Origin of the sequence: Sporosarcina sp. ACRSL, from assembly GCF_022346605.1 — a bacterium.
In the GTDB taxonomy this organism is placed as follows: domain Bacteria; phylum Bacillota; class Bacilli; order Bacillales_A; family Planococcaceae; genus Sporosarcina.
Genome location: NZ_JAKRNT010000017.1, coordinates 1 through 55284 on the forward strand (window position 1 = coordinate 1; position 55284 = coordinate 55284).

67 protein-coding genes (1 of these 67 only partly in view) are annotated in these 55284 nt (G+C 42.4%); 47 read left to right on the forward strand and 20 right to left on the reverse strand.

The genetic code is table 11. The features are described from left to right. Together MHZ92_RS19400 and MHZ92_RS19405 are read right to left on the reverse strand one after the other, a co-directional pair. Positions 1 to 935 (reverse strand): MSCRAMM family adhesin SdrC (locus MHZ92_RS19400; RefSeq protein WP_239433366.1); only part of this gene is annotated, 935 nt, incomplete at its 3' end. A gap of 575 nt (positions 936 to 1510) precedes the next feature. Continuing rightward, on the reverse strand, positions 1511 to 1894 hold the full coding sequence (locus MHZ92_RS19405) for a VOC family protein (RefSeq protein ID WP_239433367.1): 384 nt from the start codon (positions 1892 to 1894) through the stop codon (positions 1511 to 1513). 461 nt (positions 1895 to 2355) lie between these two features. Between MHZ92_RS19405 and ahpC the strand changes: the two genes are divergently transcribed. The 3 genes from ahpC to MHZ92_RS19420 all read left to right on the forward strand — a co-directional run bounded on the left by ahpC (position 2356) and on the right by MHZ92_RS19420 (position 5655). Continuing rightward, positions 2356 to 2925 (forward strand): alkyl hydroperoxide reductase subunit C, encoded by a 570-nt coding sequence (gene ahpC / locus MHZ92_RS19410; protein ID WP_239433368.1) that lies wholly within the window; start codon positions 2356 to 2358, stop codon positions 2923 to 2925. Between the two features lie 237 nt (positions 2926 to 3162). Next, the gene (ahpF, locus tag MHZ92_RS19415) at positions 3163 to 4689 is read left to right on the forward strand and encodes an alkyl hydroperoxide reductase subunit F (RefSeq protein ID WP_239433369.1); all 1527 of its coding nucleotides are present in this window, start codon (positions 3163 to 3165) and stop codon (positions 4687 to 4689) included. Positions 4690 to 5025: 336 nt separating this feature from the next. Then, the gene (locus tag MHZ92_RS19420; protein WP_239433370.1) at positions 5026 to 5655 is read left to right on the forward strand and encodes a superoxide dismutase family protein; all 630 of its coding nucleotides are present in this window, start codon (positions 5026 to 5028) and stop codon (positions 5653 to 5655) included. A gap of 70 nt (positions 5656 to 5725) precedes the next feature. On the opposite strand, the gene MHZ92_RS19425 is transcribed toward MHZ92_RS19420, so the two are convergent. Next, on the reverse strand, positions 5726 to 6286 hold the full coding sequence (locus tag MHZ92_RS19425) for a hypothetical protein (protein ID WP_239433371.1): 561 nt from the start codon (positions 6284 to 6286) through the stop codon (positions 5726 to 5728). Positions 6287 to 6442: 156 nt separating this feature from the next. Between MHZ92_RS19425 and MHZ92_RS19430 the strand changes: the two genes are divergently transcribed. The 5 genes from MHZ92_RS19430 to MHZ92_RS19450 are packed head-to-tail and all read left to right on the forward strand — an operon-like array spanning position 6443 to position 11170. Then, positions 6443 to 7039 (forward strand): TetR/AcrR family transcriptional regulator, encoded by a 597-nt coding sequence (locus MHZ92_RS19430; protein ID WP_239433372.1) that lies wholly within the window; start codon positions 6443 to 6445, stop codon positions 7037 to 7039. 15 nt (positions 7040 to 7054) lie between these two features. Further along, on the forward strand, positions 7055 to 8548 hold the full coding sequence (locus MHZ92_RS19435; protein WP_239433373.1) for a long-chain-fatty-acid--CoA ligase: 1494 nt from the start codon (positions 7055 to 7057) through the stop codon (positions 8546 to 8548). Beyond that, positions 8545 to 8973, forward strand: a complete 429-nt coding sequence (locus MHZ92_RS19440) for a MaoC family dehydratase (protein WP_239433374.1) — start codon at positions 8545 to 8547, stop codon at positions 8971 to 8973. Before MHZ92_RS19435 ends, MHZ92_RS19440 begins: the two co-directional genes overlap by 4 nt. Beyond that, complete coding sequence (locus MHZ92_RS19445) at positions 8954 to 9955, forward strand: 3-oxoacyl-ACP synthase (RefSeq protein ID WP_370644790.1); 1002 nt, start codon at positions 8954 to 8956, stop codon at positions 9953 to 9955. Before MHZ92_RS19440 ends, MHZ92_RS19445 begins: the two co-directional genes overlap by 20 nt. Positions 9956 to 9973: 18 nt before the next feature. Next, positions 9974 to 11170, forward strand: coding sequence for a substrate-binding domain-containing protein (locus tag MHZ92_RS19450; RefSeq protein WP_239433376.1), 1197 nt, complete (start codon positions 9974 to 9976; stop codon positions 11168 to 11170). Positions 11171 to 11314: 144 nt separating this feature from the next. On the opposite strand, the gene MHZ92_RS19455 is transcribed toward MHZ92_RS19450, so the two are convergent. Both MHZ92_RS19455 and MHZ92_RS19460 read right to left on the reverse strand, forming a co-directional pair. Beyond that, positions 11315 to 12235 carry an RNA polymerase sigma-70 factor gene (locus tag MHZ92_RS19455; RefSeq protein WP_239433377.1) on the reverse strand — a complete coding sequence of 307 codons (921 nt, stop codon included), beginning with the start codon at positions 12233 to 12235 and terminating at the stop codon, positions 11315 to 11317. Further along, positions 12204 to 13526: a phytoene desaturase family protein gene (locus tag MHZ92_RS19460; protein WP_239433378.1), complete on the reverse strand. Its 1323-nt coding sequence runs from the start codon at positions 13524 to 13526 to the stop codon at positions 12204 to 12206. The genes MHZ92_RS19455 and MHZ92_RS19460 overlap by 32 nt, the downstream gene beginning before the upstream one ends. Positions 13527 to 13749: 223 nt before the next feature. Between MHZ92_RS19460 and MHZ92_RS19465 the strand changes: the two genes are divergently transcribed. The 5 genes from MHZ92_RS19465 (at position 13750) to MHZ92_RS19485 (ending at position 17276) form a co-directional block, all read left to right on the forward strand. Next, complete coding sequence (locus MHZ92_RS19465; protein ID WP_239433379.1) at positions 13750 to 14283, forward strand: GNAT family N-acetyltransferase; 534 nt, start codon at positions 13750 to 13752, stop codon at positions 14281 to 14283. 13 nt (positions 14284 to 14296) lie between these two features. Beyond that, entirely contained in the window at positions 14297 to 14782 is a 486-nt protein-coding gene (locus MHZ92_RS19470; protein ID WP_239433380.1) for a DinB family protein, read from the forward strand. Positions 14783 to 14805: 23 nt separating this feature from the next. Then, on the forward strand, positions 14806 to 15561 hold the full coding sequence (locus tag MHZ92_RS19475) for a phosphotransferase family protein (RefSeq protein ID WP_239433381.1): 756 nt from the start codon (positions 14806 to 14808) through the stop codon (positions 15559 to 15561). A 25-nt stretch (positions 15562 to 15586) separates the two neighbouring features. Then, positions 15587 to 16387, forward strand: a complete 801-nt coding sequence (locus MHZ92_RS19480) for an alpha/beta fold hydrolase (protein ID WP_239433382.1) — start codon at positions 15587 to 15589, stop codon at positions 16385 to 16387. A 385-nt stretch (positions 16388 to 16772) separates the two neighbouring features. Next, positions 16773 to 17276 (forward strand): hypothetical protein, encoded by a 504-nt coding sequence (locus tag MHZ92_RS19485; protein ID WP_239433383.1) that lies wholly within the window; start codon positions 16773 to 16775, stop codon positions 17274 to 17276. Between the two features lie 109 nt (positions 17277 to 17385). Here the strand turns inward: MHZ92_RS19485 and MHZ92_RS19490 are convergent, their stop codons facing one another. Beyond that, a complete protein-coding gene (locus MHZ92_RS19490; protein ID WP_239433384.1) occupies positions 17386 to 17886 on the reverse strand; it encodes a DinB family protein in 501 nt (166 codons plus the stop codon). 399 nt (positions 17887 to 18285) lie between these two features. Here MHZ92_RS19490 and MHZ92_RS19495 point away from each other — a divergent pair, with 399 nt between their 5' ends. Continuing rightward, complete coding sequence (locus MHZ92_RS19495; RefSeq protein WP_239433433.1) at positions 18286 to 19653, forward strand: DHA2 family efflux MFS transporter permease subunit; 1368 nt, start codon at positions 18286 to 18288, stop codon at positions 19651 to 19653. Between the two features lie 84 nt (positions 19654 to 19737). Here the strand turns inward: MHZ92_RS19495 and MHZ92_RS19500 are convergent, their stop codons facing one another. Continuing rightward, a complete protein-coding gene (locus MHZ92_RS19500) occupies positions 19738 to 20214 on the reverse strand; it encodes a pyridoxamine 5'-phosphate oxidase family protein (protein ID WP_239433385.1) in 477 nt (158 codons plus the stop codon). A 128-nt stretch (positions 20215 to 20342) separates the two neighbouring features. Between MHZ92_RS19500 and MHZ92_RS19505 the strand changes: the two genes are divergently transcribed. Further along, complete coding sequence (locus MHZ92_RS19505; protein WP_239433386.1) at positions 20343 to 21278, forward strand: lysylphosphatidylglycerol synthase domain-containing protein; 936 nt, start codon at positions 20343 to 20345, stop codon at positions 21276 to 21278. 160 nt (positions 21279 to 21438) lie between these two features. Here MHZ92_RS19505 and MHZ92_RS19510 read toward each other — a convergent pair whose 3' ends face one another. Continuing rightward, complete coding sequence (locus MHZ92_RS19510; protein WP_239433387.1) at positions 21439 to 22296, reverse strand: hypothetical protein; 858 nt, start codon at positions 22294 to 22296, stop codon at positions 21439 to 21441. 109 nt (positions 22297 to 22405) lie between these two features. Between MHZ92_RS19510 and MHZ92_RS19515 the strand changes: the two genes are divergently transcribed. The 9 genes from MHZ92_RS19515 to MHZ92_RS19555 all read left to right on the forward strand — a co-directional run bounded on the left by MHZ92_RS19515 (position 22406) and on the right by MHZ92_RS19555 (position 29064). Further along, positions 22406 to 22927 carry a nucleoside deaminase gene (locus MHZ92_RS19515; RefSeq protein ID WP_239433434.1) on the forward strand — a complete coding sequence of 174 codons (522 nt, stop codon included), beginning with the start codon at positions 22406 to 22408 and terminating at the stop codon, positions 22925 to 22927. 95 nt (positions 22928 to 23022) lie between these two features. After that, positions 23023 to 23403 carry a DoxX family membrane protein gene (locus tag MHZ92_RS19520; protein WP_370644791.1) on the forward strand — a complete coding sequence of 127 codons (381 nt, stop codon included), beginning with the start codon at positions 23023 to 23025 and terminating at the stop codon, positions 23401 to 23403. Positions 23404 to 23609: 206 nt separating this feature from the next. After that, positions 23610 to 24377 carry an SDR family NAD(P)-dependent oxidoreductase gene (locus MHZ92_RS19525; RefSeq protein ID WP_239433389.1) on the forward strand — a complete coding sequence of 256 codons (768 nt, stop codon included), beginning with the start codon at positions 23610 to 23612 and terminating at the stop codon, positions 24375 to 24377. A gap of 131 nt (positions 24378 to 24508) precedes the next feature. After that, positions 24509 to 25234: a peptidase E gene (locus MHZ92_RS19530; RefSeq protein WP_239433390.1), complete on the forward strand. Its 726-nt coding sequence runs from the start codon at positions 24509 to 24511 to the stop codon at positions 25232 to 25234. 290 nt (positions 25235 to 25524) lie between these two features. Further along, complete coding sequence (locus MHZ92_RS19535; protein WP_239433391.1) at positions 25525 to 26163, forward strand: FusB/FusC family EF-G-binding protein; 639 nt, start codon at positions 25525 to 25527, stop codon at positions 26161 to 26163. A gap of 152 nt (positions 26164 to 26315) precedes the next feature. Next, positions 26316 to 26531: a hypothetical protein gene (locus MHZ92_RS19540; RefSeq protein ID WP_239433392.1), complete on the forward strand. Its 216-nt coding sequence runs from the start codon at positions 26316 to 26318 to the stop codon at positions 26529 to 26531. 170 nt (positions 26532 to 26701) lie between these two features. Next, positions 26702 to 27139 (forward strand): general stress protein, encoded by a 438-nt coding sequence (locus tag MHZ92_RS19545; protein WP_239433393.1) that lies wholly within the window; start codon positions 26702 to 26704, stop codon positions 27137 to 27139. Positions 27140 to 27284: 145 nt separating this feature from the next. Beyond that, the gene (locus MHZ92_RS19550; protein WP_239433394.1) at positions 27285 to 28079 is read left to right on the forward strand and encodes a phosphotransferase; all 795 of its coding nucleotides are present in this window, start codon (positions 27285 to 27287) and stop codon (positions 28077 to 28079) included. Positions 28080 to 28167: 88 nt separating this feature from the next. Beyond that, on the forward strand, positions 28168 to 29064 hold the full coding sequence (locus tag MHZ92_RS19555; protein WP_239433395.1) for a DUF2268 domain-containing protein: 897 nt from the start codon (positions 28168 to 28170) through the stop codon (positions 29062 to 29064). A 177-nt stretch (positions 29065 to 29241) separates the two neighbouring features. Here MHZ92_RS19555 and MHZ92_RS19560 read toward each other — a convergent pair whose 3' ends face one another. Next, positions 29242 to 30159, reverse strand: coding sequence for a class I SAM-dependent methyltransferase (locus tag MHZ92_RS19560; RefSeq protein ID WP_239433396.1), 918 nt, complete (start codon positions 30157 to 30159; stop codon positions 29242 to 29244). Between the two features lie 387 nt (positions 30160 to 30546). Between MHZ92_RS19560 and MHZ92_RS19565 the strand changes: the two genes are divergently transcribed. From MHZ92_RS19565 to MHZ92_RS19620, 12 genes are all read left to right on the forward strand, one after another. Then, a complete protein-coding gene (locus MHZ92_RS19565) occupies positions 30547 to 30927 on the forward strand; it encodes a VOC family protein (protein ID WP_255723664.1) in 381 nt (126 codons plus the stop codon). Between the two features lie 341 nt (positions 30928 to 31268). Continuing rightward, positions 31269 to 31796, forward strand: a complete 528-nt coding sequence (locus MHZ92_RS19570) for a hypothetical protein (RefSeq protein WP_239433398.1) — start codon at positions 31269 to 31271, stop codon at positions 31794 to 31796. A 97-nt stretch (positions 31797 to 31893) separates the two neighbouring features. Beyond that, positions 31894 to 32379, forward strand: coding sequence for a DUF3995 domain-containing protein (locus MHZ92_RS19575; protein ID WP_239433435.1), 486 nt, complete (start codon positions 31894 to 31896; stop codon positions 32377 to 32379). Between the two features lie 136 nt (positions 32380 to 32515). Beyond that, positions 32516 to 33451 carry an ATP-grasp domain-containing protein gene (locus MHZ92_RS19580; RefSeq protein WP_239433399.1) on the forward strand — a complete coding sequence of 312 codons (936 nt, stop codon included), beginning with the start codon at positions 32516 to 32518 and terminating at the stop codon, positions 33449 to 33451. 102 nt (positions 33452 to 33553) lie between these two features. Continuing rightward, positions 33554 to 33883 (forward strand): hypothetical protein, encoded by a 330-nt coding sequence (locus MHZ92_RS19585; RefSeq protein ID WP_239433400.1) that lies wholly within the window; start codon positions 33554 to 33556, stop codon positions 33881 to 33883. Positions 33884 to 33993: 110 nt separating this feature from the next. Next, complete coding sequence (locus MHZ92_RS19590; RefSeq protein WP_239433401.1) at positions 33994 to 34269, forward strand: hypothetical protein; 276 nt, start codon at positions 33994 to 33996, stop codon at positions 34267 to 34269. A gap of 174 nt (positions 34270 to 34443) precedes the next feature. Beyond that, positions 34444 to 35136, forward strand: coding sequence for a hypothetical protein (locus MHZ92_RS19595; RefSeq protein ID WP_239433402.1), 693 nt, complete (start codon positions 34444 to 34446; stop codon positions 35134 to 35136). Between the two features lie 47 nt (positions 35137 to 35183). Continuing rightward, a complete protein-coding gene (locus MHZ92_RS19600) occupies positions 35184 to 35588 on the forward strand; it encodes a GNAT family N-acetyltransferase (RefSeq protein WP_239433403.1) in 405 nt (134 codons plus the stop codon). A gap of 88 nt (positions 35589 to 35676) precedes the next feature. Further along, positions 35677 to 36081: a hypothetical protein gene (locus tag MHZ92_RS19605; RefSeq protein ID WP_239433404.1), complete on the forward strand. Its 405-nt coding sequence runs from the start codon at positions 35677 to 35679 to the stop codon at positions 36079 to 36081. A 110-nt stretch (positions 36082 to 36191) separates the two neighbouring features. Beyond that, a complete protein-coding gene (locus MHZ92_RS19610; RefSeq protein ID WP_239433405.1) occupies positions 36192 to 36341 on the forward strand; it encodes a hypothetical protein in 150 nt (49 codons plus the stop codon). Between the two features lie 148 nt (positions 36342 to 36489). Then, positions 36490 to 36699 (forward strand): hypothetical protein, encoded by a 210-nt coding sequence (locus tag MHZ92_RS19615; RefSeq protein WP_239433406.1) that lies wholly within the window; start codon positions 36490 to 36492, stop codon positions 36697 to 36699. A gap of 29 nt (positions 36700 to 36728) precedes the next feature. Continuing rightward, the gene (locus tag MHZ92_RS19620; protein ID WP_239433407.1) at positions 36729 to 37265 is read left to right on the forward strand and encodes a GNAT family N-acetyltransferase; all 537 of its coding nucleotides are present in this window, start codon (positions 36729 to 36731) and stop codon (positions 37263 to 37265) included. A gap of 75 nt (positions 37266 to 37340) precedes the next feature. Here the strand turns inward: MHZ92_RS19620 and MHZ92_RS19625 are convergent, their stop codons facing one another. Beyond that, entirely contained in the window at positions 37341 to 37664 is a 324-nt protein-coding gene (locus tag MHZ92_RS19625; protein WP_239433408.1) for a hypothetical protein, read from the reverse strand. 341 nt (positions 37665 to 38005) lie between these two features. On the opposite strand from MHZ92_RS19625, the gene MHZ92_RS19630 reads away from it, so the two are divergent. The 3 genes from MHZ92_RS19630 (at position 38006) to MHZ92_RS19640 (ending at position 39549) form a co-directional block, all read left to right on the forward strand. Then, positions 38006 to 38482 carry a DUF2975 domain-containing protein gene (locus tag MHZ92_RS19630; protein ID WP_239433409.1) on the forward strand — a complete coding sequence of 159 codons (477 nt, stop codon included), beginning with the start codon at positions 38006 to 38008 and terminating at the stop codon, positions 38480 to 38482. Between the two features lie 9 nt (positions 38483 to 38491). After that, entirely contained in the window at positions 38492 to 38713 is a 222-nt protein-coding gene (locus tag MHZ92_RS19635; RefSeq protein WP_239433410.1) for a helix-turn-helix domain-containing protein, read from the forward strand. Between the two features lie 68 nt (positions 38714 to 38781). Then, a complete protein-coding gene (locus tag MHZ92_RS19640) occupies positions 38782 to 39549 on the forward strand; it encodes a DUF817 domain-containing protein (protein ID WP_239433411.1) in 768 nt (255 codons plus the stop codon). Between the two features lie 53 nt (positions 39550 to 39602). Here MHZ92_RS19640 and MHZ92_RS19645 read toward each other — a convergent pair whose 3' ends face one another. Both MHZ92_RS19645 and MHZ92_RS19650 read right to left on the reverse strand, forming a co-directional pair. Continuing rightward, a complete protein-coding gene (locus MHZ92_RS19645) occupies positions 39603 to 40658 on the reverse strand; it encodes an LLM class flavin-dependent oxidoreductase (protein ID WP_239433412.1) in 1056 nt (351 codons plus the stop codon). A 202-nt stretch (positions 40659 to 40860) separates the two neighbouring features. After that, positions 40861 to 41199 carry a 2Fe-2S iron-sulfur cluster-binding protein gene (locus tag MHZ92_RS19650; RefSeq protein WP_239433413.1) on the reverse strand — a complete coding sequence of 113 codons (339 nt, stop codon included), beginning with the start codon at positions 41197 to 41199 and terminating at the stop codon, positions 40861 to 40863. 129 nt (positions 41200 to 41328) lie between these two features. On the opposite strand from MHZ92_RS19650, the gene MHZ92_RS19655 reads away from it, so the two are divergent. The 4 genes from MHZ92_RS19655 (at position 41329) to MHZ92_RS19670 (ending at position 45497) form a co-directional block, all read left to right on the forward strand. Next, a complete protein-coding gene (locus MHZ92_RS19655) occupies positions 41329 to 42777 on the forward strand; it encodes a GMC oxidoreductase (protein WP_239433414.1) in 1449 nt (482 codons plus the stop codon). Between the two features lie 388 nt (positions 42778 to 43165). Next, positions 43166 to 43756, forward strand: a complete 591-nt coding sequence (locus MHZ92_RS19660) for an ankyrin repeat domain-containing protein (RefSeq protein WP_239433436.1) — start codon at positions 43166 to 43168, stop codon at positions 43754 to 43756. Between the two features lie 164 nt (positions 43757 to 43920). Continuing rightward, positions 43921 to 44553, forward strand: coding sequence for a hypothetical protein (locus tag MHZ92_RS19665; protein WP_239433415.1), 633 nt, complete (start codon positions 43921 to 43923; stop codon positions 44551 to 44553). Positions 44554 to 44597: 44 nt separating this feature from the next. Next, positions 44598 to 45497 carry an AraC family transcriptional regulator gene (locus tag MHZ92_RS19670; RefSeq protein ID WP_239433416.1) on the forward strand — a complete coding sequence of 300 codons (900 nt, stop codon included), beginning with the start codon at positions 44598 to 44600 and terminating at the stop codon, positions 45495 to 45497. A 105-nt stretch (positions 45498 to 45602) separates the two neighbouring features. Here MHZ92_RS19670 and MHZ92_RS19675 read toward each other — a convergent pair whose 3' ends face one another. Then, positions 45603 to 45749, reverse strand: coding sequence for a hypothetical protein (locus MHZ92_RS19675; protein WP_239433417.1), 147 nt, complete (start codon positions 45747 to 45749; stop codon positions 45603 to 45605). Positions 45750 to 45787: 38 nt separating this feature from the next. On the opposite strand from MHZ92_RS19675, the gene MHZ92_RS19680 reads away from it, so the two are divergent. Continuing rightward, positions 45788 to 47146: an IS1182 family transposase gene (locus tag MHZ92_RS19680; protein ID WP_239433418.1), complete on the forward strand. Its 1359-nt coding sequence runs from the start codon at positions 45788 to 45790 to the stop codon at positions 47144 to 47146. 144 nt (positions 47147 to 47290) lie between these two features. On the opposite strand, the gene MHZ92_RS19685 is transcribed toward MHZ92_RS19680, so the two are convergent. From MHZ92_RS19685 to MHZ92_RS19700, 4 genes are all read right to left on the reverse strand, one after another. Further along, positions 47291 to 48031, reverse strand: coding sequence for a hypothetical protein (locus MHZ92_RS19685; protein WP_239433419.1), 741 nt, complete (start codon positions 48029 to 48031; stop codon positions 47291 to 47293). Further along, entirely contained in the window at positions 48021 to 48545 is a 525-nt protein-coding gene (locus MHZ92_RS19690) for an RNA polymerase sigma factor (RefSeq protein WP_239433420.1), read from the reverse strand. The genes MHZ92_RS19685 and MHZ92_RS19690 overlap by 11 nt, the downstream gene beginning before the upstream one ends. A gap of 161 nt (positions 48546 to 48706) precedes the next feature. Beyond that, positions 48707 to 49126: a GNAT family N-acetyltransferase gene (locus tag MHZ92_RS19695; RefSeq protein ID WP_239433421.1), complete on the reverse strand. Its 420-nt coding sequence runs from the start codon at positions 49124 to 49126 to the stop codon at positions 48707 to 48709. A gap of 272 nt (positions 49127 to 49398) precedes the next feature. Further along, a complete protein-coding gene (locus MHZ92_RS19700; RefSeq protein ID WP_239433422.1) occupies positions 49399 to 50631 on the reverse strand; it encodes an MFS transporter in 1233 nt (410 codons plus the stop codon). Positions 50632 to 50848: 217 nt separating this feature from the next. Between MHZ92_RS19700 and rlmD the strand changes: the two genes are divergently transcribed. Together rlmD and MHZ92_RS19710 are read left to right on the forward strand one after the other, a co-directional pair. Beyond that, positions 50849 to 52213 (forward strand): 23S rRNA (uracil(1939)-C(5))-methyltransferase RlmD, encoded by a 1365-nt coding sequence (rlmD, locus tag MHZ92_RS19705; protein ID WP_370644792.1) that lies wholly within the window; start codon positions 50849 to 50851, stop codon positions 52211 to 52213. A gap of 115 nt (positions 52214 to 52328) precedes the next feature. Continuing rightward, positions 52329 to 52793 (forward strand): GNAT family N-acetyltransferase, encoded by a 465-nt coding sequence (locus MHZ92_RS19710; protein ID WP_239433424.1) that lies wholly within the window; start codon positions 52329 to 52331, stop codon positions 52791 to 52793. A 63-nt stretch (positions 52794 to 52856) separates the two neighbouring features. Here the strand turns inward: MHZ92_RS19710 and MHZ92_RS19715 are convergent, their stop codons facing one another. The 3 genes from MHZ92_RS19715 to MHZ92_RS19725 form a co-directional block, all read right to left on the reverse strand. Then, positions 52857 to 53396 carry a hypothetical protein gene (locus tag MHZ92_RS19715; RefSeq protein ID WP_239433425.1) on the reverse strand — a complete coding sequence of 180 codons (540 nt, stop codon included), beginning with the start codon at positions 53394 to 53396 and terminating at the stop codon, positions 52857 to 52859. An 86-nt stretch (positions 53397 to 53482) separates the two neighbouring features. Further along, a complete protein-coding gene (locus MHZ92_RS19720) occupies positions 53483 to 53860 on the reverse strand; it encodes a DMT family transporter (RefSeq protein WP_239433426.1) in 378 nt (125 codons plus the stop codon). A 133-nt stretch (positions 53861 to 53993) separates the two neighbouring features. After that, a complete protein-coding gene (locus tag MHZ92_RS19725; RefSeq protein ID WP_239433427.1) occupies positions 53994 to 54725 on the reverse strand; it encodes a Bax inhibitor-1/YccA family protein in 732 nt (243 codons plus the stop codon). Between the two features lie 180 nt (positions 54726 to 54905). On the opposite strand from MHZ92_RS19725, the gene MHZ92_RS19730 reads away from it, so the two are divergent. After that, on the forward strand, positions 54906 to 55284 hold the start of the coding sequence (locus MHZ92_RS19730) for a SulP family inorganic anion transporter (RefSeq protein ID WP_239433428.1). Its footprint extends 1031 nt past the window's final position; the window shows 379 of its 1410 coding nt (coding positions 1–379); it begins with the start codon at positions 54906 to 54908; the stop codon falls past the right edge of the window.

Consider the following 55284-nt stretch of genomic DNA (forward strand, 5'->3'; position numbering starts at 1 on the left):
TCAGCTGGAGTTTCTGCATCTTCATCAGCTGGAGTTTCTGCATCTTCATCAGCTGGAGTTTCTGCATCTTCATCAGCTGGAGTTTCTGCATCTTCATCAGCTGGAGTTTCTGCATCTTCATCAGCTGGAGTTTCTGCATCTTCGTCAGCCGGAGTTTCTTCATCTTCGTCAGCCGGAGTTTCTTCATCTTCGTCAGCCGGAGTTTCTTCATCTTCTTCGTCAGCTGGAGTTTCTGCATCTTCATCAGCTGGAGTTTCTGCATCTTCGTCAGCCGGAGTTTCTGCATCTTCGTCAGCCGGAGTTTCTGCATCTTCGTCAGCCGGAGTTTCTGCATCTTCGTCAGCTGGAGTTTCTGCATCTTCTTCATCAGCTGGAGTTTCTGCATCTTCTTCGTCAGCCGGAGTTTCTGCATCTTCTTCATCAGCCGGAGTTTCTGCATCTTCTTCATCAGCTGGAGTTTCTGCATCTTCTTCGTCAGCCGGAGTTTCTACTTCTTCCTCATCAGCTGGAGCTTCTGCATCCTCTTCGCCATCAGTTGCATCTTCGTCATCTGAATCGACGTCTTCATCACCTTGTTCATCTGAATCTTGATCTTCATCTACAGGTACATCTGTATTTTCGTCATCTTCATTAGGTGTATCCGTTGTGTCGTCTTCATCCGTAGAATCATCCAAATCATCTTCCACGGCCACCAAGTCTTTATTTTTTGCGATAGCACTTATGATTTTACCTTTTCCAGGTCCACCCGGAATGCTTGTTGCATAATAGGAAACCTTTTGACCGTGATTTTTAAATTCTTTTTCTTCACCATTTTCAGCTGCTGCAGCCGCACCGCCTGCACCGAAAATAGCAGCAGTTATCATTGACGTGGACATGACAAACGGTAAAATCTTTTTGTTTGTCTTCTTCTCTTGTGGATTCGTTTCTTTAACCAAGATTCATCCAACTCCCTTTTTTTGATGTTTTACCCTCGACTACTCAATCATGAAGCGCATACAACACTCACTCTTTTAAGTCGTTATGTATATCCGCCTCCTTCTCAAGCTCAAGTGTTGGGACAGTGGTTTATTATTCGTGCTCTCATCCGAATAATGTAGCAGCGCCCCGAACTGCTAGTACCAACAATACCAAATAAAAATAACAATAGTGTGACAATAAAATAACAAGTATTCATGGAAATATTAACCTTTGTAACACTGAAAAGATGAGAAAAATACAAAAAGAGGGTTTAATCTAATCGATTCGACCCTCTGATAATCCATTTTATTCCTATGTCGAAAATGTCGAAAAAGTGGCCTTGCATACGTACCCTATTACTTTTTCGACATCTTTATTGAATGGTCTGAAGGGTCCAAGCTTCATATATTTCTAAATATTACAGACAGGTAAAATATTGTAGATAATTCATTAAGAATGTATAAAATAAATGAAAAAGCCAACCATATTAGTCTTTGGTTGGCTTTTATCTGTATTTATATTACTTCTCTTGAATAAATGTGTGCTCTAGTTATTAATTATTGCAGATCATTAATACATTACCATCTGGATCTTCAAAGTTGAAATAGGCAAAGTCACCAATCCGCTCAATTTCTCTAACAATTGTTATCCCTTTATTCTTGATAAAATCGTAAGCTTCATCAATAACCTCAACGAAGAAATTAAATAAGACATGATTGAAAGGCTTTAATGTAAAGCCTGGATCAAAAGAGTGATCGTCCAATGTGAGTCCAGTTTCAGATGTAACAGGGATGTTGTAAACAGGGGAGGCAACGTCTTCTTTTGAAAAAGGCAGTCCAAGTAGATTGCTATACCATTCCGCTGATTTTTCCAAGTTGCTGACGTGAATAAAAACGTTGTTCACCTTGCAGGCGATGGGGGAAGCGATTGAGTTCATTACTAGTACACTCCTTTATTCATGGTACAGTAACAATTCAACAAATCCTCAGCATCTCCTTTTAACAATATGTAATTTTCCTTTCAATAGTAGGAATCTGTAGAATGAGCCGTTTTTTAAATTTTATTATATTATCTATATTCTATGTATTTTAAATATTGAATAAAAGATAACGAAGGCTGGTAATTGAGAATAGCTTACTGAATTAATGTTTGAATTTTCTTTTATTAATTTAGGGTAAATATTTCGAAATATTATCTGTACATATATTAGACAAGGGTTTATGACGAATTGGAGTGTATCGTTTGACAAAAATCTAGGTCTATATAATAATGAATATGTAATTAGAATTATTATAGTTAAGCAGTTACGAATACATAAAATTGTGGCTGCGGTTTAGGTTCAGATGAAATGACCTAAACTAACTATGATGCAAAAACACATTTAGGAGGAGTTTTTTTATGTCACTTATCGGAAAAGAAATACTACCATTCAAAGCACAAGCTTACAATAGCGGCACAGGTGAATTCATCGAGGTAACGGAAGAGAACCTAAAAGGTCAATGGAGCGTTGTTTGCTTCTACCCTGCAGACTTCACATTCGTTTGCCCGACTGAGCTTGGAGACCTTCAAGACCAATATGCAACTTTGAAAGAGCTTGGCGCTGAAGTTTACTCCGTTTCTACGGACACTCACTTTACACATAAAGCTTGGCACGATCATTCAGACGTGATCAGCAAACTTGAATATATTATGATCGGTGACCCTTCACAAACAATTTCACGCAACTTTGACGTACTTGACGAAGAAGCAGGTCTTGCACAACGCGGTACGTTCTTGATCGATCCAGACGGCGTTGTTCAAACAGTTGAAATCAATGCAGACGGTATCGGCCGTGACGCTAGCGTTCTTGTCGACAAACTAAAAGCTGCTCAATACGTACGTAACAACCCAGGTGAAGTTTGCCCTGCAAAATGGAAAGAAGGCGAAGAAACACTTAAGCCAAGCCTTGACCTTGTAGGTAAAATCTAATTTCCCAATAACCAAAACGGGGACGGGCCCCCTACCTCTTGTGGGATAGGGGGCCCTTTCTTTTATAAAAGTATTCGGCAGATGTCTTAGATGTTGAATTGAATTAAGGAACGCGATCTAAGTGCGCGACGTCCTGTCGCAACGATCGCATGATCCGCATCGTGCGGGCCTCAATTCAACATCTAAGGCAGTTATGCCGAGTTCTAGAGGTAAAGTACAAGATAAGGAGTAGATTACATGTTAGACGCAGATATAAAACAACAATTAGCCCAATATCTTGAATTGATGGAGGGCGATGTCCTTCTAAAAGTGAGCGCGGGATCTGATAAAGTATCGCGTGAAATGCTAGAACTTGTGGATGAACTTGCAACAATGTCATCCCACATCAAAGTGGAGCATGCCGAGTTGGAAAGAACGCCTAGCTTTAGTGTTAACCGCCCTGTTGAAGAAACGGGCATAGTGTTCGCAGGTATTCCTCTAGGACATGAATTCACTTCATTGGTCCTTGCTTTATTGCAAGTGAGCGGTCGAGCTCCAAAAGTCGATGAGAAAGTGATTGACCAAGTGAAAAAAATCGAGGACAAGCTCCATTTTGAATCATATATTAGCTTAAGCTGCCAAAACTGTCCGGAAGTTGTACAAGCGCTGAACTTGATGACGGTGTTGAACCCTAATGTTACACATACGATGATTGACGGTGCAGCTTATAAAGAAGAAGTTGAAAGCAAAAATATTCTCGCTGTCCCAACCGTTTACTTGAATGGGGAACCGTTTACGAACGGCCGTAAGACAGTCGAAGAAATTCTTGCAGAACTCGGAAGCGCTCCAGATGCATCTGAATTCGAAGACAAAGAACCTTATGACGTACTTGTCGTCGGTGGCGGTCCAGCTGGGGCAAGTGCGGCAATTTACGCGGCACGTAAAGGGATTCGCACAGGTATCGTTGCAGAACGTTTCGGCGGTCAGATTTTGGATACAGCTGCGATCGAAAACTTCATTAGTGTGAAACACACGGAAGGCCCTAAACTTGCTTCGAGCCTTGAAGAGCACGTAAAAGACTATAATGTCGACATTATGAACTTGCAGCGCGCGAAGCGCCTGGAAAAGAAAGACATGATTGAAATCGAATTGGAAAACGGGGCTGTTCTGAAAAGTAAATCCGTTATCCTTTCAACAGGGGCACGCTGGCGCAATATCGGCGTACCGGGCGAAGCTGAATTCAAAAACAAAGGTGTCGCGTACTGCCCGCACTGTGACGGTCCTTTATTCGCAGGCAAAGACGTTGCGGTCGTTGGCGGCGGAAACTCCGGCGTTGAGGCGGCAATTGATCTTGCGGGAATCACGAACCACGTAACGGTGATTGAATTTGGAACTGAATTGAAAGCTGATTCTGTTTTACAAGACCGTTTGCACAGCTTAAAGAATGTAACTGTCGTGACGAATGCTCAAACGAAAGAGATTACCGGTACGGATAAAGTGAACGGTATCACTTACGTTGACCGTGAAACAGGCGAAGAAACACACGTCGAACTAGCTGGCGTATTCATCCAAATCGGCCTTGTGCCGAATACGGATTGGCTAGGTGACGCAGTGGAGCGCAATAAGTTCGGCGAAATCGTTGTCGACAAGCGTGGCGCAACGAACGTCCCTGGTGTATTTGCTGCGGGAGACTGCACAGATAGTGCGTTTAAGCAAATCATCATCTCAATGGGATCTGGCGCAACTGCTTCATTAGCAGCGTTTGATTATCTCGTAAGAAGTTAATTAATTTTAAGGCAAAAACACGATAAATAGGGATATCCTCAGCCTGATTGAAAACGCTTGTCAGCCTAGGAGCGAAGACGCGAATAGAACTTGAGTTCATGAGCGGACGAGCGACACAAGCAACAACGGATGCGAGCGTTTGCCAACAGGCTGAGAGGAACAGGTCTATTAATGGACCTGTTCCTTTTTTGTATTGCTATTTTCTTAGGAATTCCTTCTTGTTGTAAAATCCTATTTTTGATGGTCTGGAAGGACTCTTTTACAGATTTTCTGTTTAACATACGCACTGTAGTGAAATAGGATAGTATCAATCATTACTAGAGGAGTGTGTGGAAAATGAAAAAATGGATATGGACAACTATGATTCTCACATGTGTTTTTATTTTAGCGGCATGCTCCGATGAAATGAATGAGCCGACCCCGGCTACTCAAGTGGAAGGGTCGCTGCCTGATGTTGACGAAAATGATGAGAATACGACGGAGCCCGCTGAAGAAGAGGAAGTAGTGGAGGATGGCTTCTTGCCTGTGACAGTTAATCTAAAAGATAGCGATGGAAATTCGGTCGGAACAGTGGAATTAATTGAGGAAGAGGAATCGCTGCGAATCGTGGTGGACGCCGAAAATCTACCTGAGGGAACTCATGGCTTTCACTTCCACGAAAAAGGAGTCTGTGAAGCTCCGGACTTTGAATCGGCAGGTGGCCACTTCAACCCGACAGGAGCTAGCCATGGATTTGAGCATGAGGACGGGTCGCATGCCGGAGACTTACCAAATCTCGAAGTGGGTCCGGATGGAACGGTGAAGGAAGAGTTCTTCGTTGAAAACCTTACATTGTTGGCAGGAGAGGAAAATTCATTATTCCATGAAGGCGGCACATCCCTCATTATCCACGCGGAAGCAGACGATGGAAAAACTCAGCCCTCCGGCAACTCCGGTGACCGGATTGCTTGCGGAGTTGTAGAATAATAAGGTTCACCAAATTGTATAGAAACACCTTCTTTACGAGGGCAACCTTGTGAAGAAGGTGTTTTCTTTGTTAATGCGACCTGATGATCGCTTTGAGCTTGCGAAGAATGAGTAAGCTTAGTTCCATGAAAATCCAGCTATAAAGCAATGAGAAGGTGAAAATGAGAAGCAAGCTGACCAAATTGAAGGAAGATGAGACGGTAGGACCAAAGACGGGAAAGCCAAGCAAGTATAAGGGGATGCAAATGCCAATACATAAGAGAAGGCCGTTCACCAGTACCACTTCGGGGCGCCTGTTAAGCTTGTAAAAGGACCAACCCAACCCTAACCCGAGCAATCCGGTTGTAAAGGGGAAGATCAGTAATTCGCTCGATTCGATGACGAACAGTAAAAGGATTGTTACGACATAAGTGAAAACACCGTAGCGAACGGAAATTAAGGAGACGAGCATAATGGGGACGGTGGCGAAGGGACTGACGGCAAACCCGATGCCGGGCAGCAGTCCACCAGCTGATTGGAGTAAGGCGGCGAGTGCAGCCAACAATGCGATAAACAGGAACTTTTTTGTTTGTGGCCATCGATTTAGCCTTTGGTGAATGTACTTTGGATTGGATGGGAGTGAGGGAAGCATGATTTCTCTCCTTTACTAGTTGTCCGTGACACGTATTCCTCTAGTCTATTTGGAAGGACCGAATTCCGTGAGGGTTCCGATGTATAAGAGATTTATAGAAACACTCTTGCTTTATTTGAATTGATTGTTTATTATAAAAACTGAGAGGTGATTCATATGTCAGAAATGAGTGCAGCGAGCACGTTAACGAAGAAAGGGGAGAAAACTCGCCAGCATCTTTTGTCGGTTGCGGAGGAAGTGTTTGGGGTGAAGGGGTACTTCAATGCTTCTATCGTAGATATTACGCAACAGGCAAAGGTGGCGCAGGGGACGTTCTATAATTATTTTCCTTCGAAGCAGGCTATTTTTGAGGAGCTTGTCCGAAATATGAGCCATAGTTTCCGAAGTGAAATCCGGGAGGCAATCAAGTCGGCGAGTAGTTTTGAAGAATCACAGCGTATCGGCTTCAGAACATTCTTTTCTTACGTCAAAAGTCACCGGAATTTGTATAGTATCGTTCAGCAAGTTGTGCTCGTCGATGAGGAACTGTATAGATGGTATTATGATCGTCTCGCATCCGGGTACATAAAAGGGCTGGAGGAAGCGATTGGAAAAGAGGAGATTCAGAAATATGACACCGAAACGATTGCCTACTGCCTAATGGGAATCAGCCAATTTCTAGGCATGCGCTGGGTGTATTGGGAAGACGAGCACGTTCCGGATCATGTGTTGGAGGATGCGATTGCCTTTATTTTTAATGGACTAAAGAAATAAAGAAGAGGTGTTGAAATGAAGGGCATATCCGGTTGGATTGAAAAACGAGCCATGATTACACCGAAGAGAGTTGCATTAATTGACGAACAACAGAGCCTTACGTATTTGGAAATGAATGAACGGATTGAGAATGCAGCTAGCATCATGCATTCGGTCTGCAGCATTCAAAAGGGTGATCGGATTGGGATACTTGCCGCAAATAGCATCGATTATATTATCACGCTATTTGCTGCAGCGAAGCTGAACGCAATTGTCGTGCCGCTCAATATCCGATTGACGGCGGATGAGCTTGCCTACCAAATAGCGGACAGTGGTCTCCGGACGCTCATTGTTGACGATGTGAATTATGATCGAGCTATTGAACTGAATGGAAGAATTCCTATGTGTCTATTGACATTCGACTCCCTTCAACAGACTGCGCCTCCATTAGCGGGGATCAACGAGCCTGATCCAGCGGCACCTTATATTATTTGCTACACATCGGGGACGACAGGCCGTCCGAAGGGAGCAGTGCTCACGCAAGAACATATGTTTTGGAATGCTGTCAACAATTCGTTAAGCCTTGATATTACTTCAAAAGATAACATTATCACCTTATTGCCGTTATTCCATATCGGTGGAATCGGACTGTTTACGTTCCCGGTCCTCATGGCGGGAGGAACGGTCGTTGTGCCGAATCGTTTCGATCCAGATCAGGCATTGCAGATCATCGAAACACATCGGATTACAATCGTGATGGGTGTCCCTGCAATCCATGACGCAATCCGGAAATCCGCAAAGTTTGCTGATACGGATTTTTCCTCCGTCCGTTTCTTCTATAACGGAGGGGCACCGTGTCCGGAAGAGCTGATCCGTTTTTATTTCCAAAAAGGAATCCGCTTCGGCCAAGGATACGGGTTGACCGAGACGTCCCCGACCGTATTTTTGCTTTCGGAAGAGGATTTCGAGCGGAAGATTGGTTCCATCGGTCAGCCGGTCATGTTCACGGATATTAGAATCGTGGACGAGGAAGGGAAGGACGTGCGGCGAGGTGATATCGGCGAGCTAATTGTGAAAGGGCCGAACGTCATCCGGGAGTATTGGAATTTGCCGGAAGCGACTGCACAATCGTTCCGTGACGGATGGTTTGCAACAGGCGATATGGTGACACAGGATGACGAAGGATTTGTATTCATTGCCGGACGGAAAAAAGAAATGATCATTTCGGGCGGGGAGAATATTTATCCGTTAGAAATCGAAAGGGTCCTGCATGAAATGGAGGAAGTGGATGAGGCGGCAGTGATTGGGATACCGCATGAGAGGTGGGGGGAAACACCGATTGCTTTTGTTGTCATGAAAAGCGGTTCCACACATACGGAAGAACAGCTCCGTTCACATTGCGCGGATAAATTGGCTCGTTACAAAATCCCAAGCCAATTCATATTTGTAAGCGCTTTACCGAGAAATGCGACCGGCAAAATCGATAAAGCGGCATTAAGAAAATCTTACTCTGAAGAGGTGAAGTCATGAGCAAATTTTATGTCGGACAGACAGCGAGTATCAGCCGGACAGTCACTGAGACCGATATTGTCATGTACGCAGGTCTGAGCGGGGATTATAATCCAGTTCACGTGGACCGGGAATATGCGGCAGGCACAAGGTTTGGACAGCGGATTGCCCACGGCCTGCTGACGGCATCCTTCCTTTCAAGGCTTTTCGGTATGGAGCTTCCGGGACCAGAGTCCGTCTACTTGGAGCAGACGCTCAAATTCACGAAGCCGGTGTTCATCGGCGATACGATTACGGCGACAGCGGAGATTTTGGACATTGATCAGAAAAGGAACATTATTACCCTTTCGACGATCTGCCGGAACCAGAACGGAGAGACCGTTCTGAGCGGAGAAGGAAAGATGATGATGCCGAGAAAGGAGATGCATGATGATTCAAGTAGTTAAAACGGGTGTTTATTTTCCGCCTGAAGTTGAAACGGCGAAGGACTTGGAAGCGAAGACGGGCATTCCTGAACAAGTTATTATTGAGAAGTTCGGCTTGCATGAAAAGCATATTGCTGATTCTTCCGAACACGCAGCGGACATGGCGATTAAGGCGGCAACACAGTTGCTCGACGTTGTCGATCCGCTGGACATCGATGTCATTATCTACTTCGGGAGTCCGTATAAGGAATACCAAGTTTGGTCGTGTGCAACGAAAATCCAACACGAATTAGGCGCCAAAAATGCGTATGCGTTTGAAATGATGAATGTGAGCTCATGCTTCCCGATTGCCCTGAAGGTAGCGAAAGACATGCTCTCCGCGGACGAATCGATCCGAAATATTGTGCTCGCAGGTGGTTGCAAGGAATCGCAAATTATTGATTACGAAAATCCACGTTCGCGTTTCATGTTTAACTTTGCGGATGGAGGTGCAGCGGCCCTCATTTCAAGGTCGGAAGGGGAATTCGAAATTTTGGATTCGTCCATCAAGACGGACGGGTCGTTTTATGACGATATTAAAGTGCCTGCAGGAGGTTCTGTCCTTCCAGCTTCACACGACACAGTGGAGAACCGTCTACATGCAATTGATGTGAAAGATCCTGCAGATATGAAAGAACGGCTCGACCCTGTTTCCGTACCGAGCTTCATTCATGTTGTAAAGGAAGCTGTGAAGAAAAGCGGCTATACAACAGAAGATATAAAGCTATTGTTACCGCTTCATACGAAGAAATCAATGTTCCGGGAATTGCTCACTAGTTTGGAGTTAACGGAGGATCAGGCGATTTATCTCGACCATCATGGGCATATGTCAGCGCTCGATCCGTGCATCGGGTTGAATTTCTCATCTCAGAAGAACTTGAAAAAAGGGGACCTTGTCGTGGCGGTCAGTGCCGGAACCGGCTACACATGGGCTGCAACGACGTTACGAAAAACAAAGGACTAACGAGGGGGAAAGGTAGAAATGAAGACGTTCAAACGGTTGGGTGTAGCGTTGTTGGCATGTTCGCTTATTTTAAGCGGATGCAGTTCGGGGGAGAAGGCGGAAGGGACAGAAAGCGGGCCGATTAAAATTGGTGTTCTTGCTTCATTGACAGGGGCCTTGGAATCGTACGGAAAACAAACGACACGAGGATTTGAACTCGGGTTGGAGTATGCGACAGATGGCACGATGGAAGTAGCGGGCCGGGAAATCCAGTTCATTTTTGAAGACACGGAAACGAAAGCGGAAGTGGCTGTCCAAAAAGCGACGAAGCTTCTGGAGGACGAGGGTGTTGATTTCCTCGTAGGGTCTTCGAGTTCAGGGGATACACTAGCCGTTGTACCGCTAGCGGAGGAGTATAAGAAGATCTTCGTCGTGGAACCGGCGGTAGCGGACTCTATTACAGGCTCGGAGTTCAATCAATATATATTCCGGACGGGCAGGAATTCCTCGCAAGATGCTGTAGCCGGGGCTGCTGCAATCGCGAAAGAGGGAGTAACAATTGCCACACTTGCTCCGGACTACTCATTCGGACATGACGGCGTTGCTGCGTTCAAGGAAGCAGCGGAAAAGCTAGGGGCAAAAGTCATTCATGAGGAATATGCGGATCAGGCAGCAACCGATTTTACGTCAAATATCCAGAAGATCATCGACCAAAAGCCAGATTATTTATACGTCATCTGGGCAGGTGCCAACACTCCATGGAATCAAATCAGTGATATGAAAGTGCAGGAGAAAGGTATACAAATATCGACGGGCGTAGCGGATATTGCCACTTTACCGACGCTTGCACCGCTTGTAGGCATGCAAGGGTTCACGGTTTATTACCACGAATTGCCGGATAATGAAGTGAACGATTGGCTCGTCAAAGAGCATAAAGAGCGTTACGGGGAAGTCCCGGATTTATTCACACCAGGCGGAATGAGTGCCGCAATCGCCATTGTGGAAGCGTTGAAGAAAACGAACGGCGTTACGGATACCGACCTTCTCATTGAAACGATGGAAGGCATGAGTTTCGAAAGTCCGAAAGGGAAAATGACATTCCGCCCCGAAGACCACCAAGCACTACAATCACTATACGCAGTAACACTAGAGGAGAAGGAAGGATACGATTATCCGATCCCCGTATTGATTCGCGAATTAAAACCTGAAGAAACCGAACCACCGATTCGAAATTAGAATTGTTTCGGTTCCTGTGTGGCGAACGATTTATAGTGCAGTACAATCGAATAAAGTGTGAAGACCATCTATATCAAACTTAAACTGCACCCCAATTGATAGACTTGCATCTATTAATTGGAGGTGCAGTTTAGCGTTCGTTCTTTAAACATCCTCAAAATCCATTTCCCATATATTACGTACTTCTCCATCATTAAATTTAGTGAGTTTTTCTGGATTCATAACGATATAAACATCCGAGATTCGATCAACTTGAAATTGAAACGTAACAACTGTGAAAGTGATCTCTCCAATTTTGATAATGACCCCAGTTTGACCGTTAATCTCATGAACTGTACAAGTGAATCCTTTCGGTACTTTCGGGTAAATTGCGTTGAAGTACATAACAATTCTATCAGGACCAAGTATTGGACGGAGAGCGGCCTGCACCTTCCCTCCACCATCAGTGTATAACACTGCTTCCGATGTCAATACATCTAACAGTTGATTGATGTTTCCGTTCATGAGGGCAAGTGCAAATTTCTCTGACAGGGCCCCCTTATGCGCGTTACTTGAGATATTTTCCTTTGGGAGATTACCCATGACTTTTTTGGTGCGATGGTAAATCTGTCTGCAATTAGCGCTGCTTTTCGAAGCAATTTTCGAAATGTCGTTATAACTGTATTGGAAAACCTCTCGTAAAAGAAAAACAACCCGCTCCGTCTCCGAAAAATTCTGGAGCAACAATAGATAAGCCGTGGAAAGAGATTCTTTCAGCAAGTAGTTGCCTAATGGATCATCAGAATCACCGGGGAATCCGGTCTCAGTCATGATAGGCTCAGGTAGCCAGGGTCCTACATACGTTTCTCGCTGCCTTCCAGCAGATCTCAGCAAATCAATGGATCGGTTCGTTACCATTTTACACAGATATGCCTTTACATGATTTATATTTTCTTCAGGCGTTTTTTCTAACGTAAGAAACGCCTCTTGAACCATATCTTCAGCGTCTGTTGCACTGCCTAAAATATGATAAGATAAGGAAAAGAGTAATGGTTTAAGTTCTTTGTATAACCCTTCTGTGTCCATACATGTCTCCCTCCACTTTTAACTCTTCAATTACGGCGAGTGCGGCGCGTTTTGCACTATCTAATGAAGCATCTACTAACAATTCACCACGCCCAGTCCAATCTCCTGCAACAAACAACCCGGGAATTTCCGGAACGGATGGGCCTGGAGAAAAATCATTCCGATCGAGCGAGTTGAAATCATGGCTTGCGGTCATGTGAGGCAAAAATTGCCGGGTGATTTCTTCCACTCTCCAACCAGGTTGAACGACGTCCATCGCCTGTTCCAATTCGTGCAAATCGAGCTTTGGATTCCCTGTACTCGTACCGAGATGCTTGGCAAGATGAATAACAACAGAGCCATCATCGCTCATTTTCGTAACATAAGTTGGATTGTTATAAAAAATCGGCTGATCTATCCAAAAACCAGCGATAAAGTCGGCATCCGGCTGCGGCAGTTTTCGTAAAACGAGATCCAGACAGGCAACATGGACGGGACGTGCTTGACTCTTCCACAGTGCCAGTTTCGTATTTTCCGCACCATTGACAAGATGATATGTTTCTTCAAGCCCAGCAGTCACGATAACTTTGGGCACTTCCAGTGTTTCACCATTGTTGAAAACAATCTTTTGAACTCTTGAATCGTACTTAATCTCAGAGACGTTTCGATGATTCATGATCGTGACTCCTAATAAAGTAGCCTGATTTGTAAGATCTTCAATGATCGTTTCCCATCCTTCACGAATATACATTACCTTCCCGCTAAATGTACGTTGCAATTGTCGTAAAGCAGGACCTGCAAGGTGAAGATCCGGGTAAGGGACGTACGTGTTGGAACGACTAATCGCATATAACAGAAAGCGAACCATCGGATCGTGAATTTCCTTCTCCGCCCATTCTTTCAAGCTAATTGTACCTATTTTTTCGGTGTCAATCTTATTCAATTTCAGCATCAGTCGAGTCAGACTCATTTTTCCTTTTAATGAAAACAGGTTGTCGGAAAAAAGCTGAAGTGGCCCAGTCGGAATGGCATGAACCTTATTTTTCCATACCCCTACCGCTGAAGCAGAAGGGTTCGCCCCCTTTAAAGAAATGCCTAATTCCTTTAAAACAGATTCTCCTTTCCCATCCTGATAAAAAGCGTGCACTCCTAAATTCAGCATCGCCTTCTTCTTTCTAATCGTCTGCCCACGTCCTCCCAATTGGTTGGACTTTTCCAAGAGAATCACAGAGTAACCAGACCTCGCCACATAAATAGCGGATGCCAATCCAGAAATCCCCCCACCAACAATTGCTACATCGTACTGTTTCATAAAAAACACTCCATTCGCTCGTTTAAAAATAAGACGAATGAGAATAAAGGTTTGTGACAAATGTTAAAAAGTATAAAAGCTATTAAAGTTATGAAAGGATCCTATTAAACTATTTATTTGCGAGAATTGAGGGACGATTAACAAAACTATGATATTCTATACAAAAGCAGTTTAGTAAGTTTTTTACAAGAGTTGTTATTACCATTCAAAAGGAGCTACCATCATGACATTTCCCGAATTAGAAACAGAGAGGCTACGTCTTGTAGAGGTCAACAAGGAGCATGCCGAGGGGGTATTTGATAACTTTTCAAATCCAGCGGTCACCAAGTATTACGGAATGGATCCGATGACTGAATTGGCACAGGCGGAAAAGCTGGTTGAGCGTTTCAAGAATAGTTTTTTAACAGGTCACAGTGTGCGGTGGGCCATGATACGGAAGGAAGACAATCGTTTCGCGGGAACAATCGGTTTGAATAACCTTTCGAAAGGAATGAAACGAGCTGAAATCGGATTTGAGATCCACCCGGACTTTTGGCGAACCGGTATCACATCGGAGGCTTTGAAGGCAGTATTGCATTATTCATTTACAGAGATGGGCTTGCACCGTATGGGGGCTGTCACGTTTTTGGACAATGTGGCTTCTATTGGTTTATTAGAAAAGCATGGGTTTGAACAAGAGGGAATCCTCCGCAGCTATCTCTTCCAAAATGGACAATCACATGATGCCCGAGTGTTTTCGGTTTTGAACAATCAATGAAGGAGGATGCCGTTTGAAAACATTTTTTGCGTACAATTGGCAAGTGAGAGAAGACTGGTATCGCTGGTGTGAAGAGGTGGAGGAGGCAGAGCTGCTAAAAATCCGGACAGGTGGGGTAGGCAGCATTTTAGAGACGTTGTTCCACATTATCGACGTCGAGTGGAGCTGGATTCGGTTGCTAGAAGGAAAACCGGATTTTCAGGAGAACTTTGAAGACTTTAAAAGTCTACAGAAAGTCCGTGAGCTCGATGCACGGTTCAAGCCGGAAGTTGAGGAGTTTGTCCGGAATTGGGAGGAGAGCATGGAGCATAACTTGGTGCAGGAGACGATGCCTGATGGCCGGATTGTGACTGATGCTTGGGGTGAGGTCATGCGGCATATCATTGCACATGAAATTCATCATATCGGACAGCTGTCGGTATGGGCGAGGGAGATTGGGAAGAAGCCGGTTTCCGCGAACGCGATCGGTCGAGGGCTTATTCCGCATACGATCGATTAACAAAGGTGTTTGGGGGATACTAAATGAATTCAGGGAAACCGATTGCTTTCGGAAACACGGCGGAAATCTATCTTTTTGAAAACAAGATCGTCAAAGTTTTTAAAGATTATTTGCCACCTACCGAATCGGCTTACGAGGCGAATAAACAACGATTTGCTCACTCATGTGGGCTTTCCGTTCCGAAAGTATTGGATGTCACGAAAATAGACGGAAAGCAAGCGATTGTCATGGAATATATTGAAGGGAAAACACTAGGGGAGCTGTTTTTTGCAAATATGGATCGGGCGGAGTATTACATAGACATTTCCATTGATATACAGCGAGAAATCCATCAGATCCACGCCGATTCCCTTAAACCGATGTCCCAAAGATTACGCCAGCAGCTTGAGGCAGCCCTTCATCTCGATAATAAGCAAAAAGAGAAATTATTAGAGAAGTTGGATTCGATGACGTATGAAAACAGGCTTTGCCATGGGGATTTTCATTTATTGAATTTGATCATGTCGGATGATCAAGTGACGATTATCGACTGGGTGGATGCGACTGCGGGAGATATTCGCGCTGATGTTTGCCGGACGTATCTTTTGTATGTAGAACTATCGCCGGATGTGGCCGAACTCTATTTACGGCTGTATTGTGAAAAAAGCGGCTTGCCAAAAGAGGATATCCTACAATGGTCACCGATCCTTGCAGGCGCTCGTTTAGCTGAGAATGTATCCTCGGAAAGCAGGGAGTTTCTTTTGGATATTGTGAATACTTACTATCCTTCGGTTGAATAAACAAGATTGAAGTGGGTGAACTGCAATGTCAGTAGTGAAAAAAATTCTAGAGAAGGATCACTGCCCCATCCATTATTGGATTACACCCAATCATGAAGGACCGTGGCTTATTTTTCTACATGGCGCAGGCGCAGATCATAGAATGTTTAGTGATCAGGTCAATGAACTCGATTCTATGTATGGAATACTGATTTGGGATGCGAGAGGACATGGTTTATCCAGGCCGATGGGTGTTGACTTCAGCATAAAACTGCTCGTCGAAGATCTACTGGCAATTATGAGGATTGAGGGGATTGAAAAAGCGACTTTTATTGGTCAATCGATGGGCGGGAATACGGCACAGGAGATGGTATTTTATTATCCCGATAAGGTAGAAAATCTTGTCTTGATTGACTGTGCATGCAATACTTGGAGCCTTTCTGTTGTAGAGAAGTTAGCAATTATGATGGCACCATTTATCGTTAAGCTCTATCCGTGGAAAGCCATGATTACACAAAGTGCTCGTGCAAGCGCAGTAAAATTGGAAGTGCAAGAGTACCTAAGAGATTCTTTTTCGACGGTAGGTGAAAAGGATTTTAAGAAGATTTTTCTTGAGACAGCAGCCTGTTTACATGAGGAGAAAGACTATCGAATCAAAAAGCCAGTGCTGCTTGTATGCGGAGAACACGATGACACAGGAAATATAAAAAAAACGGCCCCACAATGGGCGAAGCAAGAACCAAATTGCGAGTTTCATTGGATTAAAAATGCAGGCCACTGTTCCAACCAAGACAACCCAACCGCTTTTAATACGCTGCTTATTCAGTTTTTACGCAAGAATGTGTAGGCAACTATTAAGTAAATGTACTACGAATATCATGAACGTTATGGGGGATTCAAATGGAACGGATGATGAAAAACGAATACGGCTCTCTTGCCATTCCTGAGGAAGTTTTTATGTTGATTCGATTGGAGGAAGAGTTGGCGAGGGAAGGGGGGCGTTAGATACAATCGGCTTCATACCGATTGTACAAGAATCACATTACGCTTATCCGATTACACCAATTGATGTAATTCCGTTTGCAAGTACAGGAGGGAATGGAATTCATTTTGGTTTTCTCACAGATTTTGGGCAAATTACAAAGTTGGATGAGGCTCCTATTGTATGTGTCTCTCCAACGAATGATCCACCCATTCGATTAGTCGCGCCAACGATCCGTGATTTCCTAAACATGGCTACTTCTGTGCCGCATGTCGAACTGATTGAAACATGTTGGCCTTGGAATGATAAGGAAATGACAGAGGGCATACTGGATGAATATCGAACGGATGATTTTCAAAAGAAGAGGGATAAGCTATTGAGGCGTTTGCATGAAACGTTCGGTACCGATCGAGTGGACGTGGCGGAATGTGTCCGCCAAACTCTTCAAGATCGGAACAACAAGGTAAATCTTCCGACATATGATGGGCTTGGCATTGTATCTACAAGTGACATCGAATCAGTAAATCGCTACATGTTTGATCCGGAACGGAGGCAGGATGAGGTGGAGATAAAAAAGATGCAAAACTTTTTAAGCCAGGCCACAACAGAAGAGAAACTAGGGTTTATTCGCGACGCCTCGTATTGGTATATACTCTCTTCCGACTATGACAGTAATGTAATGGAGTTGGTAGGCGAAATCTTGCTGTCACTTCAATTGGAAAATGAAATGAAACGATTCGTATTCAGAAACTGAACTACAATTGCAATGAATTAAGAAGCCAACCAAAGCGGCATTTGGTTGGCTTCTTTCTGTATTTCTATAAGTTAAATTGAAATATCATAAATGTGTGGTGTACCTGCTGTTACAATGGGGCAGGAGCTCCGAACGATGCCCATTCTTCCCGAGCTGGGCCGTACACGCCAATTACAGGCAGTCCAGCTTGGCGCATGAGTATTGTCATTTGTCCGCGATGGTGCGTTTGGTGAGCCGTTAACATACCGAGTACAGTACCGATTGACCATTGTTCTCCGTACATCTCTTTTTGCTCTGCAAGGGATTCGTCCGTCCATTGTTCTTTGATTGCGGCGATCATTGCCTCATTGGAAGTGCGATACGCCTTAGCAATTTCAGCTGCAGTTTCCGGAACGGGCAAATTGTGATCTGTTGATTCAAACTCAAGGCCTGTGCGCGACATCATTTCACCGAGTGACGTCACAATATGCCAAGCGATGCGTCCGAGCGTGCGGTCTTCAGGAGTAACCTCTGTACGCAGTGATTCATCTGTCAATGTGTCCAGTAATTTCTGTGTCGAAGTACCTTCATGTTCCCAATGAATAAGAAAATTTTCAATCGTCGTAAACATAGTAACATCTCCTTTATTGTCATTCCTTTACTACTTCGTGAAATGTCTAGCAAACCCCTTCATTACACATTAAGTTCCTGATTGCATAAAACGAATGAAGAAGCCAACCACCTCAACATTTGATTAGCTTCTTTTTGTATAGAAGAATTATTTTGATGTCATCCATGTAATCTTCAAATTTGTCCAAATTGTGAACTCGTTATTGAGGAAATAAAAAATAACACTTACATCGGCAAAAAAATTCCTGCTATAGTTAGAATCCTGTTGTGCTATTTGGATGAGTATTATGTTTTCGGATTCGAAAACAAGTAAACGCCAACAGAACATTTCGCATTGAAGGAGTTTTAAAAAGTGACGACATCATCAACACCAAAGCAACAATTCAAAAATGGTCCGATCATGGCTGCTCTTCTAGTAGCTGGCTTTGTAGGGCTTTTTAGTGAGACGGCATTAAATATTGCGTTCGTAGAATTAGGTGCAATATTCAAGATCGATCCTACTACGGTTCAATGGTTAGCAACTGGCTATTTCTTAACATTAGGTATTTTAGTGCCTGTATCAGGTATTTTGATGCAAAAATTCACAACCCGCCAAATGTTCATAACGTCCGTAGTTCTCCTACTCGTTGGAACCATATTAGCTGCAACCGCTCCTGTATTTGGTGTCCTCCTTGCAGGACGTATTATTCAAGCAGCTGGACTCGCGATTAATTTACCGTTAACACAAAACGTGATCTTTACCATTTTCCCGCCGAATAAACGGGGCGCCGCAATGGGCGTTATGGGATTAGTCATGTTGGCGGGTCCATCACTCGGCCCAACAGTCGCAGGTCTCATTTTAGATACACTTTCATGGCATTATATTTTCTGGGTTACGGTACCTTTCTTGCTGTTTTCACTCATTTTCGGATTCATTTATTTACCGAATGTCAATGAAATCCGTAAAGTTTCAATAGACGCGATCTCTGTCATACTTTCAACGATTGGCTTCGGAGGCATTGTTTACGGCTTCAGCGTTTCTGGCGTTGAAGGTTGGACGAGCGTAACGGTTCTTGGAACAATCATTGTCGGGGTTCTAGCGATTATCCTTTTTGCAATTCGACAAATGAAAATGGAACATCCGATGATGAATTTACGAGCATTCCGTTATCCGCTTTTCGTACTTGGCGTCATCATGAGTTTCATCACGTTCTTTAATATGTTATCGATGCTAGTCATCTTGCCGATGTATATGCAAATGGCGTTAGTCATCGCTGCATTTACAACAGGTCTCATTCTGCTACCGGGTAGCTTGCTGAACTGTATACTCGCACCAGTCATTGGTCGTCTGTTTGACAACTATGGTCCGAGAGCGGTCATTACACCGGGAACTGTTTTAGTCGCCCTTGGGTATGTCAGCTACACGCAATTCGGCACGGAAACGGCGTTATGGATCATAGTCGTATCGTTTATCGTCATGATGCTTGGCATTGGGGCAGTGCTGGCTTCCGTACAGACCAACACACTGAATTCACTTCCACGTCAGTTTTATCCGGATGGAATTGCGGTTACGCAAACGATCCAGCAGGTGGCCGGTGCGATTGGGATTGCCGTAATGGTCTCACTGTTAGCTGCCAAACAAAATAGTTACCTAGAAACTGTTGCAAATGTACCGACGGAAGCTGCAGCATCTGCTTCATCTCTCGTATTTACAATCAGTTTAATCCTTGCGGTCATTAATATTATCCTATCGTTATTCTTGAAAAAACCTGCTTCCCATATTCAATAATTGAGCATAAAAAGAAGAAGTCGACCAAATCAACATTTGGTTGGCTTCTTTTTGTAAGATTGTCCTAACAATACATTTTCCCTGTTAGTCATTTAATTCTATTGTTTCATTGATGTCTGTGGACTTAGTACTTTGCCCTGTCATCTGTTTATAGAAAAAGGCGATTTTCTTTGTGAAATTACCAGTTTCCCAATATTCGGCTGCTATTGCTTTTACTTTAATCAAAACGACATTAGGATCATCATAAGAAGTTTGCATTATTTTCTCATACGCTTTGTTCCATAATTCCTTTTTCTTGTTTACATCCTCAACGACTTCGGCTCTTCCTCGTACGGATACATAGGATTTGCCTGCGTAGGCCACATTAACCTCTTGGTCATGTAAAATTTCTTCGTATTTATTTGTCTCTTTTTTAGTAAAAAACCATAAGTCGCCATCAAACTCCACTTCTTGTGTTTTCATAGGACGAGAAACAAGCCCTTCTTCTGATAACGTAGTCAGCATTGCTGTGTCAACGTCTTTAATTAACTCTCGTAATGTTTCTAAGTCTTCTTGTTTCATTCCATCACCTCGGTACGGTTATAAAGATAGAATCCCCTTCGCACGAAATAATTATTCAGTATGGGGAGCTTCGCAAAATTTTTGGTTTTTTCTTTTGCTGCGGAGGACTACAATGGTAGGGGACATGATTGATTAGAAAGAGGGTGATGGGATTGTTCGGAATAGGGAAGGAGCGAGTGTTCAGCATTGTGAAAGTTCTGTTTCCGCTTGTCTTACTAGCTCTTGCCGTTTTTGAAATTCATCAGACGGTTAGAGGTGTGGACATTCCAACACTTCGGATTGAGGTAAGTCAATTACAGTCATGGGAAGTTGTACTCATCTTGGCGGTCTCTCTTTTGGCGATCGCTCCCATGCTTTTCTATGACGTCATCCTCGTAAAATTGTTGGGCATTAAAATGAAGACACGGAAGCTTTTGCGGAATTCGTTCATTACTAACACGTTTTCCAATCTGATCGGGTTCGGCGGTCTTGTTGGTGTCATGCTGCGCAATTATTTTTATTCGAAATATAGAGTAGAAAAAGAAGGCGTGTTAAAAATCATTGCCACCGTCACGTTGTTTTATTTGACGGGAATCTCACTTTTGGCTTGGATGATTGCTATCTTTTATCGGGATATTCCATTATTGAAAGAAACGACATGGCTCTTCATTGCGGTAGTAGCTGTCAGTTTGTATTTTCCGATTTTCATTGGCATTTTCATAACGCGCTATCGAAAAGTGGACGCGCCTCAAGTGACGACAAATAAAGCCGTTCAATTAGTGATAATATCGTTGCTTGAGTGGATTTGCATCTTTTTAGTCCTCTGGATTATCTCATTCATATTGAAGATCCCGATTAATCTATCGGTGCTCATTCCAATTTTCTTAATTGCTGCTTGTGCAGGGATTGCCAGTATGATTCCCGGCGGGCTCGGTTCCTTTGACGTCGTTTTCTTATGGGGGACGCAAAGCGTAGGCATCGCCGATGAAAAAGTGCTGCTCTTGCTTATTTTGTATCGAATGGGGTATTTCATCCTTCCGTTTCTCTACTCCTCCCTACTCTTCATAAAGGAATACTGGTTGTGACAGAATTGTTTGGGTGCCTGTGCAGCAAACAATTCTGTCTATGCACTACAATTGAATAAATTAAAAGAAGAAGTCAGCTATATCAACATTGGGCTGACTTCTTTCTGTATTAATATCCCTTAAGATGAATTGTCATAAATGTGTGTTGCACAGGCACCGATTAATCCACTTCAAAAAACAAATAAAAAGGCTGTTTCTCTAACTTCTTCAATTCCAATTGGAAGTCGAATTCTTTCCGCTGTTTTTCAGTCATTGGGATGACACCAAAGGGGATGTTGTAGGATTGTGCTAACTCTTTCATCCGATTCCCTTTTGCTAGGCTATCGTCGTCGAGCCAGAGGCGGTACGTAATAGGCTCTTCCTTATCCGTAAAAAAAATCAATCTCCAAGCAAAATAGGTGTTGTCCGTCGGATCGCTTAAACTTGCATATTTCACAAATGGTTGCACGGCAATCTCAACAATTTCTTCATACGGCACGATATGCTCCTCGCCGTTCCAATGATGGGTCACAAGTCCGTCAACTTCATGGATGCCACGATAGTCCGCCCACATCATATACTGATAGCCTGCATACACACCCGTCACGACGACTGCTGCAATCGCGATGATCCCTTTTCTCTTCCGTGTTGTTTCATAAAAAGGAAAGCAGAATAACCCTAATAGGAGTAGGATGAAGAGGATGGCGAGCCCTCCGATGTAATCCGTCGCAATCGTTTCGAACAATAAGAATTGATTGTTGGAAAATGTCTGTTCCTTCAGATTCTCGTATCCTTCAAAGGAAAGCAAGAGTGCGGGAACGATGACGACACCATAGATATACGCCCACATCCAGCGAAATCCGTTTTTCTTAGCCTTCGATACATTAGTCCTCACAATGTGACCGACCGCATAGATCGGCATGCTAATCAGAAATATGCCGAACATCGATGCTCCGAAGTCTTCTTCTACTGTGACGATGCCACCTAGTGCAATGAACAAACTGAAAATGATTAAGATAATGCCGAATATCCTTCTCATCTTTTCACCTCTCACACTTCTACGTGAGGACCTATCGGGAAGATTCAATTATAAGGAAGGAATTGCTATTGCAGGTGAAGAAGATATAGACAAAAGGAGTCGATGGATGATGATTACTGAAAGAGATAAGGTTTTTTTGCAAATGGCGCTTGAGGAGGCGGAGCTTGCTCTCGAGGAAAATACGTATCCTGTTGGAGCAATTCTTGTCGATGATCAATTCAACGTAATTGCAAAGGGGCGAAATCGAGTACATCCGGCGCAAGACACAACGGCGCATGCGGAAATTGAAGCGATTCGCAATGCGGGGGAAGCGATCTTTGACGCGAAAATACATAATAAATCGTTCACCTTGTACAGTTCATTGGAGCCATGTCCGATGTGCACAGGCGGAATTCTGTTTGCAAAGATCAAACGAGTCGTTTGGCTGTTGAATGATGATTTGGGATTTGGCGGGTTTCAAAAGATGAAGGATGCCGCTATATTCGAAGCGAAATTCAATCGGATTGAAATGATTGCAGAGCCTGACGAGGAGCTCAGAAATCGCCAACTGGAGCTTATGCATCAATGGGAGAACAATGCGAATCACGTCAAGAACTTGCGGAAAGCGGTTAGTGTAGGTGGGGACGGGTAGTATTGTAAATTCACCTTCATTTTTTCGTACCACTTTTCGTAGGATGAAAGGGAATTGAAATCCAAGCAAAAGGGGAGCTGGATAAATTGGCAAAGGTGTTGCTACTGAGTAGCAGGATATTTTTAGGTGTCATGTTTTTAGTCGCGGGAATCAACGGCTATTTTGTCATCTTCGGTTGGGAACCGTTCATCGCGACAAGTCCCGACGCAATGGCATTATTCGAATTCGATTATTTATTAATAGTAGAAAAATCTTTAGAAATCATTTGTGGGATCTTACTTTTAACGAATCAATTCGTCCCGTTGGCCATTATGATATTAGCACCGATCGTCGCCAATATTCTGTTGCTTCATCTATTCCTCGATCATTCATTGCTTCCGTTAGCCATCATTCTCGTGATTGCCCTTGGCTATCTGTTGTACGTTTACCGAGAGAATTTCTTAAAGATATTGGAAAGAACACCGAAACCTTTATAACAACACAACAACCGACTGGGTGTTAGCACTCAGTCTTTTATTATCGTTTGATAAAGTTTTGATAAGGTGGAAGTGGGAATACATGTTACGTATAGAAAGTTCTTCAGTTTATCTTGAATTCTAGGCAATTTTCTTGAATGCCTATTAAAATAGGAATAGGATTAGTATTGTAACACCGTACGATAAACAACTAGGAGGGTACTATTATGACAACTGAGAAAGTCGTATTAATTACTGGAGCTGCTGGTGGTATCGGAATTGCGACTGCAAAAGCATTTGCGGAGCAAGGTGCAAAATTAGCATTAGTCGACCTCAATCAAGAGGCATTGGAAAAGGCGGTGCAAGAGGCAGGCATTACAGACGCCTTGCTTTTGACTGCAAACGTAACAAAAGAAGACGAAGTGAAAAAGTACGTAGACGCCACTGTTGAAAAGTACGGAAGAATCGATTCCTTCGTGAATAACGCTGGGATCAACGGTGATTTCGCGAATATTGTCGATCAAACAGTAGATAACTATAAAAAAGTATTGGACGTTAACGTCATTGGGGTATTCCTCGGCTTGAAGTATGTCATGAAAGTGATGACCGAACAAAAATCTGGTTCCATCGTAAACTTAGCATCTAACGGCGGATTGCTTGGCGCACCGGGAATGAGTGCATATGTAGCGTCGAAACATGCGGTCATCGCACTCAATAAAACAGCTGCACTCGAAGGCGCAGAACACGGCATTCGTTCCGTTGCGGTTTGCCCTTCAGGAGTAGACACACAAATGATGCGCTCGATCGAGAAGAATGCGATGCCTGGACAAGAAGAACAAGCGAAAGCGGCATTCGCGGCTACAGTGCCAATGAACCGTTATGCGGAGGCTTCTGAAATCGCAGATCTCATCACATTCCTTGCATCAGATAAAGCATCCTTCATCTCAGGCTCTTACTACCGTATTGACGGTGGACAAGGTGCCACTTCGGTTTAATAAGTACATGCAGAAGCCAACCGTCCATTCGGTTGGCTTCTTTATTTACATAAAAGAGTTGGCAAAGCAAGAAGGGTAATAGCCATCCATTGTAGAATTTATGTAAGGAAAATGCTGGGAGGAATGATGAAATGAGACAGATTATTGCAATGGGTGGCGGAGGTTTTTCTATGGAACCAGCAAACCATTTACTTGATACTTATATTTTAGCTCAAGTCAAAAAAGATTTACCAAAGGTATGTTTTGTTCCAACCGCAAGTGGAGACCAAACAAATTATATTGAAAGATTTTATAAAGCGTTTAACACTCTCCCTTGCCAACCTTCACACTTATCCTTATTTGAGCCTGAATTCACAGACTTAGAAAGATATGTGCTTGAGCAAGATGTGATCTATGTCGGCGGTGGCAACACAAGAAATATGCTTGTTTTGTGGAAAGAATGGGGTTTAGATACCATATTGAAAAAAGCGTATGAAAAAGGGATAATACTTGCTGGTCTAAGTGCAGGTTCAATTTGTTGGTTCGAAGAAGGATTAACTGACCCATTGAATGCACCATTATATAAGTTAGAATGCTTAGGCTTCTTGAAAGGCAGCAATTGTCCTCAGTATGATGGAGAGAATAAAAGGAAGCCGTCCTATCACCAAATGATCTTAGAAGGAAAAATAAAAGAAGGTTATGCAATCGATGACGGTGCTGCTCTTCACTTTATTAATGAAACACTATCTACTTCTGTAAGTTCTAGACCAAAGGCCAAGGCATACTATGTGGAAGGTGTAGATCGAGAAATAGTTGAAATTGATATTAATACAGTTTACTTAGGGGAATTATTAGGAATCACTTCTACAAATGCATAAAATAAAGAAGCCAACCGTAACAACATGCGGTTGTTTTTTTGTTGTCTCGAAAAACAGAAAGCTGTATGATATTTGACATAGCCTGTTGGGCTATACATCAGGGAGGTGATGTGAAGATGGCAACTCAAATGGCATTGCCAGCTTCTAACAACACTCATGCAAAGCCTGATGATGAAAAGGCGATACTTTGCATGGGGCGAATGAACGTTTAATCGCCAGCAGAAAGTTTCCATTTCTGAATGAAGGCTATACGCTTTGTTACGTACTGAAAAACAAAGGAGCTTACAGAAATGACGAATGAACCATTTTTACGAAACGATCAATTTAATTTCATAAAAAGACAAGTGCATCAACTCGTCAATGGCCACGCATCGGTAAATGACCAACATGTCATTGGCGCACTTGAATCACTTTCCATTGAAAAAGTGTTGGATTTGTTTTCGGATCTGACACCTGAGCAAAAAGAAGTTCTCCAGCACATTGTCAAGATTGGAGATAAGGAAGAGGCGGAGATATTCCTCTTCAACTTGGCATCTTACATCATTCCGTTCAGTGAACCTTCGGAACAAAGGCTGAAAAAGCTATTCCCGAAAGTGAAGAAACTGAAGTTGCCGACGGAAGGTTTGAACTATAAGAGAATGACCTATTTAAGTTTCGACGATATCGGAACAAAAAGAAGGTATATCATCACACCTTCTCAAAAGGGCATGATCGGACTTTCGGGTACGTATGAAGAAACGAACGTTAAGCACTTTTGTGCAATCTGCAACCGCCTGACGAATGTCTGTATGTTTATGACCAAGACGAAAGGCGATATTCCCGGCACCTACACCAAAAAAGGGAATTACATTTGCCAAGATGCCGAAGATTGTAACCATCATGTATGGTCGTTGGATAAATTATTTGAGTTTGTCGATAACGTAAGATAAGTAAACGAAGAAGCCAACCGGATTAATATTCGGTTGGTTTTTTGTAATTAGGAAGGATATTACCTACCAGTATGGAATAAGTACATAATATGGAATAAAGAAAATGACGATAGCCAAAAGCAAAGCTTGCTCATATTCACCGTATGTATCTTGTGAAAACAATAGATGAATACTATATGGATCAAATAGCTCTTTTGATTATTACTGATATCCTTATAAAAATAGGGATCCTCATCCTAGGTAGTTATATTGTACTGAATATTTTAAGGTTATTGGCAATGAAAAAGAGAGACGATGAGTATATGAAGGGTATTCGTGATGAATTAGATAAGATCCGTAATGAATTAGAGAAGAGTAATAAAGATTAGAAAAACACCAATCGTAGTTTTTTTGGCCAACCGGATCAATGTTCGGTTGGTTTTTTGTGCAATTAATTAACGACGAAAGATTTAGTTAAATAGTAAAATGTTCTACGTGAAATATGTCTATAAAAATTAAATAACGGGTAGAGAATGATAGTGGGAGGAGGTAAATAATAATGAAAAATCATGTGATTGGCGTATACGAAACCGAACGACAAGCGGCTGAAGTTGTTGAAGAGTTGAAAGGGAAAGGCTACACAACTGAGGAAATTTCAGTGATTGCTAAAAATACAAAAGAACCATCTGAAATCATACAGGAAGTCAAACCCTCCACGAAGGATGGAGCGATTGCTGGAGCTGCAACTGGAGGAGCCATTGGGCTAGCGGGAGTAATGGCAGGGTTGTCCACTCTATTGATTCCCGGAGTTGGAGCTGTGTTGGCGGCGGGGCCTATTCTTACTACGATAGGAGGGGCAGTTGTCGGAGCCAGCTCTGGTGCTGGCGGTTTAAAGCCTGCCCTAATGGAAATTGGAGTCCCAGAAGATGAAGCAGAACGCTATTCTACTGACGTTGAGGACGGTAATATTTTGGTGTTCCTTCATCCGAATGAGTGAGACCTATAAAGAAATGTACATGAAGAACGGAGCTGCTTAGGCGGCTCTTTTTAATTGTTAACTAATGGGCAGCTTAGTTTAAATAGGAGTATATAATTCTCTATTCGCAAAATCATAGTATTCTTGATGTAAAGGGGGAATATACATGACACAGTACGAAAACGAAGAAAGGCTAACAGGAGGAAATGTCTCGAACGTCTATCGTTTAGCAGATACTGTTCGACGAGAATTAAAACCTGATAACCATAAAACTCATAAATTACTGCAACATTTGGATAGAAAAGGTTTTGATTATGCACCGAAGTTTATAGGCATTGATGAAAAAAATAGAGAGGTCTTATCATTTATTGAAGGAGAAGCTGGTACTTATCCTTTGAAAAAATATATGTGGTCAAATGAAGTGTTACAAGAAATAGCGAAAATGCTCCGTCTCTACCATGACGCTGTAAGTGATTTTCCGTTATTACATGAGTGGGAACCGATGGAACATACTCCAAATAATATTGAGGTTGTCTGTCACAATGACTTTGCTATCTATAACATTATTTTTGATCAAGAAAAGCCAGTAGGTATCATTGATTTTGACGTTGTTGCTCCAGGCCCAAGACTTTGGGACATCGCGTATACTCTTTACACATGCGTTCCATTAAGTAGACATTATCATACCGAAAAAGGCGAAACAGTTTATTATAATCCAACAAAAGATGCTGAACGAATAAAACAGAGAGTTGAATTGTTCTTTGAATCCTACGGTATGGAGGGAATGAAAGAAGGATCTGTCGAGATGGTACTGTTGCGATTAGAAGGATTATGCAAATACATGAAAAGAAAAGCTGATGAAGGTGATAAGGTTTTTCTGAAGATGATCGATGAAGGACACTATGAACATTACCAAAACGATATTAGGTTCATTCGTGAACATGGGGAAGAGTGGATGTAAGATTCTTCTTTCCATTGACTCTAACGTAACGTAATACTTTATGGTGGATAGGAAGGTAAAAGAAGCAACAGAATGGGAGGTGGCTGCAATGAAAATAATTATCGAGGATACAATTGATCAATATGAAAAATTGTTTTCAATGGAAGAAGATAAAGAAAATTATTATCGGTACTCAATGATGAAGCCCTTTGAAAAGATGTGGAATATGATTAATGTTCCATTAAAGGCTAAGCAACCTAATGGGTATGATGTAATAATGGCTACAAATATGCTTGGTTACCTTAATGTATTCGATACTCAAACTGGAAGACAAGCTTTGGAGAATTTAAAGGAAATACAGGCTCTTCAAAAAGCAAATAGCACGTTGAATGATTGTCTTGATTTTGTTGAGAAAAATAATTTAACTATTAATGCGAATGAATTGAGATTTGGTATGTTTATCGCTGATCCGAAGAAGCTCGAATTACAAAAAGGTTATTGCGGTTTTGGGGGAATTCCGGGATTTATTCAAGTATCTATTTACCCAAACTCCTTTAATATTCCGAGGCTTCCTGCTGTAATTGCACATGAGTTCCATCATAATATCCGTTTTTCTTATTTTGATTGGGATCATGGAAACGTAACTGTTGGTGATTATTTAATTATAGAGGGTTTAGCGGAATCATTTGCAAAAGAACTTTATGGAGAAGATCTGTTAGGACCATGGGTTACTACTTTTGATAAAGAGGACATAGAATATTCAAAGGAAGTTATAAAGGAAGCTTTGGATATTAAAGGATTTGCTGAGGTCAGTAGTTATATGTTTGGCGATACCATTGCAAAGGAACAAGGCTATCAACCTGTTGGTTTATCACCATTTGCAGGTTATGCAGTAGGCTACCAAGCAGTACAATCTTTCATGGAAATCAATAATGTGGGGATAGAAGAAGCTACCTTACTAGGTACAGATGAAATACTAAGCAATTGTGGACTATTTTCTAAATAACTTTTTCTCATCGAGCTGCTTAGACGGCTCTTTTTTGTTCGACGAAAGGGCTTGAATTGCCAATCTTATCGCGCAAACATAAAGTGTATTTGTTCTTATTAAACTAACACAGCAGGTAAGTTCAATAAGGCAAACAAAAAACCGCTCAATCATCCAATGAATGAGCGGTAATAAAGATTATCTTTTTACAGCATGGACAAAATTGATTGTCTCAAAAGCAGAGAAATAATCTGTTCGCCCCTTAAAGAAACGCCCCTGAATTGCATCAGGTGCCAAATGTTCATAAATAAGTAACCCTGCTTCTTCTAACATGGTTTGTATTTCATGATTTGTAAAGCTAGATTTCATCGGTTCCCCACCTGCTGCGGCCATTTTAACCATATTTTCGACTCTGTTAGATATACCCTTTGCTTTAAAAAGTGTTTCATCTGCATAGTCAAAAACTATAGAACTTCCTGGTGGGAGGTTGGCAAATAAATGTTTGACCAGGTTTGAATTTTCCTCTTTTGTTAAATAATACGAGACACCTAAAAGACTAAAGAAAGCTTTTTTGTTCTTATCAAATCCATTTTCCATTAGGTTTTGATAGGAGAACTTCTTTGTGAAATCCATAGGGACAAAGTAAAGATTATCCGGTTTTTTCAAGCCGGCATAAGATATTTTTTTGATTTTGACTTCCTGTGAAGAGGGATGGTCAACTTCAAATACTTCAACTCGATTCTCTAATTCCGGGTAGCGAAAGCAAAAAGTATCGAAACCGGCTCCGAGAATCACGTATTGTTCCAATCCTAAATTCACTTCATTGAGCAAAACTTTTTCACAAAAGGCTGCACGTGCAAGCGGTGTTGGAGAAAGTTGAACTTGTGTAATCCATCTTAAAATTTCTTCCGGTTGGTCTTTAAACCTTTCAGCAATACCTTTGTTGAAGAATTGAATTCCATTAATCATATTCTCGCTAATCATTGAAAACTCTTTTTCCGTAAGAAGATCTTTAGCAATATAGTCATTAAAGATTATTGGTTGGTCATGTTGACTGTGATAAGCACGAGAAAAAGCTGAAACTAAGGCAGTTATGCTCGCTTCATTTTGCTTCACATTGATAACCTCCAAACAAAAATAGGATTCCCCTGGCCAGGGAAATCCTATATTACACTATATTTTGATTATTGTAAATAATAGCATAAATAAATTTTTTTGTCAAATATTATAGCTTAAAAGTTATGTTCTCTGTAATTCAACTGGTCCGTTAGTTGAAGAAGCCAATCGGAAATTAATTTAAAATGAAAAAGCCAAACATCACACGTGAAGAAGGATAATTCTTGTCAGTATGGAATATACATATCATGGAATGAGGAGGACGATAATATCGCTTTGTCAATGGATCAGCATATGACAAGCAGTCATTCACGATAGTTAAAGTATAGGGACTTCAAACTGTAGCCCCTCCATACTAACCTGAACTAAAAAAGGAGGAGATTTTATTTGTTTTTATCCGCTTTCCCAAGTCTTTATACGTCAGACATTAACAGCTCTTTGACCTTCTATCGGGATCTTCTTGAATTTGAAGAGACCTTTCGCTTTCCAGATACAGGAGAGCCCGAACATGTTGAACTTCGCCTCGGAAATTCTCTGATCGCCTTGACAACCTATGCAGCAGCGAAGGAAGGAAGCGTGTCTGCGCCTACCACAGGTCACCCTTTTGAATTAACTATTTGGGCTGAGGATGCGGAGCATGCCATTAACCGACTGCGTGAGGCCGAAGTGCCAGTACTCATCGAGCCGAAAGTCCATAATGCCGGAATTCGCCGTTCGTATGTGTCTGATCCTGATGGTAATTGGGTTGCTATCGTTTCCCGTAAATGAAGAGTTGGTTAGAATCCCAATATTTCTTCATCCAAAAGAGCGAGGCGGATGCCGCGCTAGATGTATGTATATTCACTTGAAGATCGGAGCTGCTTAGGCGGCTCTTTTTTCTTGTTCAACAAAAGGGATTAGTGAAGAAGGAGTCTGATCGATGCTATGGAAATTAACCGAAACGATAAATCGGACTACAGACGTAGTTTTAAATCAAACTCTGGAACCTCTACTAAAAAACACTTCTCGTATATCATCAAAACTAAGATGACCAAAAGGAGTGGAATACTTTGGAAACCCGTTTAATAACGAGTCTGGTACCACGGACATCCCCAAGGCCAGGTGTTTTTGTGATCGCGATCCTAATGGCTCTGTGGTGCATAGCGTTTGCGGTAGTCAATATCGTCTTCGAGGTCACAGACTATTTCTCCAAGGGGCCACTTGCCGAGTATGCGGCCGGCATCACGGTGATGAACTGGCTTGTCGTTGGCTTTAAGGCATTAGGCGCGGCAGTGGCATTGCTGTCGGTTGCAAACCTCCCGAAATTTCACCTCCCGTCTCTCATGACCGTGTTGTTGTGGGGAGCTTTCGCCACGCTCGGATTATATGCTCTGGGCAGCGTGACGCAGGCGCTAGGAATGATCTCCGGGTTTGCAGGCACTCCCGACCAAATTACACTGAAAGGCATCGGCTACGTATTGATGTTCGTGTTGGCTGCAGTTGGCTATGGCTTTCTAGCCGTCTCTTACTCGCGGCGTCATGGCACACGAAGAGGCTATGCCTTCCTCGGCGTGGTGGGAGCTCCCGTGGTGCTTGGTTTGATCCTAATAGCGGTCCCGATGCTACTGTGGAATCTCGGAATCATGCCTGCATACTGATGTCACTTTCGCTAATAGGAAAAGCTGGAGAATAAGTTGTCACGATTGCTCGCTTAAATTTTAATTTTAAATGATCTTGGGGTGAAAGGAATTGAAGATGAATCAAATGAAATGGGCTGGTTATGCTGCGTGTATCTGGTCGCTCTTGTATATTCCAATTCACATTTATTGGGCATTTGGAGGAATGGCATTGATGCCTGGGGTATTGCAAGATGAGGCGATGTGGGAAGCAGTGAACTGGGGAGCCTCTGTAATGTTGTTAGTAGCTGCATTACTTGCGCTTTCACTGGTTCATCCTTGGGGGAAAAGTATCCCACGAGGGTTATTGCTTGTGATGGGCTGGACTGCTTGTATAGTTCCGTTCCTGCATGCTGTATATGGCTATGTTACAAAGGGGCTTTTATTGGCTGGCATTATCCGTTCAGAGTTCTTTGATTTCTCTGTATGGGCAACTGTAAACTTTGAAAAATGGATCCTAACTGACCTGTTACTTTTCGAACCTTGGTTTTTAATTGCAGGTATCTTATTTGGATTGGCTAGTTTGCACTATCAGCGTGAAACAAGGGGACAACATAATATGTAAACAATAAATAATGTAACTGAGGATGCGGAGCTGCTTAGACAGCTCTTTTCTTGTGAACATATTTTATGTAGCGTCATATTGTTGAACAATCCCTAGATTTCTATGTTAAAGTTTAGGAGAGAAGGGGGCGTTTACGATGTCTAAAAAAATATACATCATCCACGAAAATGATGAGTGGACCTCTCATTTAACAAAACGATTGGATGAATTACACCTGCCGTATGAGGCATGGCATCTTGATAAAGGGATTGTTGATTTAACTTCGGCACCACCTGAAGGGGTATTTTATAATCGGATGAGCGCGTCCTCTCATACGAGAGATCACCGCTTTGCGCCGGAGTTGACGGGTGGAGTTCTGGATTGGCTTGAGTTCCATAATCGAACTGTTTTTAATGGAAGTAATGCATTGCGCCTTGAGCTTAGTAAAATTAAACAATATACAGCGCTTGAAGCGAATGGAATCCGGACCCCGAAAACAATAGGTGCAGTGGGACGCGAGCAAATAATAGAAGCTGCTGAAAAGCTAGGAACAGCCCCATTTATTACAAAGCATAATCGGGCGGGTAAAGGACTCGGCGTCCAATTGTTCCAAACTGTAGAAGCGTTAAATTCATACGTCTTTAGTTCTGCATTTGAAGAGCCTGTAGATGGAATCACGCTGATCCAGGAGTATATCCAATCACCCGATTCCTCTATTACAAGAGCTGAGTTTGTGGGTGGCAAATATGTCTATTCGGTAAGGGTCGATACGTCAGAAGGATTTGAGCTATGCCCAGCGGATGCGTGCCAAGTTGACGACCTATTTTGTCCGGTAGGAGAAGAAGAAGCAAGACCTAAATTTGAAATTATAGAAGATGTCGATCGTAATCTAATCGAAAGCTTTGAAGCTTTTCTGAAGGCAGTGAAAATTGACGTTGCCGGCATTGAATTTATAAAAAATGCCGCGGGAGAGATTTTTACGTATGACGTCAACACAAACACAAACTACAATGCAGACGCAGAAGCAAAAGCAGAAAAATACGGAATGCTTGAGCTTGCAAAGTTTCTTGGAGACGCGTTGGAGAGTATATAAGGTAAAAGATGAACCGAAATTTCCTATCATACTAATGAAGGGATTTCGGTTTTTCTTGTTGAACTAAAGCGTAGGTTAGTTTAAGTAAAAAGGGGAATTGCAATGACTATGTCAGCGATAAAAAAAACATCTGTCTCATTGTTTTTAGGGATTTTTTATCTTTTTGTTACCCTGTTAGTAATACAAATAATATCTGAATTCTCCAGTGTAAGATTGTATTTACTTTCCGACAACGGTCTTAGTATTTTTGACGGATTTGGTATCGCAGTAGGCTCATTTCTATTAGCCTGTATTTTGGAAAGAAAATTAACCAAGCCACTTAAGTATGGCTTATACTCAATAATCATTTTAATCGGGGGCTTTTTGATTCTCTTAATTACTGCTCTTATTGCAATGTCTGGTTTTGGTTGGTTTACGGGATGGTTCCAATGACGAACACAAATATGAGGGACAAATACAAGTCTCAATAAGGTATTTTCACTAACGAGGCAGGTTAATGAAACAAGCATTAATTAAATAGAGGTGTAGAGGGGATAGGTGAGATGCAAAATACATTGTTGGGTGGAATTGGTCTACAAGTATTATTCTTTATCTTATTCTTCGGAGCTATTTTGCCAAAAATGAACAATATATTTGGTGCGATTGTTTGTTTTATCATAAGTTTATTAAGTTTATTCATTGGTATTAAATCGTTAAAACAACAATTCAAACCTGTTTTATCAATGATTGTTATAGCTATCGCGATTCTTATTTTGGCATTTACACTTTTTGCTTATTTCTCAACAGAAGGTGGACTCCCGCCTTTGATTCTGCAATAAACGGGTTGTTCATTAAAGAAGTAAGACAGAAAGTAATTCAAAGCCAACCAGATAAAATTTTGGTTGGCTTTAGTGCATTGATAGAACTTATGTTGGTTGTCTTACGTACACAGTAATAAAGAAGGACATCCCTTGCCAGTATAGAATTCTACATATAATAGACGAAGGAAGGTCGTGAATGAATTGTATGAGAGCAACGTAAAAAAAGCCGTGGACAATAATATTGCCTGGTGTCAATTGGTCAGTGCAGCACATGGTAAGGAGTCATTCACGACAGATAAAGTTTGGGGACTTCGAGCGGTAGCCCCTCCATACTATCCTGAACTGATTACCTCAAGTAGGGTAACCATAGAAGAAGATATTGTAGAATTTCTGAAACTAGATCATGTTGGTAGCATTAAAGATAGCTATGCCACCCTCCATTTGGAGCCTTTTGGATTTCAAATGTTGTTTGAAGCGGAATGGATTTATTCTCCCTCAGTAAGTGAAAAAGAGACCGGACCATATGAGTGGAAACTCGTTCGGACAAAAGAGGAATTTGAACGATGGACGAAAGAGACTGGATTGGAAAACTCAATACCAACCAGCCTTCTGGGGGGACCGGAAATGAGGATGTACTTTCTAAACTGTCCAAATGGATGTGCAGGTTTTATTGCGAATAAAGCGGCGGATGTCGTCGGAATATCCAATGTCTTTTCAAGGGGGATGGATGAAATCAACCTATGGCGTACCATTCCTCATGTCGTATCCAAAGAATATCCCGGAGTCCACATGGTCGGGTATGAACATGGAGACTTGCTTTCGGCTGCTCGTTCTTCTGGGTGGACATCAATGGGTGCTCTTCGGGTGTGGATTAAATCCCGATAAGGCTCCCTGCCTTGGAATAGAAATATAGAAGGTATGGAGGATGACATATGATGAATGAAATCCACTTTACGACAGAGCACCCAGACGATTTCAATGAATTGGTAAGAATCTATGAAGAACTTGGATGGAACTCACTACAGTTGACGGTCACTGATCTTGAGAAAATGTGCAAGCAAAGTTGGTATGCGGTGTATGCTTATGAAGACTATAGATTAGTCGGGATGGGCCGCGTGATTTCTGATGGAGTCATTACCGCAATCATTTGTGGTTTATGCGTTTTGCCAAACTACCAGTCGAGGGGAATTGGTAAAGAACTCATGAAATGTATCATCAATCATTGCGAGGAACATCAAGTCATTCCACAATTAATGTGTGTAGAAGACTTGGAAAGGTATTATGAGGAACTCGGTTTCAAAAGATTTTCCATCGGAATGACTAAACAGCGAGGATAAACTAAAGAAGGTGTTTTTAGGGAAATGGCGAAGTGCCATAAGATGTTCTATGGGCGGGAGAATGAAAAAACGAAAAATGGGGGATTGAATGAAAAGATTTTCATTTTATTTCGTTTCTACAGTAGTTATTGGCTATATTTTGTATCTAGCGGTGGGTTATCAAGAACGATTAAGACTAGAAGCGGCAGAGACTTTTAATTATCTGGCTTTTATAACACCTTTAACTGTATTTCCGATTTGTTTTGGATTGTTGCTGCGAACGCCCAAATTGGTTTTAGAAATGAAAGAAAAAAAGCAATGGTCGTTTGATTGGATTAAGTTTGTTGCAATTGGAATCCCGTCTCTCTATATAACAATGTTACCAATGCTACAAGCTCTTTTCGGGGTGAAACTGTTATTCGGAAGAGTTCTACTGCTTGGTAATCCGATTGCATTTACAACAATAGCTAGAATTGTATTTGGTTATGTTTTATTTGATTGCTTAAAAAAGTAACCTGAAAGTTACACTTTTCTTATTGCTAACGAAGTAGAATAGTTTAACAATTATTTGGATTTTACGGTAAACTATTTATATATTGTTTTCGTAAGAAAGGGGTCCACAACTTGATTGATGTAAAGAAAATACTTTCATTTTATCGTGTTCTCGGAAAGAAAAGACCATTTATATTTGCCTGTGTGAATGTATCAGCAGTAGCAATTTTGTTTTTAGTCGGTTATAAAATTGGTTTTGAATTATATCATTTATTCAGCTAACAGGTCTTTATTTGAAGATCGTTGAGCTACTGAGACTGCACCTTTTTCTTGTTCAACTAAAGGTGCAGGTTAGGGAAAGATGAACAAGATAAGTATGGGTTTATAAGGAACGCTGTTTACATTAACGAGGAATGAGGGGGCATTGATGATGAGCTGGGGAGATAGGTTAGTCGAATCTAAAGCCTTTAGATTTTCGATAAAAGGAGTATTTTGGGGTGTTATTGCCATTGCCTTACTCACTATCTTCATGATAGGTAATTTTCTCTTCAAGATTTACGTTTTAGATTATAGGTTCGACGATGGGAAACTGCATCCGCCGATTGAAGCTACAACAATCAATGACCAATTAAAGGGGTAGTCAAATGTAATTTGAGGGGGTGATCTTAATTGTTAAGTTCAAAAAGACTTCAGTTTCGAAAAATGGTGGAAAATGATATTGAACAGTATCATTCTTGGAGAAACGATTTACATGTAATGAAAACAACAAGTCCATCATTAGACTTATATTCTCTGGAGGAAACAAGGAGTTTTGTAGAAAATATTATACTCAAATCAACATCTTCCAAGAGCTATATCATTGAGGAGAGGGAAGGAAACACTGCAATTGGCGTTACTTCATTAATCAATATCGATACGAAAAATAGAAATGCTGAATGTATTATCGATATCGGCGAGAAGGATTATTGGGGTAAAGGGTATGGAACAGAAGCTCTAGACATGTTGCTTGAGTATGCCTTTTTGGAATTAAATCTGCATCGTGTTTCACTTAGGGTCTTCTCTTTTAACGAAAGAGCTATACATATTTATCAAAAACTTGGATTTGTAAAAGAAGGAGTCATGCGCGAGAGTTTATATAGAAATGGCGAATGGCATGACATCATCATCATGGGAATTCTAAAAAGGGAGTATTTGAGCAAGCGGTAAAAAGTCGCGATGTGACTGAAATAAAAAAAGATGCCTATGACCAAACAGAGGAAGTGGATTTGGTCATAGGCATCTTTATCTTGCTTGTTGCAACCGAAGCACATCGGCTTTTGTCTCTAACAACTCATTCGAAAGAATGGTTACTTTGGCATCGACTTTTCGTATTTTTTCACTGAGGTTTTCTTCAACCGAATCAATTCGTTCCATTAATTCTTTGTGGCTTGAATCTTTCAGTTCGCTAGTATTAGATTCGACGTTTAAACGTAATTCTTTCATCTCGTTTGTATTGGATTCGATAGCCAATCGTAACTCTTTCAGTTCATTCTGGTTCTCTTTGACAAGCGACGATAATTGCTCAAGTGCCTGTAAAATAACATCGTAATTAATGTCCCTGCTCATTTGATTCACCTCTTACATTAACAATATTGTACTCTTATTATATCCTGTTTCGACAATGGTTTAATTCGAATGTAAATTATTGGAGATGAATTGTTTGGGTGCCTGTGCAGCACACAATTCAGACTATACACTACAATTGTATGAAATATTTCTAGAAGCCCACCGTATCGATGTTTGGTTGGCTTCTTTTTGTATTTATATAAGTTTTATTGAATTGTCATAAATGTGTGGTGCACAGGCACCGATAACTTCTTTAATTACTCAACTCAATATATATTTATTGTAAGTCGATAAATAATATGCTACATTCGATATGAATATAAATTTGTGAGGTGCTTTTTATGAAAAGAGGGTCAACGCTCTTCTTGAAGATGGCGGTTATTTTGATGGGGCTTCCCGTTCTTGCGTTGTGCATATTTGGGTTGTATTGGTTAGTGAGAAACCCGGTAAATCCAGATTATGCTCATATCCTATATCCCATTGTGATTGGGATGTTTTTAGCCGCCATACCGTTTTTCGTAGCATTGTACCAGTCTTTTAGGTTGCTTAGCTTAATAGATAAAAACGATTCATTCTCTAATTTGTCTGTTCAGGCACTTAAGAAGATCAAATTCTGTGCCATGACAATTAGCGGTTTGTATGTGCTCATTTTGCCATTTGTCTATATCGTTGCAGAGCTAGACGATGCCCCGGGTCTAATTATTATTGGAATGGTTCCTGTCTTTACATCGCTCGTCATAGCGGTATTCGCTGCTGTGCTGCAAAGGCTTTTACAAGAAGCGATCGAGATAAAATCGGAAAACGACTTAGTGGTCTGAGGTGATAAAATGGCAATTATAATTAATATTGACGTGATGCTGGCGAAAAGGAAGATGAGCGTAACGGAGCTTTCGGAGAAGGTTGGAATTACGATGGCCAATCTTTCGATATTGAAAAATGGAAAGGCAAAGGCAATTCGGCTGACAACGTTGGATGCGATCTGCAAGGCGTTGGAATGCCAACCCGGAGATATTTTAGAGTATCGAAATGAAGAGGACTCTCAAGGATGAACAGCACTAGATCCCGCGGGATCTTCCCAACTAGTTCAATGAATCAAATATCTACACAAAGCAAATCCATGAGGGCACTAATTCAACTTGTTCGGTTCGGTTGGGAGCAGGCGTTGTCATGTTTGTTTCCCGTCGTCATTTTTGCCTCTCTGGCAATAACAAAATTCGTGCCTCTTCCTTTCCTAGCGAGGTATGATTGGCTGTTCATTATCTGCCTGTTGATGCAATGGTGGATGGTGCACTCGGGGCTTGAAACGCGGGATGAACTGAAGGTAATCACAGTATTTCATCTCATTGGGCTTGCGCTTGAAATTTTCAAAGTGCATATGGGTTCTTGGGCGTATCCGGAGGAAGGGGTTTTCAAAGTTTTTGGAGTGCCTTTATTTAGCGGATTCATGTACGCTAGTGTTGCAAGTTACCTTTGTCAGGCGTGGAGGAGGTTGAATGTTGGCCTCGTACAGTGGCCGCCTTTTTGGGCAGTCGTTCCTCTAGGAGCTGCCATCTATTTGAATTTCTTCACCCACCATTATTGGATCGACGTACGGTGGTGGTTAGCGATACTTGTTGTCATCGTCTTTTGGCGCTCATGGGTCACGTATTCGGTGAATGAAACCCGTTACCGCATGCCACTCGTATTTTCATTTGTACTTATCGGGTTTTTCATATGGATTGCGGAAAACATTGCAACGTTCTTCGACGCATGGCAATATCCAAACCAAAAAGCTGCATGGAGTCTCGTTCATTTTGGAAAGATAAGTTCCTGGCTTTTATTAGTCATCGTCAGCTTCCTTATCGTCGCGACGTTAAAGCAAGTGAAAAAGTACAATCCACATTGAATTGTATAAATGAAGAAGCCAACCAAATCGATGGTTGGCTTCTATGTGTTTGATTAAGCGCGCGTATACTTTCGAATGGCAGGTAAAATCTCAGATCCGATGATCTCAATATTTTTCGCTAGTTTATCGAAAGGCATGCCGCCGAAATCCATTTGGGCGATGTACCGTTGGTGGCCGAATAGTTCGTGTTGGTACAGGATTTTTTCGATGATTTCCTGCGGGCTGCCTACGTTGATAACACTTTGTGGATCTGCGGCATGTGCAAAGGCTTCTTTCGGAAACCCACGTCCGTTCGTCAGTTTCATTCCTTCATTAATGTACGGATATATCTCGTTAATTGCTTCTTGCGTCGTTTTCGCTGCATAGAAGAATCCAGTAGTTCCGACAGGTAAAGTTGCTGGGTCAAATCCGTTGTTTGTGGCATGCTCTCGATATATATCAATCGATCGTTTGAAAATATCTGCAGGACCACCGAGTGTCGCGAGCATCATTGGAACGCCGGCGTGACCAGCTTTCATCGCGCTACCAGGACTTCCGCCAACCGCACGCCAAATAGGAAGCGACCCGTTTTTCGGCCGCGGCAATACGGTAGCATCCCGTAAAGGTGCACGGAATTGTCCATTCCAATTCACCACTTCTTCTCGATTAATCCGTAGCAATAAATCAAATTTCTCTTCGAACAATTCCTCGTAATAACGGACATCATACCCTAATAATTCAAAAAGCCCGATACGGGAGGCCCGCCCAGCAACGATTTCCGCACGTCCATCTGAGAGCAAGTCAATCGTCGCAAAGTCCTCGTATACGCGAACCGGATCAGATGTACTGATGATTGTCGATGAGCTTCCAAGTTTAATCCTCTCGGTCGCTTGCGCAATGGCAGCCAACACGACGGTATGTGCTTGCGTCGTAAAGTATTCCTGATGGCTTTCCCCGACACTGAAAAAGTCCATGCCAGCTTGCTCAGCGATTTTTGCTAGCTCAATAATTTCCCGAAGTCGTTGTTGGGAAGAAATCCGCTCCCCCGTGTGAGGATCTGGGATATGGTCACCTAATGTATAAAGTCCGAACTCAAGCCCTTGACTAGGATCAATTCGATATTCTTTCATAACAGTTCACCCTATCTATGGATAAATGATTGTATATACTAGTGTAAGTATAGTTCATAAATGACGGGTGTTCATTGAATATGCCAAAGGTTGGAGATAGTGGACGAGTTATCAGGCAGTACGGATGCACCATCAGGCGTTTCGGAATAAAGGAATGCAGAATATAAAATGGCATCCTCCCGTCGAGGGGGACGCCATTAATTTAATCAGCAGGCCTCGGACCAGCTGCCTTTCCAGTATTTTCGACAGTCATGATTGGGCGCACGGTGATATCTCCGTTAACAAGAATTTGACAAGATAAACGCAAACAATCATCCGATAATAAATGCTCGTCAATTCCTTTATTCTCAAAAGCCGTCTTCTCTTTTTGGGTAACCTCCAAATAATTTCCATCCATCACCTCTACTCTGCAAGTCGTGCATCTCGCATTTCCTCCACATTGATGCAAAATATTTACACCGCTATCTTCGAGTGCCAATACTAGTTTTTTCCCCATTTCCACTTCAAATGTCTCTCCGCCAACTACAGTTACGTAAGGCATATTCCATCACCTCATTACATGATTGTTTTAGTATTCTCGTATTCCGTATGTTTAAGTCATGAAGCCCTCCCAATTAAAGAATAAACCAAAACACTCCCGAATATCTTCATCTAGAAAGGAGTGTTTACGATGGTCGTGAAATACAAAAACAACTGGATCCCGGAAAAATCAGTCGAAGAGATGTCACAGACCGAATATGACGTACTCATTGTAGGATCTGGCCCTGGCGGGGGAGCGACGCTGCAAAGGCTTTGCGAACTTTGGAAATACCAAGGTGCTAAAAAGATTGGGATGCTGGAAAAAGGAGATAAGCTTTTTCATTCGCACTCATTAAATATTCCTACCCAAAATGTAAATACGGCGCGCGACGAACTGCTTCCAGACAATTCGACTCCCTTAGGTAAACGCCTACCTCAATTTTCCGGGGCTACAATGGTTTATGCACTTGGGGGAAGGTCCTTGTTCTGGAATGCTGCTACGCCGAGACCCATTCAATCGGAACTCGAAAATTGGCCGATCCATCCAATGGAATTGAGTGTGTATTATGGGATGGCGGAAAAGTTGATGAATGTCACTAGAGAATATGCCAAAGGTTCGGATATGCAAAAGACGATGTTGAACAGACTCCATGCAGGAGGTGTGGTGGAAGCGGATGATATGCCGCTTGCATTTGACATGACACCTTCACGGCGAGGGGAAGTCCATTCGAATCCTTGGTTCAGTTCAATCAATGCCCTCGCATCCGCTCGGTTTGACAGGCCTTTTGATCTCGCAGTCAATGCGTATGTCTCCAGGGTTTTGATAGAGGGTGGTAGAGTTTCAGGCGTCGAGGTTTTTACTGCAGATAAACGGGCTCACAGAATTCGGGCAAAAAACGTGGTCATCTCTGCGAGTACGTTAGAAACTCCACGTATTTTGCTGAACTCGGGAATACAGGGACCAGCGATTGGTCGTTATTTAACAGGTCATGTTTCGATAATTGCAGTTGGAACAGTTAGCCGAAGTCAGTTCGCGGAAAACTTGGGGAATCTAGCTGTCTTGAAATTTGAGACAGAGGAATCTCCTTACCAAATTCAAATTCTTGGGCCGGATCAATATTTCTCGTACCAGCAATTTGAGGACCGGGAACTGACGGATCAGCTCATGGTTGTGTATGCTTCCTTCGGCAGGGTTGAGCCCCGTGCGGAGAATCGGGTATATATCGAACCATCTGCAAAAGATGAATTCGGTGTACCTTTACAACAAGTCCATTATTCGTTGAGCAATAAAGACCGAGAAACAGCTCAGAAAGTTGAGCAAGGCATTAGGAAATCCGCTGCAGCGATGGGTGTGACGCTCGATGAATCCACATTAGTCCTTCGTCCGCCTGGTGCAGATATGCATGAATCATGCACATGCCGAATGGGGGATGACCCTGCGACATCAGCAACAAATCGTCACGGTCAAATACATGGCGTGCAAGGATTGTTCGTAGCGGATAATAGCGTTCTTCCGACTCTAACCGCAGCTGGGCCTGTTCTTTCCAACGTTGCACTAGCCATTCGATTGGCAGATCATATTGCCACGCAGTCAAGATGAATGTTCATTGTCACAACCTAACTTCGGTGCCTGTGCAACAAACTATTCAGTTAATACACTACAATTGCATGGAATAAATGGAATGGCCAACCGTATCAACATTCGGTTGGCTTCTTTGTGTATTTATATGAGTTTTATTGAATTGTCATAAATGTGTGTTGCACAGGCACCTTTGATTTCTGGTGAGATAAATAGTTGTCTTTCGTTTATAATAAGGCAAAACATGAGCTTTTTAACAAAAAAGCGTAAGCATAAGGAGGTGCAGGCAAGTATGGAGCTGAAAGGAATTTTTATAGGTTTGCTTGTAGCTATGCTTGCTGCATGCAGTGCATATACAGGAGCTGATGATAGTCCAGCGGTGCAAGTAGAAGAAAAGGAGGAAACTAATTTGGAACAGCAGTTAATTTCTGCAGCTGCAGAAGGGGACACAGAAACGATTTTAGCATTACTAGAAGATGGAGCAGAGATCGATGCGATAGATAGTGAGGGAAATACAGCAGTTATGGCTGCAACACAAAATAACCAGAATGAAACGGTTAAGTTACTTATCGAACAAGGGGCGGACATAAATATCCGGAATAACAATCTGGATAATGTACTTTTATATGCTGGGGCAGAAGGATTGCTGGAAATTGTGAAACTTGCTGTTGAAGCTGGAGCGGATACAACAGTAACAAATCGTTTTGGTGGAACAGCTCTTATTCCTGCCGCGGATCGAGGACATGTGGACATTGTGGAAGAGTTATTAACTACTTCTGACACGGACGTGAATCACCTAAATAATTTACATTGGACTGCACTATTGGAAGCGGTCATTTTAGGAGATGGCGGCGAAAATTATCAAAAAATCGTACAACTATTAGTAGATCATGGTGCCGATGTCAAGATCAGTGATAGAGATGGGGTTACCCCTTTGGAACATGCTGAAAGGCGTGGGTTTACAGAAATTGAACGTATTTTGAAAGAAGCGGGTGCTTAATTGTCTTAGTAAGGCTAAAGGGCATCCTCACACAGTGATGCCCTTTTTGACGTCTGTGAAATTGGAACCGAATCTACCAAATAACAAAGGACATTATTGCATTCTGTCGAATATGTCATTATGGTCAACAGCAGAAACTAGAATACATGAATGGAGGAAATAGAATGAGTATGAATATAGAAGATACGCGTCGGTTGGCAATAAGAATACCGGAGCTGCGAAAAAAGGAATTGACGTCAAAACTGACATACGCGGAACAGCAGGAGCTGGATAAGAAGCTTGCAATGAATGCGGAAAACTATCCGAATCAAACGGAGCAGCAATACGCTGAAAACGTCAGATTGACGGCGATCAAAAATATGACAATCAAAGACGTCACGCGGAAAGCATCGTTCTTTCAAAAGCTGATGAAGCAGGAAAACAGTAAGGAATACAGGATCCACATCCTAGACGAGGAAGAGGACATCGCATACTACAACTTCCATTTCACATTCGGCCTTGAAATCCGGCAACTGATGGAAGACGTAGGACTTGGGCTCGATTGGCCGAAAATGTTGCCTGTCGATGACGCTATGAACTATACGGACCCGCTTGAAGAGGATGATAAGGAATGGTTCGAATCTTTCCCTGACCCTGCTTGGTGCTTATCCAAACTGGAAGAGGCCCAAGATCTTGAAGAAAAAGCCGCTGCGCATGGCGACGAGATGGTACAAGCAATCCAGTGGCTGAAGCATCATTGGGGAGAAGGATTTCAAATTTATGCGGACATTGACCCCATGGACGATGATGAGTATTAATGAAGAGGTAAAGGCAGGCGTTTTCGATTCAACAGTTACATTTATTGCAAAAGGTCATCGATACGATCGAAGACCGTATAAAGGAAGAAATCAAACCTGAGAATTTGGCGAAAATGACCGGGTACTCTCCTTTCCATTTTTATCGGATCTTTCATCAACATATCGGCTATACCGTTATGGATTATGTCGTGAAAAGGAAACTGCAACACGCGTTATTCGAGCTGGTGAATGGCAAAAAAGTAATTGATATCGCACTTGACTACGGATTTGAAACCCATTCCGGCTTTACGAAAGCGTTTAAACGAGTGTTCGGAAGTCCACCGAGCTTATATCGGCTGCATTGTCCGACGTCATTACCGCCAAAGTTGGATTTACTGAACTTGCATGAAAAAGAAGTTGGCGGTATCGTCATGCAACCAAAAATTGTTCGGAAAGAAGGCTTTACGATTGCCGGAAAAACCTATGAAAGCAAGGTAGACAACGTATTTTACACAAGGGATGCACCAGCTTTCTGGGATCAGCGTATTGCACCGGAAGAGGCAATCGAAACGATGTTGTATGCCCAACTATCCCCGAAAAAACACGGAGAATATTGCGTCAATCTGAATGATCGAGAAATGAATGATACGTTCACATATTTATTTGCAGTCGATTGTGATCATGAAAATGCCCAACTCCCAGAAGGGCTGACGAAGCTGCATATGAAACCGGCAACGTATGCGGTATTCAAAACTCCGCCAGTCGATGTGGAGCAGTTTGTTACCGCGATTAAAGGAACGTGGAAATTCATAGTAGAGGATTGGCTGCCTCAATCCTCCTACGAAGTCGATGAGCAAGGGTATGATTTCGAGTATTACGATGAACTTTGCCATCACTGGCTGTACGAGAAAATCACGATGGAAATTTACGTGCCGATCAAAGAGAAGGTTGGAAATAGATCATAGGCCAAACAACAATAGAGGCGGCAACTAAAAAACGCTCATAATGAGCGTTTCAGACTGTAGACAAACACCAGGAATTTTTGGTGTTTGCCTACAGTCTTTTTTCTTTTAAAATAGAAGTAACACTAGAAAAGTTGATTTCCGCTGCGGTCGGACGCTTTCCGCGGGCACGGCTTCAGCCGCTTCCCTCGCTGCGCTCAGTCCAGGGTCTTCAGCTCGTGCTGTTCCCGCAGGAGTCGCCGACCTCCGCTTCAATCAACGGTGTCTCTTTTAAAATTAATGAGGTGATGGATATGATGACGAAGAATCAAATCAATGAACGCGAACAGTTGGAAATACTAACTATTGAACAGTTAGTTCCACAAGACCATCTTGTTCGTAAGTTAGATGCGGCAATTGATTTTTCCTTTATCTATCCTTTGATTGAAAACCTTTATTCGACAATAGGGAGACCTAGTATCGACCCAGTGGTACTTATCAAGATGACTTTTATCCAATATACCTTCGGCATACGATCCATGCGCCAAACCATCAAAGAGATTGAAACGAACATGGCATACCGCTGGTTTCTCGGATTTGGTTTCCACACCGAGGTTCCCCATTTCTCAACTTTCGGGAAAAACTATGTCCGTCGTTTTGCAGACACAGACCTGTTCGAGCAGATCTTCTACAGAGTGTTGAAGGAGGTCGCAGATCGCGGGCTCCTAAGCCCCGATCATGTCTTTATTGATTCGACCCATGTGAAAGCGAGTGCGAATAAAAGAAAGTTTGAGAAGAAGGTTGTTCGTAAAGAGACGCGGGCTTATGAAAAGAGGCTCCAGGAGGAGCTCAACCTCGACCGGGAAAAGCATGGGAAGAAACCATTTCCACCCGAAAAGTTTGAGAAGGAAGAGTACAAGGAAATTAAAGAATCGACAACAGACCCTGAGAGTGGTTACTACGTAAAAGATGAACGGACAAAGCAGTTTGCCTATTCTTTTCACGCAGCTACGGACGAGAAGGGTTTTGTACTTGCAAACATTGTCACTCCAGGAAATGTTCACGACAACCATATGCTTGAACCACTAGTCCGGAAGGTGATTGATCAGGTGGGACGCCCAGTCGTCGTTGCCGCTGATGCAGCCTACAAGACACCAGCTATTGCGAATTTCCTTTTAGAGAATCATGTTCTTCCTGCACTTCCGTACAAACGACCAATGACAAAAGAAGGCTTCTTTAAAAAACATGAGTATGTCTATGATGAGCATTATGACTGCTATCTCTGTCCTGAAGGACAGGTTCTTACATACCGAACAACCACAAAAGAAGGTTATCGCCAGTATGCCTCGACTCCTTCGATTTGTGCAACTTGTCCAGTGATTGACCAATGCACGCAGAGTAAGAATCAACAAAAGATGATTCAACGTCATATCTGGCAAGACTACTTGGATGTAGCTGAAGACTTGCGCCATAACTATGAAATTAAAGAAGTATATGGGAAGCGGAAAGAGACGATTGAGCGTGTCTTTGCCGATGCCAAAGAAAAGCATGGTATGCGATGGACAACCCTAAAGGGTCTTAAAAAATTGTCCATGCAGGCGATGCTAACTTTTGCTGCCTTGAATCTCAAGAAACTTGCCACTTGGCCGTGGAAGTGGCCAGCTACGGCATGATAGTAGCTATTATATGAGTGAGGATGGCCTATTTCCGTTAAAATAACTTCGATAATTGACAAAAGGGTTGGAAATCAATTCGATTTCCAACCCTTTTGTCTACACTCTGAAACGCTCATAATGAGCGTTTTTTCGTGTTACATTTTATTTAAGCATTAATGAAATAGAATTCGCTTCTTGCGTTACTAAAATATCTTGCTCTTCAGAGCTTCCATCTGCATATGTTACAGTTACTTTGATGTTCACATCGTCGTCGATTACATTATTACCATCGTGAGGAATGGCAAGGGTATATTTATATTTATCCTGCTCATGATAGGCAACTGTGTACGTTCTCCCGATATTTCTCATCCCCTCATATACATCTGAACCCGGCTCACTCAGAATGAAACTGATCTTTTCCGATCGTAACCATTCAGTACTTGGATGCTTTTTCGATGTAAATGTAACATCTTCTACGAACTTGCCGTGGCTCATTGTATACGTAATTGACTCGATCTGTTCTCCAGTTATTTTGAGCATAACATCTGTGAAGATGTATCCACCTCCATCACCGCCCACACCCATAATACCCATTCTATCTTTAGTTGCTAATTCAATAGCAGCTTGTTCTGATGTAATGGCTGTATTCAGCTCTTTCCCATCTTCACTCAATGCATAAGCGGTAATTGCAAAATTGGCAACTTGGAGCTCTCCATTCTTATTAAAATACGGAATGCCCATCATAATCGCCAATAGGATTGCAAATGCACTTACTACCGGAATCCACCTTTTAAAATTCACGTGAACTGATTTTCTCTTTCCAATATTCTCTTTCACACGCTCTTCCATAGCTTTTGACATCTCAATAGAAGTAACAGCATCTTTGATCTTCTCAAAATCCATATTCATTCTCCCTTCGATATTTTTCGCGAAGAATCTCTCTTCCCCGTTGTAATCGCTTTTTTACTGCTGATGTAGTAATGGTAAGGATTTTTGCAATTTCATCTACTTTATAGCCCTCTACATAGTAAAGTAACAAGACAATCTTATGTTTAGTTGGTAATCTCATAAGATGGTCCAGCAAACCATAGTTTTCATCATTGATAGAATATAGTTGCAAATCACTGATATCCATATGTTTTCGAATGATATTGTATCTTCTCTTATTCTTGCTGCGATTGGTGGCAACTGTAATCAACCATGCTTTTTCGTGTTCTGCATCGTTGAAAATTGGCGCTTTAGTGAGATACGTAATAAAAGTGTCTTGAACGACATCCTCTGCATCTTTTTCATTGCATAGAATGACAAGACAGATTCGAAATAGCATATTGCCATATGTATCAACAATTCGTTCTATATCTAGATCAGTCGACCAAACCGATTGTTGCACCCCATCAACCCCTTTCACTTCTAACACACATGATGGTGCCATTTGGTGACTTTTTGTTAGCACATCAATTGATATAATAATTTTGATATGTAAAAGCGCTTAGTTCATCAAAAAACTAAGCACTTTTTACTGTTTCGGTATTCAACTATTCAACAAAATCGCTCGTTAGTTGAGGAACTCAAAAATACTTATGTTGATTTAAAGTAAATGATCTCTGGATCTCCTTCGTCTAAGTTTTCAACAAATCCACTTTGTATAAATCCATTTTTATTAAATACTTCCTGCATTCTTTTATTTGATTGATTGGTTGAAGAGAATATTTTCTTAGTAGGCGATATGCTTATAAAATACTCCAGAAGGGATGTTGCATATCCTTTTCGTCTTTCAGTCGGTTTAACTATTATCAGGGATATAAAGCTACAATCAAAAAAATGAAGATCAAAAATTAAAAATCCTACCAATGAGAACTCGTTTCTAATGGCTATACATCTTTCTTCCTCAATAGCTTTTTTTATGTATTTTCGTCTGCTATCACTGCCTATTACTTCTCTATCAATATTCACTATTTCATCTAAATCGTTTAATTGAGATTTAACCAAAGATCCCATAATAAAGTTCTCCTTATTGAATTTTTATTTGTTAAAACATTTCCTGGTTCGACTAAACTGCCTGTTAGTTTAAGTGGCAACCTTCACAATCTTTAAATTTATTGTACCTTGCAGTCCGAATTCTTTCAAAATTAGTTCTATAACTACCAACCTAACTAATTGAATAGATGTACTAATTAATGTGTTAAATTCATTGAAGTGTTTATGTAGCCACAAAAAAGGAGACTCCAATTCATATATAAATTGTGCCTCCCAATAAAAATATCCGTTGATCACGCTTTGTCTTTTTTTAAGACGACCGTATACAAATATAAAACGGGCATGACGAAGCAAGCACTTACGAGGATTGCAATTTTCACTGCAAATCGTGACGCAATCACTCCAATGATTGGCCCACCGCCAATTTGACCGATTGCATCGATTTGGCCTTTTACCGAAAAGAAGGTTGCACGTGTTGAGGAATCCGGGATGATTTTATTCAACCAAATATCCTCCAACGGGTACATCACTTGCCGCGTCACTTGGATTAAGACGTAAAAGACTAGCAAGCTGACGACGAATGCAGAGAATGCAAAGCCGATCAGTGACGTGACAATCAGTGCACTGCCGATGAAAAGGGCGACGTAAATATGTCTCAAATTCAAATGGATCGCACTTCGGTTCATAAAGTGAAGCACCGTAAAGGAAAGTAAAACGACAATCAACTGAAGTCCGCCCATGAACAAGACAAGCTGTTCATTCGTGAATGTTGCTAAAGCGGATACGTCAATGAAATGCGTCATCCATAACCGGTCGAAACCTTCGCTATACAATCCGATAAATAACGCGATTAGAAGCAACATTCTCATGACAAAACTCGCTTTGGAATAAACAACAATCTTTTGCATATTCCCCTTCATGCTTTTCCAAGTGGAAACTCTTTTCCCTGACCGTAAAGGCTTAAAATTGTTCTCTTCCATGAAAAACAGCAAGTAGATGGCGAGCCCAAGCATACAGAAGCCACCGATGATGATCGGCAAGTTAATCATGTAATATCCCACTAAGATGCTAAGGGGGATTGCGATAAGTTGCCCTAGTTTTCCAACCTTGGCTCCTCGAATAAATGCAAGTGACGCACGTTCTTCCCCGATTTCATCTGCAATCCATGCCTGCTGGGCGCCGCTCGTAAACGTATAGCCGATACCCCAAGCAATCTGCGAGAAAATGACAGCTGCGAATAGCGGGAATATCCCTTCGATCATAAATCCGATTCCGATTAAAAAATAGCCGATGACGAGTGAAAGCTTTCGGCTTTTCACGTCGGCCAGCACGCCAGTCGGAATTTCAAATAGGAAAACCGTGAGCTCCAAAACGGTTCCGACCAACACAAGCTGGAGTGGATCAAGCTTCACAACTTGCACATGGTATAACAAATTCACTGTAAAGATGAAAGTGAATAACAGTTGCGATAAAAAACTGGTGTACAAGTAAACTGCATATGGATCTTTGTTAATGAGTATTCGCATAATCTTCCCCCTCGACTTGATTATAAAAAAGGGGCTTCCGATTTACTTGTCCAAATTTGCGGTTTTCTCGTGAAAATGAACAACCATTTTCATTCCACCCAATTTCCGTTATAATAGGACAGTTGAAGAAACAGGCAAGCCGATTGACGGCGGCCGTAAAATAGATGAAAAAATTTGAAAGGGGAGTCATCACTTGACCGTTACAACAGGAGAAAAAATGGTAGCGAAAATCGACCATTTGGATGGGAAAGGAAACGGACAAGCGGCCATTTGGCGTGAGAATGAGTTGGGCAACTTGAGAAAGTTGAAGCTTATCATTCCGCAGTCGTTGCCGGGAGAGACCGTACAAGTTACAGTGGATGATCCATCCATGAGATGGCAGAAGATGTTACCGGATGAAATATTGGTCGCGAACCCGGATCGAACCGAAGCGCCTTGCCCGCATTTTGAACTTTGTGGTGGCTGCGTTTGGCAGCATTGGAATTACGAAGGTCAGTTGAAATATAAGACGGATTATGTAAAAAAGGCGTTGCAAAATGTCGGAATGAATCCGGATATCGTGTTGGACACGATTGGCATGGAAGACCCTTGGCATTACCGCAATAAAATGGAATTCACGTTTTCGCCTGGAGGGGATCTCGGACTGCATGAGCAAGGGAATTTCCGTAAAATTATTCCGCTTGAAACATGCTTGATCGCGGGCCGCAATATGGTCGATGCGACGATGGAAGTAGGCGAATGGGTGAAGGCGTTCGATCTATCGGGTTATAACAAAGATACGCATGAAGGGCTTCTCCGTCATTTGATGGTTCGTGAGTCGTTTGCAACTGGCGAAGTGATGCTTGCCTTGTTTGCGACGAAAGCGCCTATCGGTGATTTGGCGGCTGCAGCGGAAGACTTGATTGAGCGGATCACAAAGAACTATCCGAACGTGAAGAGCCTAATGTGGATCGTGAATACGGATATAGCGGACCGCACACAATCCGAAGAGACATTCGTCTTGGCGGGCCGCGACTTCATTTACGATGAAATGGCTGGGTATCGCTACCGACTTTGGTTCGACACGTTCTTCCAGACGAACCCTGTCCAAGCGCAGAAGCTTGTCGATCTTGCGCTAGAAATGGGCAAGCCACAAGAAGATGAAAAAATGATCGATTTATTTTGCGGCGTCGGGACGTTCTCGCTTCCGTTTGCAGCACGCGTGAAAGAACTCGCCGGCATCGAAATCGTCGAGACGTCAATTGAATCCGCAAAACGGAATGCGGTTGACAATGACTTGCATAACACGACATTCCTTGCCCGTGATGCACGGAAAGGTATCGATGAAATACACGAAAGCTGGGGCTTGGCGGATCTATTACTAATCGACCCACCACGGAGCGGGGCAGGCGGCAAAGTGATGCGCCGAATCGGCCGCGCCCAACCGAAACGAATCGTCTACGTCTCATGCAACCCGGAAACATTCGCAACGGATACTGCGGAATTGCTACAATTCGGCTACAAACTTCAACAAGTACAGCCAGTTGACCTATTCCCGCACACCGTTCATGTGGAGTGTGTAGCGCTACTAATAAAAAATTAAAGTGATAAAGCTCGTTCGATTTAAAATATTGGACGAGTTTTTCATTTTAATTTATTACCTCAAACAGGTTAATTCGATAGAATAAAGAGAAATAACAAAACAAAGGGTGAGTGGTATGAATGTTGATTTTTTATCAAACCATCCAGATAAAATAAGGGAAGTCTCTGAAATGATTTATAAGGAATTTGTCGTAAAAACGGGTAGTAGTATGAAGTTTGAGGATGTTGTTAAACACTTTTCAAATACAATGGATAACGGATTTCCAATAACACTCATTGCTATCGAGAAGGGAGAATGTTTAGGAACTGTATCTATCTTTGAAAACGATTTAAAGATAAGAGACATGTATAAACCCTGGCTTGCATCTCTCTATACGAAACCAGAGTATCGTGGTAGGGGTGTAGCACAAAAGTTAATAGACAAAACCATAGAGGTAGCGAAAGAATTAGGATTTAATGAACTTTATTTAAGAACAGAAGACGCATCTGACTATTATAGAAATAAAGGCTGGACCTACCTTGAAACTGTTTCGGATGATAATTACAATAGAATTGATGTATTTAAAGTAAAGTGTATTTGAATGGCATTCGATGTATAAATCAAAGGAGCTGTCACTGAAAGTCGAAAATAATGACTTTACGTGTCAGCTCTTTTTTGTAATAAAGGAGGAGGCGTCCAAAGTGAGGTGTATAGCGTCCAATGCATGTCTTTCCTCGTCCAAAGCGAGTGTCTTCGCGTCCAAAGCAAGTGGTCCCACGTCCAAAGCGAGTGTCCCCACGTCCAAAGTGAGTGATCCCACGTCCAAAGTGAGTAGTGTCGCGCCTGAAGTGAGTGGCTCCACGCCCGAAGTGAGTGGCCCCGCGCCCGAAGTGAGTGGCTCCGCGCCCGAAGTGAGTGGCTCCGCGCCCGAAGTGAGTGGCTCCGCGCCTGAAGTGAGTGGCCCCGCGCCCGAAGTGAGTGGCTCCACGCCCGAAGTGAGTGGCCCCGCGCCCGAAGTCATTGGCTTCGCGCCTGAAGTGAGCGGCCCCGCGCCTGAAGTGAGTGGCTCCACGCCCGAAGTGAGTGGCCCCGCGCCCGAAGTGAGTGGCTCCGCGCCCGAAGTGAGTGGCTCCGCGCCCGAAGTGATTGGCTTCGCGCCTGAAGTGAGCGGCTCCACGCCCGAAGTAAGCCCCTCCGCGCTCAAAGCCAGCCGCCCCGCGCTCAAAGTAAGCCACCCCGCGCTCAAAGTGAGTCGCCCCATGCCCAAGGTAATGTTCTAGGTTCACACTATTATTCTGTTTCCCCGTCAATTGAAATAGTTTTGCCTACTTTATGAGCAGATTCCCCATGTCCCGGTCCAAACAGATTCAAGATGACAACTCCTGCAAGAATCAAGCTGATGCCTAACACACTTGCGAAGTTAATTTTTTCTTTCCAAATTAACACGGAAATGATTGTTGTAAAAACAAGTCCTAATCCTGACCAAACAGCATATGCAGTATTTAAGGGGATTGATTTAAGTGACAACGACAAAAAGAAAAAACTACTTACAAATGCGATGATCAACCCTATCGTAGGAAGGAGTTTTGAAAATCCGTCTGATGCTTTTAGTAAGGAAGTGCCAATAAGTTCTGTAACGATTGCAATGAATAAATATAAATAGGGCATTGCCGACCTCCATAATAATTATCTGGGCTTCAGTCGTCACCCAGATTGATTTTATCCTATTATCGTGATGGAGGCAGGATATACGCATAAACAACTCCGAAGAACCCAAACCAAAATCGGTCCGGGTTCTTTCCTATTTATTGCTCCGAACCTTCGCAAGCAGCCGGAGAATTTCTAAATACAACCAGATCAGCGTCACCATTAGGCCGAACGCGCCGTACCATTCCATAAACTTTGGTGCCCGTTCTGCCGCACCCGATTCAATAAAATCGAAATCTAGCACAAGATTCAATGCCGCTACAATTACAATGATGACCGAAATGGCAATGCCGACGAGACCCGTCTCGTGGATGAAAGGGACCTCCATGCCGAAGAAGCGGAGGATAAGATCGATCAAATAGACAAAGAAAATGGCACCTGTCGCCGCAACGACCCCGAGTCTGAAGTTCTTTGTCACCTCGATAAGCCCCAATCGATACACAACGAGCAACGAAAAAAGTGTCCCGAATGTCAACAGCACGGCCTGTATCGTGATCCCTGCAAACTGGGCTTCGAACATCGCCGAAATCCCACCGATTGCAAGCCCTTCCAACAGTGCATACAGCGGAGCCGTGAACGGCGCAACCCTTTTCACAAAAATCGTAACGAGCGCAACAACAAACCCAAGCAAAAAACCAATCCAAACAAGCGCACTAACGTCATTTCCAGAATAGTACCGGTACCATGTAAAAACGGCAGTCACGCATAACAACAAAAACAAGATGAACGTCTTGTTCACAGTCCCTTGAATGGTCATCGCCATCCCATTGACTGACCGCATTCCTTTAAACGTATCTTCCCGTAAACTCGGATTTGCAGATCTCATAATGAACTCCTTTCATTCTCGTTACTAGAGTATACGGGGAAGGGGGACAATGGATTCGAATTTGTGTTAATTAAAAGCCGCAGAATGGTCATTCTGATATAATTGGAACTTATATATTGATCTTTACTGCATCTCAATGAAGTATGCATCGTATAGACAGCTTAGAGAGGAGAACAGGTTTTGCATACTTACAAACAACAATGGTTCGGGAATATCCGAGCCGATATTTTAGCGGGAATCGTTGTGGGACTGGCACTCATTCCCGAAGCGCTCGCCTTTGCGTTCATCGTAGGGGTGGATCCGCGGGTTGCACTCTATGCTTCATTCACAATCGCCGTCATCACTTCATTCGTCGGCGGCCGTCCAGGGTTAATTTCAGCGGCGACCGGTGCGATGGCGCTAGTGCTCGTTAATTTGATGGCAGATCACGGTTTGCAGTACGTACTCGCGGCAACGGTGTTAACCGGAATTATTCAATTGATCCTTGGGGCACTCGGCGTTGCGAATTTAATGCGTTTCATTCCGAACTCCGTCATGCTCGGATTCGTGAATGCGCTCG

Bases quoted from the DNA above. Each gene is read 5' to 3' on its own strand.
- MHZ92_RS19460 (WP_239433378.1), bottom strand. From the start codon at position 13,526: ATGAAACAGTACGATGTAGCAATTGTTGGTGGGGGGATTTCTGGATTG.
- MHZ92_RS19695 (WP_239433421.1), bottom strand. From the start codon at position 49,126: ATGGGATCTTTGGTTAAATCTCAATTAAACGATTTAGATGAAATAGTG.
- MHZ92_RS19500 (WP_239433385.1), bottom strand. From the start codon at position 20,214: ATGAAACAAGAAGACTTAGAAACATTACGAGAGTTAATTAAAGACGTT.
- MHZ92_RS19630 (WP_239433409.1), top strand. From the start codon at position 38,006: ATGAAAAGAGGGTCAACGCTCTTCTTGAAGATGGCGGTTATTTTGATG.
- MHZ92_RS19490 (WP_239433384.1), bottom strand. From the start codon at position 17,886: ATGTTTACGACGATTGAAAATTTTCTTATTCATTGGGAACATGAAGGT.
- MHZ92_RS19575 (WP_239433435.1), top strand. From the start codon at position 31,894: ATGAATCAAATGAAATGGGCTGGTTATGCTGCGTGTATCTGGTCGCTC.
- ahpC (WP_239433368.1), top strand. From the start codon at position 2,356: ATGTCACTTATCGGAAAAGAAATACTACCATTCAAAGCACAAGCTTAC.
- MHZ92_RS19655 (WP_239433414.1), top strand. From the start codon at position 41,329: ATGGTCGTGAAATACAAAAACAACTGGATCCCGGAAAAATCAGTCGAA.
- MHZ92_RS19510 (WP_239433387.1), bottom strand. From the start codon at position 22,296: ATGAGAAGGATATTCGGCATTATCTTAATCATTTTCAGTTTGTTCATT.
- MHZ92_RS19580 (WP_239433399.1), top strand. From the start codon at position 32,516: ATGTCTAAAAAAATATACATCATCCACGAAAATGATGAGTGGACCTCT.
- MHZ92_RS19485 (WP_239433383.1), top strand. From the start codon at position 16,773: ATGGCTACTTCTGTGCCGCATGTCGAACTGATTGAAACATGTTGGCCT.
- MHZ92_RS19590 (WP_239433401.1), top strand. From the start codon at position 33,994: ATGCAAAATACATTGTTGGGTGGAATTGGTCTACAAGTATTATTCTTT.
- MHZ92_RS19465 (WP_239433379.1), top strand. From the start codon at position 13,750: ATGACATTTCCCGAATTAGAAACAGAGAGGCTACGTCTTGTAGAGGTC.
- MHZ92_RS19525 (WP_239433389.1), top strand. From the start codon at position 23,610: ATGACAACTGAGAAAGTCGTATTAATTACTGGAGCTGCTGGTGGTATC.
- MHZ92_RS19550 (WP_239433394.1), top strand. From the start codon at position 27,285: ATGACACAGTACGAAAACGAAGAAAGGCTAACAGGAGGAAATGTCTCG.
- MHZ92_RS19635 (WP_239433410.1), top strand. From the start codon at position 38,492: ATGGCAATTATAATTAATATTGACGTGATGCTGGCGAAAAGGAAGATG.
- MHZ92_RS19545 (WP_239433393.1), top strand. From the start codon at position 26,702: ATGAAAAATCATGTGATTGGCGTATACGAAACCGAACGACAAGCGGCT.
- MHZ92_RS19535 (WP_239433391.1), top strand. From the start codon at position 25,525: ATGACGAATGAACCATTTTTACGAAACGATCAATTTAATTTCATAAAA.
- rlmD (WP_370644792.1), top strand. From the start codon at position 50,849: ATGGTAGCGAAAATCGACCATTTGGATGGGAAAGGAAACGGACAAGCG.
- MHZ92_RS19555 (WP_239433395.1), top strand. From the start codon at position 28,168: ATGAAAATAATTATCGAGGATACAATTGATCAATATGAAAAATTGTTT.
- MHZ92_RS19645 (WP_239433412.1), bottom strand. From the start codon at position 40,658: ATGAAAGAATATCGAATTGATCCTAGTCAAGGGCTTGAGTTCGGACTT.
- MHZ92_RS19700 (WP_239433422.1), bottom strand. From the start codon at position 50,631: ATGCGAATACTCATTAACAAAGATCCATATGCAGTTTACTTGTACACC.
- MHZ92_RS19435 (WP_239433373.1), top strand. From the start codon at position 7,055: ATGAAGGGCATATCCGGTTGGATTGAAAAACGAGCCATGATTACACCG.
- MHZ92_RS19445 (WP_370644790.1), top strand. From the start codon at position 8,954: ATGATGATTCAAGTAGTTAAAACGGGTGTTTATTTTCCGCCTGAAGTT.
- MHZ92_RS19685 (WP_239433419.1), bottom strand. From the start codon at position 48,031: ATGGATTTTGAGAAGATCAAAGATGCTGTTACTTCTATTGAGATGTCA.
- MHZ92_RS19495 (WP_239433433.1), top strand. From the start codon at position 18,286: ATGGCTGCTCTTCTAGTAGCTGGCTTTGTAGGGCTTTTTAGTGAGACG.
- ahpF (WP_239433369.1), top strand. From the start codon at position 3,163: ATGTTAGACGCAGATATAAAACAACAATTAGCCCAATATCTTGAATTG.
- MHZ92_RS19515 (WP_239433434.1), top strand. From the start codon at position 22,406: ATGATTACTGAAAGAGATAAGGTTTTTTTGCAAATGGCGCTTGAGGAG.
- MHZ92_RS19725 (WP_239433427.1), bottom strand. From the start codon at position 54,725: ATGAGATCTGCAAATCCGAGTTTACGGGAAGATACGTTTAAAGGAATG.
- MHZ92_RS19430 (WP_239433372.1), top strand. From the start codon at position 6,443: ATGTCAGAAATGAGTGCAGCGAGCACGTTAACGAAGAAAGGGGAGAAA.
- MHZ92_RS19480 (WP_239433382.1), top strand. From the start codon at position 15,587: ATGTCAGTAGTGAAAAAAATTCTAGAGAAGGATCACTGCCCCATCCAT.
- MHZ92_RS19425 (WP_239433371.1), bottom strand. From the start codon at position 6,286: ATGCTTCCCTCACTCCCATCCAATCCAAAGTACATTCACCAAAGGCTA.
- MHZ92_RS19405 (WP_239433367.1), bottom strand. From the start codon at position 1,894: ATGAACTCAATCGCTTCCCCCATCGCCTGCAAGGTGAACAACGTTTTT.
- MHZ92_RS19530 (WP_239433390.1), top strand. From the start codon at position 24,509: ATGAGACAGATTATTGCAATGGGTGGCGGAGGTTTTTCTATGGAACCA.
- MHZ92_RS19720 (WP_239433426.1), bottom strand. From the start codon at position 53,860: ATGCCCTATTTATATTTATTCATTGCAATCGTTACAGAACTTATTGGC.
- MHZ92_RS19605 (WP_239433404.1), top strand. From the start codon at position 35,677: ATGAAAAGATTTTCATTTTATTTCGTTTCTACAGTAGTTATTGGCTAT.
- MHZ92_RS19665 (WP_239433415.1), top strand. From the start codon at position 43,921: ATGAGTATGAATATAGAAGATACGCGTCGGTTGGCAATAAGAATACCG.
- MHZ92_RS19450 (WP_239433376.1), top strand. From the start codon at position 9,974: ATGAAGACGTTCAAACGGTTGGGTGTAGCGTTGTTGGCATGTTCGCTT.
- MHZ92_RS19475 (WP_239433381.1), top strand. From the start codon at position 14,806: ATGAATTCAGGGAAACCGATTGCTTTCGGAAACACGGCGGAAATCTAT.
- MHZ92_RS19680 (WP_239433418.1), top strand. From the start codon at position 45,788: ATGATGACGAAGAATCAAATCAATGAACGCGAACAGTTGGAAATACTA.
- MHZ92_RS19625 (WP_239433408.1), bottom strand. From the start codon at position 37,664: ATGAGCAGGGACATTAATTACGATGTTATTTTACAGGCACTTGAGCAA.
- MHZ92_RS19585 (WP_239433400.1), top strand. From the start codon at position 33,554: ATGACTATGTCAGCGATAAAAAAAACATCTGTCTCATTGTTTTTAGGG.
- MHZ92_RS19600 (WP_239433403.1), top strand. From the start codon at position 35,184: ATGATGAATGAAATCCACTTTACGACAGAGCACCCAGACGATTTCAAT.
- MHZ92_RS19650 (WP_239433413.1), bottom strand. From the start codon at position 41,199: ATGCCTTACGTAACTGTAGTTGGCGGAGAGACATTTGAAGTGGAAATG.
- MHZ92_RS19640 (WP_239433411.1), top strand. From the start codon at position 38,782: ATGAGGGCACTAATTCAACTTGTTCGGTTCGGTTGGGAGCAGGCGTTG.
- MHZ92_RS19455 (WP_239433377.1), bottom strand. From the start codon at position 12,235: ATGGACACAGAAGGGTTATACAAAGAACTTAAACCATTACTCTTTTCC.
- MHZ92_RS19420 (WP_239433370.1), top strand. From the start codon at position 5,026: ATGAAAAAATGGATATGGACAACTATGATTCTCACATGTGTTTTTATT.
- MHZ92_RS19615 (WP_239433406.1), top strand. From the start codon at position 36,490: ATGAGCTGGGGAGATAGGTTAGTCGAATCTAAAGCCTTTAGATTTTCG.
- MHZ92_RS19440 (WP_239433374.1), top strand. From the start codon at position 8,545: ATGAGCAAATTTTATGTCGGACAGACAGCGAGTATCAGCCGGACAGTC.
- MHZ92_RS19710 (WP_239433424.1), top strand. From the start codon at position 52,329: ATGAATGTTGATTTTTTATCAAACCATCCAGATAAAATAAGGGAAGTC.